Origin of the sequence: Pseudomonas sp. YJ42, assembly GCF_047225135.1 — a bacterium.
In the GTDB taxonomy this organism is placed as follows: domain Bacteria; phylum Pseudomonadota; class Gammaproteobacteria; order Pseudomonadales; family Pseudomonadaceae; genus Stutzerimonas; species Stutzerimonas stutzeri_E.
On record NZ_CP178378.1, the window covers coordinates 3388369 to 3445234 of the forward strand.

General features: G+C 61.8%; 52 protein-coding genes, 1 pseudogene and 1 riboswitch (2 of these 54 running past the window's edge). Of the genes and pseudogenes, 29 read left to right on the forward strand and 24 right to left on the reverse strand.

Going from position 1 to position 56866, the window contains the following annotated elements:
* Window positions 1–168, forward strand: partial view of a chemotaxis protein CheB gene (locus tag ACL0K2_RS15590; RefSeq protein ID WP_413042977.1) — the final stretch only. Its footprint begins 885 nt before the window's first position; the window shows 168 of its 1053 coding nt (coding positions 886–1053); its start codon lies beyond the left edge, outside the window; its stop codon occupies window positions 166–168.
* Window positions 165–635 carry a chemotaxis protein CheW gene (locus ACL0K2_RS15595; RefSeq protein ID WP_413042978.1) on the forward strand — a complete coding sequence of 157 codons (471 nt, stop codon included), beginning with the start codon at window positions 165–167 and terminating at the stop codon, window positions 633–635. The genes ACL0K2_RS15590 and ACL0K2_RS15595 overlap by 4 nt, the downstream gene beginning before the upstream one ends.
* Window positions 636–698: 63 nt before the next feature.
* Here the strand turns inward: ACL0K2_RS15595 and ACL0K2_RS15600 are convergent, their stop codons facing one another.
* Entirely contained in the window at window positions 699–1427 is a 729-nt protein-coding gene (locus tag ACL0K2_RS15600) for a 16S rRNA (uracil(1498)-N(3))-methyltransferase (RefSeq protein WP_413042979.1), read from the reverse strand.
* Window positions 1428–1505: 78 nt separating this feature from the next.
* Window positions 1506–2912, reverse strand: a complete 1407-nt coding sequence (locus ACL0K2_RS15605; RefSeq protein WP_239611229.1) for an adenosylmethionine--8-amino-7-oxononanoate transaminase — start codon at window positions 2910–2912, stop codon at window positions 1506–1508.
* A gap of 166 nt (window positions 2913–3078) precedes the next feature.
* Between ACL0K2_RS15605 and ACL0K2_RS15610 the strand changes: the two genes are divergently transcribed.
* The 5 genes from ACL0K2_RS15610 (at window position 3079) to adeC (ending at window position 10229) form a co-directional block, all read left to right on the forward strand.
* Entirely contained in the window at window positions 3079–3633 is a 555-nt protein-coding gene (locus tag ACL0K2_RS15610; protein WP_239611228.1) for a cytochrome b, read from the forward strand.
* 47 nt (window positions 3634–3680) lie between these two features.
* Window positions 3681–4256 carry a YceI family protein gene (locus tag ACL0K2_RS15615; RefSeq protein WP_045163981.1) on the forward strand — a complete coding sequence of 192 codons (576 nt, stop codon included), beginning with the start codon at window positions 3681–3683 and terminating at the stop codon, window positions 4254–4256.
* 247 nt (window positions 4257–4503) lie between these two features.
* Window positions 4504–5664, forward strand: coding sequence for an efflux RND transporter periplasmic adaptor subunit (locus ACL0K2_RS15620; protein WP_045163980.1), 1161 nt, complete (start codon window positions 4504–4506; stop codon window positions 5662–5664).
* A 6-nt stretch (window positions 5665–5670) separates the two neighbouring features.
* Entirely contained in the window at window positions 5671–8805 is a 3135-nt protein-coding gene (locus ACL0K2_RS15625) for an efflux RND transporter permease subunit (RefSeq protein WP_413042980.1), read from the forward strand.
* Window positions 8802–10229 carry an AdeC/AdeK/OprM family multidrug efflux complex outer membrane factor gene (gene adeC, locus ACL0K2_RS15630; RefSeq protein ID WP_413042981.1) on the forward strand — a complete coding sequence of 476 codons (1428 nt, stop codon included), beginning with the start codon at window positions 8802–8804 and terminating at the stop codon, window positions 10227–10229. The genes ACL0K2_RS15625 and adeC overlap by 4 nt, the downstream gene beginning before the upstream one ends.
* Window positions 10230–10331: 102 nt before the next feature.
* On the opposite strand, the gene ACL0K2_RS15635 is transcribed toward adeC, so the two are convergent.
* From ACL0K2_RS15635 to ACL0K2_RS15650, 4 genes are all read right to left on the reverse strand, one after another.
* A complete protein-coding gene (locus tag ACL0K2_RS15635) occupies window positions 10332–12146 on the reverse strand; it encodes a DEAD/DEAH box helicase (protein WP_045163977.1) in 1815 nt (604 codons plus the stop codon).
* 235 nt (window positions 12147–12381) lie between these two features.
* On the reverse strand, window positions 12382–13233 hold the full coding sequence (gene metF / locus ACL0K2_RS15640; RefSeq protein WP_045163976.1) for a methylenetetrahydrofolate reductase [NAD(P)H]: 852 nt from the start codon (window positions 13231–13233) through the stop codon (window positions 12382–12384).
* Between the two features lie 80 nt (window positions 13234–13313).
* A complete protein-coding gene (gene ahcY / locus ACL0K2_RS15645) occupies window positions 13314–14723 on the reverse strand; it encodes an adenosylhomocysteinase (protein WP_045163975.1) in 1410 nt (469 codons plus the stop codon).
* A 23-nt stretch (window positions 14724–14746) separates the two neighbouring features.
* Window positions 14747–14898, reverse strand: a riboswitch (S-adenosyl-L-homocysteine riboswitch).
* Window positions 14899–14984: 86 nt separating this feature from the next.
* Window positions 14985–16244, reverse strand: coding sequence for a cation:proton antiporter (locus ACL0K2_RS15650; RefSeq protein ID WP_413042982.1), 1260 nt, complete (start codon window positions 16242–16244; stop codon window positions 14985–14987).
* Between the two features lie 319 nt (window positions 16245–16563).
* Here ACL0K2_RS15650 and ACL0K2_RS15655 point away from each other — a divergent pair, with 319 nt between their 5' ends.
* Both ACL0K2_RS15655 and ACL0K2_RS15660 read left to right on the forward strand, forming a co-directional pair.
* Window positions 16564–16998 carry a hypothetical protein gene (locus tag ACL0K2_RS15655; RefSeq protein ID WP_045163973.1) on the forward strand — a complete coding sequence of 145 codons (435 nt, stop codon included), beginning with the start codon at window positions 16564–16566 and terminating at the stop codon, window positions 16996–16998.
* 73 nt (window positions 16999–17071) lie between these two features.
* The gene (locus ACL0K2_RS15660; RefSeq protein WP_045163972.1) at window positions 17072–17518 is read left to right on the forward strand and encodes a c-type cytochrome; all 447 of its coding nucleotides are present in this window, start codon (window positions 17072–17074) and stop codon (window positions 17516–17518) included.
* Between the two features lie 21 nt (window positions 17519–17539).
* On the opposite strand, the gene ACL0K2_RS15665 is transcribed toward ACL0K2_RS15660, so the two are convergent.
* On the reverse strand, window positions 17540–17920 hold the full coding sequence (locus ACL0K2_RS15665) for a DUF1090 family protein (protein ID WP_045163971.1): 381 nt from the start codon (window positions 17918–17920) through the stop codon (window positions 17540–17542).
* Window positions 17921–17980: 60 nt separating this feature from the next.
* Entirely contained in the window at window positions 17981–19651 is a 1671-nt protein-coding gene (gene ligB / locus ACL0K2_RS15670; protein WP_045163970.1) for an NAD-dependent DNA ligase LigB, read from the reverse strand.
* Window positions 19652–20210: 559 nt separating this feature from the next.
* Between ligB and ACL0K2_RS15675 the strand changes: the two genes are divergently transcribed.
* Together ACL0K2_RS15675 and ACL0K2_RS15680 are read left to right on the forward strand one after the other, a co-directional pair.
* Entirely contained in the window at window positions 20211–21140 is a 930-nt protein-coding gene (locus ACL0K2_RS15675; protein WP_045163969.1) for an ABC transporter ATP-binding protein, read from the forward strand.
* Window positions 21137–21898, forward strand: a complete 762-nt coding sequence (locus ACL0K2_RS15680) for an ABC transporter permease (RefSeq protein WP_045163968.1) — start codon at window positions 21137–21139, stop codon at window positions 21896–21898. Before ACL0K2_RS15675 ends, ACL0K2_RS15680 begins: the two co-directional genes overlap by 4 nt.
* Before the next feature lie 32 nt (window positions 21899–21930).
* On the opposite strand, the gene ACL0K2_RS15685 is transcribed toward ACL0K2_RS15680, so the two are convergent.
* The 6 genes from ACL0K2_RS15685 to ACL0K2_RS15710 form a co-directional block, all read right to left on the reverse strand.
* Window positions 21931–24060 carry an amylo-alpha-1,6-glucosidase gene (locus tag ACL0K2_RS15685; protein ID WP_045163967.1) on the reverse strand — a complete coding sequence of 710 codons (2130 nt, stop codon included), beginning with the start codon at window positions 24058–24060 and terminating at the stop codon, window positions 21931–21933.
* 3 nt (window positions 24061–24063) lie between these two features.
* Window positions 24064–25128 (reverse strand): glycosyltransferase family 4 protein, encoded by a 1065-nt coding sequence (locus ACL0K2_RS15690; protein ID WP_045163966.1) that lies wholly within the window; start codon window positions 25126–25128, stop codon window positions 24064–24066.
* Window positions 25129–25390: 262 nt separating this feature from the next.
* Window positions 25391–26581, reverse strand: coding sequence for a methionine adenosyltransferase (metK, locus tag ACL0K2_RS15695; protein WP_413042983.1), 1191 nt, complete (start codon window positions 26579–26581; stop codon window positions 25391–25393).
* 14 nt (window positions 26582–26595) lie between these two features.
* Window positions 26596–27597, reverse strand: a complete 1002-nt coding sequence (locus ACL0K2_RS15700) for an ArsR/SmtB family transcription factor (RefSeq protein ID WP_045163964.1) — start codon at window positions 27595–27597, stop codon at window positions 26596–26598.
* 79 nt (window positions 27598–27676) lie between these two features.
* The gene (locus tag ACL0K2_RS15705; RefSeq protein ID WP_045163963.1) at window positions 27677–28279 is read right to left on the reverse strand and encodes a LysE family translocator; all 603 of its coding nucleotides are present in this window, start codon (window positions 28277–28279) and stop codon (window positions 27677–27679) included.
* On the reverse strand, window positions 28276–29172 hold the full coding sequence (locus tag ACL0K2_RS15710) for a TauD/TfdA family dioxygenase (RefSeq protein ID WP_045163962.1): 897 nt from the start codon (window positions 29170–29172) through the stop codon (window positions 28276–28278). Before ACL0K2_RS15710 ends, ACL0K2_RS15705 begins: the two co-directional genes overlap by 4 nt.
* 165 nt (window positions 29173–29337) lie before the next feature.
* On the opposite strand from ACL0K2_RS15710, the gene ACL0K2_RS15715 reads away from it, so the two are divergent.
* From ACL0K2_RS15715 to fba, 7 genes are all read left to right on the forward strand, one after another.
* Window positions 29338–30258, forward strand: a complete 921-nt coding sequence (locus ACL0K2_RS15715; RefSeq protein WP_155397679.1) for a LysR substrate-binding domain-containing protein — start codon at window positions 29338–29340, stop codon at window positions 30256–30258.
* Between the two features lie 122 nt (window positions 30259–30380).
* A complete protein-coding gene (gene tkt / locus ACL0K2_RS15720; protein ID WP_045163960.1) occupies window positions 30381–32378 on the forward strand; it encodes a transketolase in 1998 nt (665 codons plus the stop codon).
* 168 nt (window positions 32379–32546) lie between these two features.
* Window positions 32547–33593 carry an erythrose-4-phosphate dehydrogenase gene (epd, locus tag ACL0K2_RS15725; protein ID WP_045163959.1) on the forward strand — a complete coding sequence of 349 codons (1047 nt, stop codon included), beginning with the start codon at window positions 32547–32549 and terminating at the stop codon, window positions 33591–33593.
* 48 nt (window positions 33594–33641) lie between these two features.
* Entirely contained in the window at window positions 33642–34805 is a 1164-nt protein-coding gene (locus ACL0K2_RS15730; RefSeq protein ID WP_413042984.1) for a phosphoglycerate kinase, read from the forward strand.
* 112 nt (window positions 34806–34917) lie between these two features.
* Window positions 34918–35112, forward strand: coding sequence for a hypothetical protein (locus tag ACL0K2_RS15735; protein WP_080890668.1), 195 nt, complete (start codon window positions 34918–34920; stop codon window positions 35110–35112).
* A 27-nt stretch (window positions 35113–35139) separates the two neighbouring features.
* Window positions 35140–35472, forward strand: a complete 333-nt coding sequence (locus tag ACL0K2_RS15740; protein ID WP_045163957.1) for an MliC family protein — start codon at window positions 35140–35142, stop codon at window positions 35470–35472.
* A gap of 173 nt (window positions 35473–35645) precedes the next feature.
* Window positions 35646–36710 carry a class II fructose-bisphosphate aldolase gene (gene fba, locus ACL0K2_RS15745; RefSeq protein WP_045163956.1) on the forward strand — a complete coding sequence of 355 codons (1065 nt, stop codon included), beginning with the start codon at window positions 35646–35648 and terminating at the stop codon, window positions 36708–36710.
* A gap of 80 nt (window positions 36711–36790) precedes the next feature.
* Here fba and ACL0K2_RS15750 read toward each other — a convergent pair whose 3' ends face one another.
* Window positions 36791–37168, reverse strand: coding sequence for a response regulator (locus tag ACL0K2_RS15750; RefSeq protein WP_045163955.1), 378 nt, complete (start codon window positions 37166–37168; stop codon window positions 36791–36793).
* 219 nt (window positions 37169–37387) lie between these two features.
* Between ACL0K2_RS15750 and ACL0K2_RS15755 the strand changes: the two genes are divergently transcribed.
* The 6 genes and pseudogenes from ACL0K2_RS15755 to ACL0K2_RS15780 all read left to right on the forward strand — a co-directional run bounded on the left by ACL0K2_RS15755 (window position 37388) and on the right by ACL0K2_RS15780 (window position 40316).
* A complete protein-coding gene (locus tag ACL0K2_RS15755; protein WP_239611211.1) occupies window positions 37388–38008 on the forward strand; it encodes a class I SAM-dependent methyltransferase in 621 nt (206 codons plus the stop codon).
* 201 nt (window positions 38009–38209) lie between these two features.
* Window positions 38210–38488, forward strand: coding sequence for a DUF3509 domain-containing protein (locus tag ACL0K2_RS15760; RefSeq protein WP_045163953.1), 279 nt, complete (start codon window positions 38210–38212; stop codon window positions 38486–38488).
* Between the two features lie 128 nt (window positions 38489–38616).
* Complete coding sequence (locus ACL0K2_RS15765; RefSeq protein WP_239611210.1) at window positions 38617–39090, forward strand: hemerythrin domain-containing protein; 474 nt, start codon at window positions 38617–38619, stop codon at window positions 39088–39090.
* 62 nt (window positions 39091–39152) lie between these two features.
* A pseudogene (locus tag ACL0K2_RS15770) lies at window positions 39153–39713 on the forward strand (EAL domain-containing protein); the annotation flags it as partial.
* Window positions 39714–39717: 4 nt separating this feature from the next.
* The gene (locus tag ACL0K2_RS15775; protein WP_045163950.1) at window positions 39718–40065 is read left to right on the forward strand and encodes a hypothetical protein; all 348 of its coding nucleotides are present in this window, start codon (window positions 39718–39720) and stop codon (window positions 40063–40065) included.
* Window positions 40066–40127: 62 nt separating this feature from the next.
* On the forward strand, window positions 40128–40316 hold the full coding sequence (locus tag ACL0K2_RS15780) for a hypothetical protein (RefSeq protein WP_045163949.1): 189 nt from the start codon (window positions 40128–40130) through the stop codon (window positions 40314–40316).
* A gap of 50 nt (window positions 40317–40366) precedes the next feature.
* On the opposite strand, the gene ACL0K2_RS15785 is transcribed toward ACL0K2_RS15780, so the two are convergent.
* Window positions 40367–41551, reverse strand: a complete 1185-nt coding sequence (locus tag ACL0K2_RS15785; protein ID WP_413042985.1) for an NAD(P)/FAD-dependent oxidoreductase — start codon at window positions 41549–41551, stop codon at window positions 40367–40369.
* 164 nt (window positions 41552–41715) lie between these two features.
* Complete coding sequence (gene yccS / locus ACL0K2_RS15790) at window positions 41716–43902, reverse strand: YccS family putative transporter (protein WP_413042986.1); 2187 nt, start codon at window positions 43900–43902, stop codon at window positions 41716–41718.
* Between the two features lie 192 nt (window positions 43903–44094).
* Between yccS and ACL0K2_RS15795 the strand changes: the two genes are divergently transcribed.
* Window positions 44095–45573, forward strand: a complete 1479-nt coding sequence (locus ACL0K2_RS15795; protein ID WP_413042987.1) for a PhoX family protein — start codon at window positions 44095–44097, stop codon at window positions 45571–45573.
* A gap of 222 nt (window positions 45574–45795) precedes the next feature.
* Here ACL0K2_RS15795 and dbpA read toward each other — a convergent pair whose 3' ends face one another.
* The gene (gene dbpA / locus ACL0K2_RS15800) at window positions 45796–47175 is read right to left on the reverse strand and encodes an ATP-dependent RNA helicase DbpA (RefSeq protein ID WP_045164370.1); all 1380 of its coding nucleotides are present in this window, start codon (window positions 47173–47175) and stop codon (window positions 45796–45798) included.
* 124 nt (window positions 47176–47299) lie between these two features.
* Here dbpA and ACL0K2_RS15805 point away from each other — a divergent pair, with 124 nt between their 5' ends.
* The 4 genes from ACL0K2_RS15805 (at window position 47300) to ACL0K2_RS15820 (ending at window position 51236) form a co-directional block, all read left to right on the forward strand.
* Window positions 47300–47821 carry an ATP-dependent zinc protease gene (locus ACL0K2_RS15805; protein ID WP_413042988.1) on the forward strand — a complete coding sequence of 174 codons (522 nt, stop codon included), beginning with the start codon at window positions 47300–47302 and terminating at the stop codon, window positions 47819–47821.
* 763 nt (window positions 47822–48584) lie between these two features.
* Window positions 48585–48848: a DUF4212 domain-containing protein gene (locus ACL0K2_RS15810; RefSeq protein ID WP_045163945.1), complete on the forward strand. Its 264-nt coding sequence runs from the start codon at window positions 48585–48587 to the stop codon at window positions 48846–48848.
* 6 nt (window positions 48849–48854) lie between these two features.
* Complete coding sequence (locus ACL0K2_RS15815) at window positions 48855–50624, forward strand: sodium:solute symporter family protein (protein ID WP_045163944.1); 1770 nt, start codon at window positions 48855–48857, stop codon at window positions 50622–50624.
* A 90-nt stretch (window positions 50625–50714) separates the two neighbouring features.
* Complete coding sequence (locus ACL0K2_RS15820) at window positions 50715–51236, forward strand: hypothetical protein (RefSeq protein WP_045163943.1); 522 nt, start codon at window positions 50715–50717, stop codon at window positions 51234–51236.
* 66 nt (window positions 51237–51302) lie between these two features.
* Here the strand turns inward: ACL0K2_RS15820 and ACL0K2_RS15825 are convergent, their stop codons facing one another.
* The 6 genes from ACL0K2_RS15825 to ACL0K2_RS15850 form a co-directional block, all read right to left on the reverse strand.
* Window positions 51303–51485: a hypothetical protein gene (locus tag ACL0K2_RS15825; RefSeq protein ID WP_045163942.1), complete on the reverse strand. Its 183-nt coding sequence runs from the start codon at window positions 51483–51485 to the stop codon at window positions 51303–51305.
* Complete coding sequence (locus ACL0K2_RS15830) at window positions 51482–52603, reverse strand: PepSY-associated TM helix domain-containing protein (protein ID WP_413042989.1); 1122 nt, start codon at window positions 52601–52603, stop codon at window positions 51482–51484. The genes ACL0K2_RS15825 and ACL0K2_RS15830 overlap by 4 nt, the downstream gene beginning before the upstream one ends.
* Complete coding sequence (locus tag ACL0K2_RS15835) at window positions 52603–55029, reverse strand: TonB-dependent siderophore receptor (RefSeq protein WP_413042990.1); 2427 nt, start codon at window positions 55027–55029, stop codon at window positions 52603–52605. The genes ACL0K2_RS15830 and ACL0K2_RS15835 overlap by 1 nt, the downstream gene beginning before the upstream one ends.
* A gap of 128 nt (window positions 55030–55157) precedes the next feature.
* Window positions 55158–56138, reverse strand: a complete 981-nt coding sequence (locus tag ACL0K2_RS15840) for a FecR domain-containing protein (RefSeq protein ID WP_045164369.1) — start codon at window positions 56136–56138, stop codon at window positions 55158–55160.
* A gap of 2 nt (window positions 56139–56140) precedes the next feature.
* The gene (locus tag ACL0K2_RS15845) at window positions 56141–56659 is read right to left on the reverse strand and encodes an RNA polymerase sigma factor (RefSeq protein WP_045163939.1); all 519 of its coding nucleotides are present in this window, start codon (window positions 56657–56659) and stop codon (window positions 56141–56143) included.
* Window positions 56660–56792: 133 nt separating this feature from the next.
* Window positions 56793–56866 carry the 3' portion of a PolC-type DNA polymerase III gene (locus ACL0K2_RS15850; RefSeq protein ID WP_413042991.1) on the reverse strand. The gene runs 625 nt beyond the window's last position, so only the last 74 of its 699 coding nucleotides appear in the window; its start codon lies beyond the right edge, outside the window; its stop codon occupies window positions 56793–56795.

Below are 56866 nucleotides of genomic sequence, written 5' to 3' on the forward strand. Positions count from 1 at the left end.
ACCCAGCGTGCCGACTCTTGCGTTTGTTCGAGCATGCCGGACAGCCTACGCGAAGGCGGCTATAGCTCCTTCAGCGGCGATCCACGCGAACTGGCCCAAGCCCTGGTCAATCATTTTGCGCAACAGGCCAACCAGCCCGTTGCGGTTTTGCAACTGGATAACCCATGAGTCAATCCGTTAGTACCCAGGACACTTCCGCCAGCATCACTGGGCTGCTGGTGCCATTGGCCGACCGTACGCTGCTGCTGCCCAACGTAGCCGTCGCCGAGCTGATTCCTTACCGCGCCCCCCAATCCGCGCAGGGCACTCCGTCCTGGTTTCTCGGTCAGGTTTCCTGGCGGGACCTGAACTTGCCGCTGCTGTCATTCGAGGCGGCCTCCGATGGCCAGCCCGAAGTGGGTGCCCAGGCACGAGTTGCGGTGCTCAATGCCGTCGGAGGGCGCGATCATGTGAAATTCATCGCCTTGCTGGTGCAGGGCATTCCTCGCTCGGTGAAGGTTGATTCGAGCCTGGCGCGTTCAGACGTGGCGCTGGCGCCCCTGGAGCTGGACGCGGTCAACCTGGGCGACGTGCAGGCGCGAATTCCGGACTTGGTCGCGCTGGAGCAAAAGCTGGCGGATGCCGGCCTGGTCTGACGGGCCCACACGGGGACCGTTGATCAAGCGATCGTTGGTAAATGGCTATCGATGCGAGCACTCTCAGACGTCAGTCTGGAAGTCGCCCCATAGCTGCTGCGCAACGCCCAATGCCACCACCGGCGCGGTCTCAGTGCGTAACACTCGCGGCCCAAAGCGGGCCGGTTGAAACCCGGCACTACGGGCCTGTTCGATCTCGGCATCATTCAGCCCTCCTTCGGGGCCGATCAGAAATGCCAGCGTAGCGGGACGCTGATGGGTCGTTAGCGGTTCGGCCAGCGGATGCAAAACCAGCTTCAGATCCGCCTCCACGGCAAGCCACTCCTGCAATGACATCGGCGGGTGGATGGCCGGGATAACCGAGCGGCCGCACTGTTCGCAGGCGCTAATGGCGATCTGACGCCAATGGGCCAGGCGTTTGTCGGCCCTTTCGTCTTTCAGGCGAACTTCGCAGCGCTCGCTGACGATCGGCGTGATCTCCGTGGCACCGAGCTCCGTCGCCTTCTGAATGGCCCAGTCCATTCGTTCGCCGCGCGACAGACCTTGGCCGAGATGGATCTTTAACGCCGATTCGGACAGGCCAGCCAATTGCTCGCGCAGTTCGACCTTCACATGCTTCTTGCCTACCTCGACCAGTTCGCCCCGGTATTCCTGACCGCTGCCATCGAACAGCTGCACCACCGCGCCGGTTGATAGCCGCAAGACCCGGCTGATGTAATGCGCTGAGGCTTCTGGCAGATCCTGCGTGCCAAGCGAGAGTGGTGCGTCGATGAAAAAGCGGGATATGCGCATCGGGAAAGCTACGGTCGGAAGTCGAGGCGGCAGTCTATAGCGTTCGCCGCGGGCTCAGAAGCCCGCGCCGTACCCTAGCTAACCCGGATCGCGAAACTCCTTGGGTGCACCCGGTGACACGGGAACGCTGACGGTCGTGCGTGTTGCGATATCGATACCCTCGGTGGCCACTTCGGCGAGGAAGTCGATCTGCTCCTCGGTGATGGTATAGGGCGGCAGGAAATACACCACGCTGCCCAGCGGACGTAGCAGTGCGCCGCGTTGCAGGGCGTGTTGATAGACCTTGAGCCCGCGCCGCTCCTGCCAGGGATAGGGAGCTTTGGTGGCCTTGTCCTGCACCATCTCGACGGCGACTGCCATGCCGGTCTGGCGTACTTCAGAGACGTTCGGATGGTCTTGGAGGTGGGCCGTAGCGGACGCCATTCTCGCGGCCAGCGCCTTGTTGGCCTCGATGACGCCGTCCTGCTCGAAAATATCCAAGGTTGCCAGCGCTGCGGCACAGGCCAATGGATTGCCGGTATAGGTGTGCGAATGGAGAAAAGCGCGCAAGGTCGAGTAGTCGTCGTAGAACGCCTGATACAGCTTGTCGGTCGTCAGTACCGCGGCCATGGGCAGGTAGCCACCGGTGAGCGCCTTGGACAGGCAGAGGAAATCAGGCGTGATGCCCGCCTGCTCGCAAGCGAACATGGTTCCGGTTCGGCCGAAGCCGACGGCGATTTCGTCGTGGATCAGGTGTACATCGTAGCGATTGCACGCGTCGCGCAGCAGCTTGAGGTAGATCGGGTGATACATGCGCATGCCGCCAGCGCCCTGAATGAGCGGCTCGACGATGACCGCAGCGATCTGCGCATGGTGCTCAGCCAGGGTCCGCTCCATATGGGCGAACATGTCGCGCGAGTGTTCTTCCCAGCCCATGCCGTCGGGACGCAGATAGCAGTCCGGGCTGGGGACCTTGAAGGTATCTAGCAGCAGCGGCTTATAGGTGTCGGTAAAAAGTGCCACATCGCCCACCGACATGGCCGCCACGGTTTCGCCGTGATAGCTGTTGGTCAGGGTGACGAAACGCTGCTTGTTCGGCTGCCCACTGTTGCGCCAGTAGTGGAAGCTCATCTTTAGCGCGACCTCGATGCCGGTCGAGCCGTTGTCGGTATAGAACACCCGGTCGAGCCCGGCCGGTGTGATCTGCACCAGACGCTCAGATAGCTCGACCACCGGCTGATGACTGAAGCCGGCGAGCATCACGTGTTCGAGCTGGTCGAGCTGGTCCTTGATGCGTTGATTGATGCGCGGATTGGCATGGCCAAACACATTGACCCACCAGGAACTGACCGCATCCAGGTAGCGTTTGCCATCGAAATCCTCGAGCCAGACGCCTTCGCCACGCCGTATAGGGATAAGCGGAAGCTGTTCGTGATCTTTCATCTGAGTGCATGGATGCCAAAGTACGGAAAGGTCACGCTGCATCCAGCTGTCGTTCAGGTTCATCTTGGCTCCTTGGCATTGGCGTCGACGCAGCCTAGCAGAAACCGGACGATGGCTCTGACTCGGAGCATCTATCTGCTTGCCCGATAATTTGAAACGAAAAAATGCGATTCATTTCGATCTATAAGCCGTTAGGCTAATCCTCCTGTTCTTCTATCGAGACGCAACCATGCAATGGCGCAATTCGCCCAATAACTACGGACTGGTGAGCATCGTCATGCATTGGCTTATGGCGGCGGCGGTGTTCGGCTTGTTTGCGCTGGGTTACTGGATGGTCGGTCTGAACTACTACAGCAACTGGTATCGCACCGCCCCTGATATCCATAAAAGCGTTGGCCTCGTGCTGCTGGCGCTGATGATCTTCAGAGTCATCTGGCGGCTCAGCAGTCGGGGGCCGGGCCCGGTGCCTGGCCATTCCTCGCTGGTGCACCGAGCGACCAAGGTGGGGCATGGCCTCCTGTATCTCGGCCTGTTCGCAGTAATGATCTCCGGTTACCTGATCTCCACCGCAGACGGCCGCGGGATCGAGGTGTTCGGCTGGTTCGAGGTCCCGGCGCTGGTCACCTCGATTCCTAACCAGGAGGACGTGGCCGGCCTGGTGCACCAGTACCTCGCCTGGGCTTTGGTGATCCTGTCCGGGCTGCACGCGTTGGCGGCACTGAAACATCACTTTATCGACCGCGATTCGACGCTTGATCGCATGCTCGGCCGCGCCGATGCCTGAGGTCTCGTTAGACCACCTTTAAACCATTTTTAGAAAGGAGCGACCCAATGTTGAAAAAAACCCTCACCGCACTTGCCCTGAGCTCGATGATTCTCGCTGGCCAGGCGACCGCCGCTGATTATGTGATCGATACCAAAGGACAACACGCCTTCGTCAATTTCAAGATCAGCCATCTCGGCTACAGCTGGCTTTGGGGCAGCTTCAAGGAATTCGATGGTGGCTTCAGTTTCGACGCCGACAAGCCTGAGGCCAGCAAGGTCAAGGTCAGTCTGGATACGGCGAGTGTCGATACCAACCATGCCGAGCGTGACAAGCATTTGCGCAGCGAAGATTTCCTCAACGTGTCCGAACATCCGAGCGCGACCTTCGAGTCGACATCGGTCAAGCCCACCGGCGAGGGCACCGCTGACATCACTGGCAACCTGACGCTCAATGGCGTGACCAAGCCAGTGGTAATTGCCGCCAAGTTCATCGGCGAGGGCAAGGATCCGTGGGGTGGCTATCGCGCCGGCTTCGAAGGCACTACTACGCTCAAACTCAAGGATTTCGATATTAAGATGGACCTGGGCCCAGCCTCCCAGACAGTGGACCTTATCATCTCGGTAGAGGGTGTCCGGCAGTAATCGGAAGAACGCTCCATCAGACGCCGGCGCAAAGCCGGCGTTCTGCTTTTTTGCAACGTGACTACGGCCGGGTTCAGGCATTTGCATGATGTGCCGAATCGATAGCGCCAATTGGCGCGATAGCGCATTGGAGACGCGATTGTCTGTTTACAGACATTGGTGAATGTAAGTATATTCCTCGCATTCTGCCATTCGAGTCTGTCCGAGCTGTCCTGCTCGGGTTAGCTGTTCAATGAGGTCGCTTCCGATGTCAATCAAGTCAGCCGGCGCTGCTCTGATCACGCTTTTTGCCACCGCGACGCTACTCAGCGGTTGCCAGGAAGAAGAGGCGGCGCCAGCCGCTGGGCAGCAGATTCCGCAGGTGGGTATCGTGACGCTCGAAGCCGAGCCGTTCACTCTGACTACTGAACTGCCGGGCCGCACCACTGCGTACCGGGTGGCGGAGGTTCGGCCGCAGGTCAACGGAATCATTCAGAAGCGCCTGTTCACCGAAGGTAGTGAGGTGAAGCAGGGGCAGCAGCTCTATCAGATCGATCCGTCCGTTTATGAGGCCACGCTGAAAAGCGCCGAGGCACGGCTAGCCTCGGCCAAGTCGCTGTCTGATCGCTATGGACTGCTGGTCAAAGAGCAGGCGGTGAGCCAGCAAGCCTACGACGAGGCCCGTGCGGCATCGCTGCAGGCGCAGGCCGAACTCGAACGGGCAAAAATCGACCTACGTTACACCAAGGTACTTGCTCCCATCTCCGGCCGCATCGGCCGCTCTGCGGTGACCGAGGGTGCGCTGGTCAGCAACGGCCAGACGCAGGAACTGGCGACCATCCAGCAGTTCGATCCGATCTATGTCGATGTGACCCAGCCGGTGCAGGACCTGATCGCGTTGCGTGCTGACCTGGAAAGTGGCCGGCTGCAGCAGGCCGGAGATAACGTCGCCAAGGCCCGACTGATCCTGCCGGGCGGCGCCGAGTACGGACATGAAGGTACGCTCGAAGTGTCCGAGGTGGCTGTGGACGAGGGCACCGGTTCGGTCACGCTGCGCGCCGTGTTTCCGAATCCGGACAAGAACTTGCTGCCGGGCATGTTCGTCCACGCACGGCTGCTGGCTGGGGTACGGCAGCAGGCCTTGTTGGTGCCGCAGCAGGGCGTTACCCGTAACGCTCGCGGCGAGCCGACCGCGCTGGTGGTAGGCCCCGACAATAAGGTTGAGCTGCGCCAGATCAAGACGGAGCGCGCGGTGGGCAATCGTTGGCTGGTCAGCGACGGCTTGAAACCCGGCGACCGGGTCATCACCGAAGGCCTACAGTTCATCCGCCCCGGTGCCGAGGTCAATCCGCGCCCGGCCGGCAACGTGCAGCAGGCCGGCCAGGCTGATGGGCCGGCAGGTGTACCTGCTGCCGGCCAGGGGGAATAACCAACCATGTCCAGATTCTTTATCGATCGGCCTATCTTCGCCTGGGTTATCGCCCTGGTGCTGATGCTTGCCGGTACGCTGGCGATTCTCAATCTGCCGGTCAATCAATATCCCAGCATCGCGCCGCCAAATGTGGCGATCTCTGTCAACTACCCGGGCGCTTCGGCGCGGACCGTCCAGGACACCGTCGTCCAGGTCATCGAGCAGCAGCTCAATGGCCTCGATGGGTTGCGCTACATCTCATCGGAGAGCAACTCCGATGGCAGCATGACCATCAACGTGACGTTCGAGCAAGGGACCAACCCCGATATCGCTCAGGTCCAAGTGCAGAACAAGCTGCAGCTGGCGACTCCCCTCCTGCCGCAGCAGGTGCAGCAGCAGGGCATCCGTGTGTCCAAGTCGGCGCGCAACTTCCTGATGGTGGTCGCGCTGGTATCCAAGGACGGCCAGCAGAGCAACTTCGATCTGGCCAACTACATCGTCGCCAACATCCAGGATCCGATTTCCCGGACGCAGGGCGTTGGTGACTTTCAGGTATTCGGCGCTCAATACGCGATGCGTATCTGGCTCGACCCGGCCAAGTTGCAGCAGTACCAGCTGACTGCTGTCGACGTCCGCTCGGCGATACAGGAGCAGAACGTCCAGGTGTCATCCGGTCAGCTTGGCGGTTTGCCGGCGCTGAAAACCCAGCAGCTCAACGCCACCATCATTGGCAAGACCCGTCTGGAAACCCCAGAGCAATTCCAGAAGATCTTGTTGAAGGTCAACCCGGACGGCTCGCAGGTACGCCTGCGCGACGTCGCTAAAGTCGAGCTCGGCGCCGAAAGCTATTCAATCCGCGCCGAATACAACGGCCAGCCAGCTGCGGGCCTGGGCATTCGCCTTGCGGCAGGTGGCAATGCATTGGACACCGCCAATGCGGTGCGCGAGACCATATCCAAGCTGGAACCCTTCTTTCCGCCAGGCGTCGAGGTGGTGTACCCCTACGACACCACACCGGTGATCTCAGCTTCGATCGAAGGCGTGGTGCACACGTTGCTCGAAGCCTTCGTGCTGGTCTTTCTGGTGATGTTCCTGTTCCTGCAGAATCTGCGGGCGACGCTGATCCCGACATTGGCCGTGCCGGTGGTAATTCTCGGTACCTTCGCGATCCTGCTGACCTTCGGCTACAGCATCAACACGCTCACCATGTTCGCCATGATCCTGGCCATCGGTCTGCTGGTGGACGATGCCATCGTGGTAGTAGAGAACGTCGAACGGGTGATGCGCGAGGAAGGGCTCTCGGCCCGGGAGGCGACGCGCAAATCCATGGGCCAGATCCAGGGCGCCCTGGTGGGGATCGGCGTGGTGCTTTCAGCCGTGCTCCTGCCGATGGCCTTCTTCGGCGGCTCCACCGGTGTGATCTACCGCCAGTTCTCCATCACCATCGTCTCGGCCATGGTGCTGTCGGTGTTGGTCGCGCTGATTTTCACTCCGGCGCTGTGCGCTACCATCCTCAAGCCGCATGACGGCGATCACGAAGGCAAGCGCGGTTTCTTCGGCTGGTTCAACCGCACGTTCGATCGCGGCACCCAAGGTTACGAGCGCGGTGTGGCAGGTGTGCTCCGGCGCAAGGCGCCCTACCTGCTGATGTATCTGTTGATCGTGGGTGTGATGATCTGGATGTTTACCCGCATTCCCACCGCTTTCCTGCCCGAGGAGGATCAGGGCGTGCTGTTCGCGCAGGTGCAGACGCCAGCCGGTTCGACCGCCAACCGTACCCAAGAGGTGGTCGAGCAGATGCGCGACTACTTGCTGAACGAGGAAAGCGAAACGGTCCGTTCGGTGTTCACCATTACCGGCTTCAACTTCGCCGGTCGCGGCCAGAGTTCTGGCATGGCTTTCATCATGCTCAAACCCTGGGAAGAGCGCACCGAAGCCGGGCAGGGGGTATTCGACCTGGCCCAACGCGCCCAGGGCTATTTCTTCAGCCTGCGCGACGCCATGGTGTTCGCCTTCGCGCCGCCTGCGGTGATGGAGTTAGGCAATGCCACTGGTTTCGACGTCTATCTGCAGGATCAGGCCGGGCTCGGCCACGAGGCCCTGAGCCAAGCGCGTGATAAGTTCATGGAACTGGCGGGGCAGGATCCGACGCTCACCGGGGTTCGCTTCAACGGCCTGCGAGACGAGCCGCAGTACCACCTGATCATCGACGATGAAAAGGCGCGGGCCCATGGGGTTTCGCTCGCAGCGATCAACGACTCGCTGTCGATCGCCTGGGGCTCGAGCTACGTCAACGACTTCATCGACCGCGGGCGCGTCAAGCGCGTTTATATGCAGGGTGAGCCCACCTCGCGGATGAACCCCGAGGATCTCGGCAAGTGGTATGTGCGCAACGATGCCGGCGAGATGGTTCCGTTCACCGCCTTTGCCAGTGGCAAATGGACCTATGGGCCGCCCAAGCTGACGCGTTTCAATGGCGTGCCGGCGATGGAGATTCTCGGCTCGGCCGCTCCGGGCTACAGCTCCGGCGAGGCGATGGCGGCGGTCGAGCGGATCGCCGAGCAATTACCTACCGGCATCGGCTATTCCTGGACGGGCCAGTCTTATGAGGAGCGTCTGTCCGGTTCGCAGGCACCGGCGTTGTATGCCCTGTCGCTGCTGGTGGTATTCCTGGCGCTCGCGGCGCTCTACGAGAGTTGGGCAATTCCATTCTCGGTCATGTTGGTCGTGCCGCTGGGTATCGTTGGCGCGCTGGCCTTTACCATGGGGCGTGGGTTGTCCAATGACGTTTTCTTCCAGGTGGGGCTGCTGACCACCATTGGCTTGTCGGCGCGTAACGCGATCCTGATCGTCGAGTTCGCCAAGACCTTGCACGAGCAGGGCATGACATTGGTCGAGGCGGCGATCGAAGCCTGCCGCATTCGTCTGCGGCCTATCGTGATGACCTCGCTGGCGTTCATGCTCGGCGTGCTTCCGCTTGCGATTTCCAGCGGCGCGGGCGCGGGCAGCAAACATGCGATCGGCACTGGTGTGATCGGCGGCATGCTCAGCGCTCTGTTGCTGGCAATATTCTGGGTACCGCTGTTTTATGTCCTGGTGTCTTCGCTGAGTGGGCGCAGAAAAAAGGTCGCTGAAGAACCTAAGGGAGATACCCCATGAACAAGTCGGTAATGGCCCTGGCACTGATGGCGGCGCTGAGCGGTTGCTCCCTGATTCCCGAGTATCAGCGCCCTGATGCTCCTATGGCGGCTAGCTGGCCGGAAGGCGAGGCCTACGAGGGTGCTTTCAGCGCGTCTCAGGGGCAACAGACTCTGGACTGGGAAACCTTCTTCCGCGACCCGGCACTGCGGCAACTGATTGGCGTGGCATTGGAAAATAACCGCGATCTGCGTGTCGCGGCGCTTAACGTCGATGCCTATCGGGCGCTTTATCGCATCCAGCGAGCCGACCTGCTACCAGCCGTGAGCGCTGACGGTTCCGGGAGCCGCACCCGGACGCCAGGAGACCTCAACCAGACCGGGCAGAGTGCGATCAGCAGTCAATACAGCGCGACGCTCGGGGTGTCCTGGGAGCTGGATCTGTTCGGTCGCCTCGGCAGTCTGCGTGAGCAGGCGCTTCAGGAGTATTTCGCCACCGAAGCAGCGCAGCGCAGCACGCAGATCAGTCTGATCGCCAGTGTTGCCAACGCCTGGTTGACGTTACAGGCCGATCAGGCCCTGTTGCAGGTCAGCCGCGACACTTTGAAGACTTACGAGCAGAGCTTGGGTCTTACCCAGCATAGCTTCGATGTGGGTGTCGCTTCGGCGCTCGACTTGAGCCAGGCACGCAGCGCGGTGGATACCGCGCGGGTCCGTATCGAACAGTACACGCGTCAGGTGGCGCAGGATCGCAACGCGCTGACGTTGCTGCTCGGACAGAACATCCCCAGCGACCTGCCGGTCCCTGGCGAATTACAACGAGAACAGTTAGCAGCGTTGCCCATCGGTCTGCCGTCCGATCTGCTGCATAAGCGCCCGGACATCATTCAGGCCGAGCGCCAACTCAGGGCGGCGAATGCGAATATCGGCGCGGCCCGAGCGGCGTTTTTCCCGAGTATCAGCCTGACCGGCGCGGCGGGCACGGCAAGCAGCGAACTGTCTGACTTGTTCGGCGGTGGCTCGCGTTACTGGAATTTCTCGCCGAGTATCAGCGTGCCGATCTTCAATGCTGGCCAATTGCGCGCCAACCTCGATTACGCCGAGATCAGCCGCAACATCCAGGTGGCGCAGTACGAGACGGCTATTCAGACCGCCTTTCGCGAGGTGGCTGATGGTCTTGCTGCCCAGGCCACCTATACGCGTCAGGTACAGGCGCAGCGCGACCTGCTGGATACCAGCGAAGACTACTTCCGTTTGGCGGAACGCCGCTACCGAACCGGCGTGGACAGCTATCTGACGCTGCTGGATGCCCAGCGCCAACTGTTCGATGTGCAGCAGCAATACATCACCGATCGCCTGGCACAGATGATCAGCGAGGTCAATCTGTTCAAGGCATTGGGTGGCGGCTGGGACATGCAAGCAGAGCCGATCCCCAGCGAAGGCTGATTGTCTTCGAGAGGCGCCAGCCGCGACAACGACTCCTGCGATGCAGACGCACCAACAAAAACGCCGCCCCGAAGGGCGGCGCTTTTATTGGCGCATTTCAGCTCAGCGATTGCGGGTCAGCAAGGCTGGCTTCTCGCCGCGGGGTTTCGTCGGCAGCTGGTCCAGTTGCTCAGCGCTGGGTAGCCGATCGAGCTTCGACTCCTTGTGGATGATGACGGGCTGCTTTTCCTTCGGCTTGGCCGCGACGTCCTGGCGGGCGCCACCGTCATTGTCGATCCGACGGCCTTCGTTCTTGCGGCGTGGCTGACCACCGCGCGATTGCCCCTGCCGTTTGCCTTTACCCTGGCCGGCACCGCCTGTCGAGGCTCCAGCGCCGCGCGGGCCTGCCGCCGCACGCGGCTGGCCCGTACCTGGCTGTGCGGGTGCGCCCGGGCGACGGCCACGGCCTTGCTTGTTCTGATAAGGACTGACGTAATCGACGCGATTACCGAAATTGTCCAGCTCGTCATCGAGAAACACTTCCGGATCGCGATCGCTGGGCAGGCGTGGTGGGCGGCTGACCGGAGCGGTGACCGTGTCGGCTGTCGTCGAGCCAGGCGTGGCGGCCTTGGCGTTGCGCGGCTTGTTCCGCCCGCGGCGGTTGCGCTCGCGCTCTTTCGGCTCACCGCTGGATTCCGCTGCCTTGGCAGCGCGCGGCTTGCGCTCGCTGTTGCGGGCAGGTCGCGGTTGACGTGGCTCGCGTACTTCGGGTTTTTCCGCCTCGATGGTACTGGCGTCGAAGCCCATCAGGTCACCGTCTGGAATCTTCTGCTTGGTCATCCGCTCGATGCCCTTGAGCAGTTTTTCCTCGTCGGGCGCCACCAGGGAGATCGCCTCGCCGCTGCGACCGGCGCGACCGGTCCGGCCGATGCGGTGCACATAGTCTTCCTCAACGTTGGGCAGCTCGAAGTTGACCACATGGGGTAGCTGATCGATATCCAGACCGCGCGCAGCGATATCGGTGGCGACCAGAATCCGCACTTGGTTGGCCTTGAAGTCGGCCAGTGCCTTGGTGCGCGCGTTCTGGCTCTTGTTGCCGTGAATCGCGACCGCTGGCAGGCCGTGCTTGTCGAGGTATTCGGCGAGGCGGTTGGCGCCGTGCTTGGTGCGGGTGAACACCAGCACCTGCTCCCAGGCGCCCTGAGTGATCAGGTGGGCCAGCAGAGCACGCTTGTGCGAGGCCGCCAGGCGGAATACGCGCTGTTCGATGCGCTCGACCGTGGTGTTTGGCGGGGTGACCTGAATCTTTTCCGGCTCGTGCAGCAGCTTGCTGGCGAGGTCGGTGATGTCCTTGGAAAAGGTCGCCGAGAACAGCAGGTTCTGGCGCTTGGTCGGCAGCTTGGCCAGGACCTTCTTGACGTCATGGATGAAGCCCATGTCGAGCATGCGGTCGGCTTCGTCGAGGACCAGAATTTCCACGTGAGAAAGATCGATGGCCTTCTGGTTGGTCAGATCGAGCAGGCGGCCGGGGCAGGCGACCAGTATGTCGACGCCCTTGGCCAGGGCCTGCACCTGTGGGTTCATGCCTACACCACCGAAGATCACCGCGCTTTTGAGCGGCAGATCGCGGGCATAGACCTTGAAGCTGTCGTGAACCTGGGCAGCGAGCTCGCGGGTTGGCGTCAGCACCAGTACGCGCGGTTGGCGTGGGCCGTGCCGGTGTTCGCGATCGGGATGCCCGCCCGGGAAAAGAATTTCGAGTACGGGGAGGGCAAAGCCACCGGTCTTGCCGGTTCCCGTCTGTGCCGCGACCATCAGGTCGCGTCCTTGCAACACGGCGGGAATAGCCCGCTGTTGCACCGGTGTAGGCTGGGTGTAACCGGCAGCCTCGACGGCACCGGCTAAAGCCTCGGAGAGACCGAGGGAAGCAAAGGACATGAGTAATCCTGTCTTGTATAGGGCGTTGCCCTGGGATGATCATGCCTGGCTCGAATCGCGACTGGCGTGCGATCCCGTCCGGTCCTGCCGCATTGGAAGATGCTGGCATCCGGGCGTAAGCCTGGCGGAAGCGCGGAGTATAACAGAGCTTGTTAACACCGCATTGCTAGGACAGTGTGGCAGTTCGCAGGTTCATTGACCAGCTCCCTGTTTCGCAGGGAGCTGGATCGATGTGTCAGCGGGTCAGCTTCAGGTTGTCCCAAATGGCCAAGCTGGGCTCGGCCTGGTTCAGAGTGTAGAAGTGCAGGCCCGGTGCGCCACCGGCCAGCAGCTTCTCGCACATCTCGCTGATCACCTGCTCGCCGAAGGCGTGGATGCTGTCGGCGTCATCGCCGTACGATTCCAGCTGCTTGCGCACCCAACGGGGGATTTCTGCACCGCAGGCATCGGAGAACCGCGCCAGCTTGCTGTAATTGGTGATCGGCATGATACCTGGAACGATCGGCGTCTCCACACCCAGCTTGCGCACGCGCTCGACGAAATAGAAGTAGCAGTCGGCATTGAAGAAATACTGGGTGATGGCGCTGTCGGCGCCGGCTTTGGCCTTGCGCACGAAGTTGGCCAAGTCGGTCTCGAAGTTTCGCGCCTGCGGATGCATTTCCGGATAGGCGGCGATCTCGATATGGAAATGGTCGCCGGTTTCGCTGCGAATGAACTCCACCAGTTCATTGGCGTAGCGCAGCTCGCCGCTGGCCATGCCCATGCCTGACGGCAGATCGCCGCGCAGGGCGACGATGCGCTTGATGCCGGCATTCTTGTACAGGTTGAGCAGCTCGCGCAGTTCCTGCTTGCTGTCGCCGACGCAGGAAAGGTGCGGCGCGGTGGGCACCTTCACTTCACCGTCGAGCTGCAACACGGTGTTCAGGGTGCGATCGCGAGTCGAGCCGCCTGCACCATAAGTGCAAGAGAAAAAATCTGGCTGGTATTCGGCCAGACGCCTGGCGGTGGCTATGAGCTTTTCGTGCCCGGCGTCGGTCTTGGTCGGGAAGAACTCGAAGCTGAAGTTGTGGCTACGTGGTTGTGACATGACAGTTCCTTTGAGCGATCGGCCGCACCCTCTCCCGTACGAGCAGGCTCGTCGGGAAGTAGGCGCAGCCGCGGCCTCGATTAGTAGCGGTAGCTATCCGGCTTGAACGGGCCTTCGACTTCCACGCCGATGTACTCGGCCTGGCTTGGGGTCAGGCGGGTGATGACGCCGCCGAAGCCCTTGACCATTTCCGCCGCGACTTCCTCGTCGAGCTTTTTCGGCAGCACCATTACGGTGACGTTCTTGGTCTTTTCGATAACCGGCAGATCGGCGAACTTCTCGTTGAACAAGTGGATCTGCGCCAGCACCTGGTTGGCAAAGGAGCCGTCCATGATCCGGCTCGGGTGACCGGTGGCATTGCCCAGGTTCACCAAACGGCCTTCGGCCAGCAGGATGAGGTAGTCGTCGTTCTGTGCGTCGAAGCTGTCCGGGCCGGTGCGGTGGATCTTGTGCACCTGTGGCTTGACCTCTTCCCACGCCCAGTTCTTGCGCATGAAGGCGGTGTCGATCTCGTTGTCGAAGTGGCCGATGTTGCACACCACGGCGCGCTTCTTCAGCGCCTTGAGCATGCCGGCGTCACAGACGTTGGCGTTGCCAGTAGTGGTGACGATCAGGTCGATCTTGCCCAGCAGAGCCGCGTCGACGCTGGCATCGGTGCCGTCGTTGAGGCCGCCCTTGTACGGGGAAACCAGCTCGAAGCCGTCCATGCAGGCCTGCATGGCGCAGATCGGATCGACTTCCGAAACCTTGACGATCATGCCTTCCTGGCGCAGCGATTGGGCCGAGCCCTTACCCACATCGCCGTAGCCGATCACCAGCGCCTGCTTGCCCGACAGCAGGTGGTCGGTGGCGCGTTTGATGGCGTCGTTGAGGCTGTGACGGCAACCGTACTTGTTGTCGTTCTTGCTCTTGGTGACCGAGTCGTTGACGTTGATCGCCGGGATCTTCAGGGTGCCTTTCTTCAGCATGTCCTGCAGGCGATGCACGCCTGTGGTGGTTTCCTCGGTCACGCCGTGGACGCCCTCGAGAACCTGCGGGTACTTATCGTGCAGGATCTGGGTCAGGTCGCCGCCATCGTCCAGGATCATGTTGGCGTCCCACGGCTGGCCGTCCTTGAGGATGGTCTGCTCGATGCACCACTCGTACTCTTCTTCGGTTTCGCCTTTCCAGGCGAACACCGGAATGCCGGCAGCGGCTATGGCGGCGGCGGCCTGATCTTGAGTCGAGAAAATATTGCAGCTGGACCAGCGGACTTCGGCGCCGAGGGCGGTCAGCGTCTCGATCAGCACGGCGGTCTGGATGGTCATGTGGATGCAGCCGAGGATTTTCGCGCCTTTGAGCGGTTGCTCGCCGGCATATTTGTGGCGAAGGCCCATCAGGGCGGGCATTTCCGATTCGGCGATGATGATCTCGCGACGGCCCCAGGCGGCCAGGGAAATGTCGGCGACCTTGAAGTCGTTGAAACCGGCAGGCGTCATGACAGCGCTCATTGAAGAGTTCTCCATTCGTTTTGTGCGAATGGGCGCCGTTGATGCGTATGGTTAACGCCCCATCCGAGCCTGACAGGTGAAACCTGATGTGGATCTGCCGCGGCGCGACAAACAGGCCGCGTGGCTTGCGAGATCCAAAACAGGCTTTCGCCCTGCTGCAGCGCCCCTCGGACAGGTGGCGGGCACGGCCGAGCGGTGTCGGCGGTGTGAAGCTCGGCGATTATAGCCGTGACCGCGCGCAATCCCAAGCCCGACGCAGTGCTACCTGTCAGCGACTGTCGCTGCTGTCCCGATGCAGATATTGCGAACCAATCGGCCGATGCTCAGCCCCTGTACCAGAATCGAGAACAGCACTATCAGATAAGTGATGTTGAGTAGCAGGTTGCGCTCTTCGCTGGCGGGCAGCGCCAGGACCAGCGCCACCGAAATGCCGCCGCGCAGCCCACCCCAGGTGAGGATGCGAACGGTGCCGTTGGGTAGCGCACGACCCATCCTGCGCAGCAGCAGAGCAGGCGGGCCTACCGCGGCCAAGCGCGTACCGAGGATCAGCAGCGTGACGCACAAGGCGATCAGCAGGTATTGCGCGCTGAAGGGCAACAAGACCAACTCCATGCCGATCAGTACAAACAGCACCGCATTGAGAATCTCGTCGAGCAGCTCCCAGAAATTGTCCAGATTCTCCCGGGTGTGGTCGGACATCGCGTGGCGGCGGCCCTGGTTACCGATGATCAGTCCGGCCACCACCATGGCGATCGGGCCGGAGACGTGCAGATGGGTCGCCAGGGTGTATCCACCAAGCACCAGCGCGAGGGTCAGCAACACCTCTACCTGGTATTGATCGATGCTCTTGAGTAAGGCGAAGGTCAGCGCGCCGAGCAGGGCACCGAGCAAGATGCCGCCCCCGGCCTCTTCGAAGAACAGCCAGACGGCCTCGCCCGCCCCCGGCGCCTCCCCTCGTGCCAGCACACCCAGGAGCACGGTGAACACCACAACCGCGACCCCGTCGTTGAACAGTGATTCGCCGACAATGGTGGTCTCCAAGGCTTTTGGTGCGCCCGCTGAGCGCATGATGCCGAGCACCGCGATAGGATCGGTCGGCGAGATCAGCGCACCGAACAGCAGACAGTAGATCAATGGCGGCTGCAGTTCGAATAGGTCGAGGATGTACCAGGTGCCGAATCCGATCACGGCGGTCGAGAACAGCACGCCGACGGTTGCCAGCAAGCCGATTGCCCAGCGGCGGGCACGCAGGTCGGCCAGGTTGATGTGCAGTGCGCCAGCGAATAGCAGAAAGGAAAGCATGCCATCCATCAGCAAGTGATTGAAATCGATACGCCCGACCAGTGTTTCGATCTGCTGCTCGATCGAAGGCAGGCCTAGCAGCGCCTGGCCGTGCAGCAGCACCGAAAATAACAGCGCGGTCGCCATTACGCCGATGGTCGGTGGGAGACCGATGAAACGGTAATTGACATAGGCGAGCAGCGCCGTGAGGCTGATGAAGATGGCTGACAGTTCGAGCATGAACTCCGGATACCTTTCGCAGGTGGGTTAGGCAATGGACTGGCATCGGTGCAGTTGGTGCCGAGCAGCGCGCTGCGACCGGCCGCAAGTACGGCGAGGCAAGGCAGGCATGGCGGAGCGGCACCTGCCGCCGGCAGATTATCCCCGCGCTTATGTGTGGCAGCGCCCTTTGGGCGCGAGCATCCTGAACCGCGGGCGCGTGAGAGTTGCCGCTATCCTCCGCCCGTCTTTGGCGATCCATCCGAACGTGCTGGTGGACGTACGGTCAAACGGGAAGCTCTGGTGAATCTCGCCGGGCGAAACCACAGGAGCTGCCAGCATGAACCTCTTGTTCCGTTCCGTTCCGCTTGTCCTGATCGCCGCGTTCAGCCTACCGGCTGCCGCCAACTCCTGCTATGTCAGTGCCGACACCTCCGGTGCCGTTCCGCCGCCGGTTGTGACAGAAAAATGCTTCGAGTACAAAGGCCTGGACGACAACTCCATCGATTGGGTGTGTCAGGACAACGAGGCCATCAAGAATTCCCAGCGGGAAATCCGTGACAGCTGCCCCGCCGGACATTTCGGCGTATGTACCGCGGCGCTGACACCTGAAACCCTTGCCAATGAGCGCGCCACCGGCACCCAGGCGGATAACGGCACCCTGCCGACCACCGTGCCCAAGGAGGCGCGGATCGTCACCTACCACTATCAGGCCACTGATCGCGCTCAGGCCAAGATCGACTGCGAGAGCGCAGGCGGTGAATGGTCGCAGTAGTCCCGAGGCGTTTGGTGAATCGGTCACCTGGGTAGATAATCGCCGGCCATCGTAGTCCCGAGTGGTTTGTGCCATGAAACTGATGCCGTTGTGCGTTTCGCTGATCGCCGTCCTTGCACTGGTCGGCTGCGACCGCATCGATCCCAATTCGCCGCTGGGCAAGCGCAAGGCGATCTATCAGCAGATGCTCGACACCAAGGAAGACCTCGGCGGCATGCTGCGCGGTCGGTTGCCGTTCGACGCCCAGGGGTTCGTCAGCGGCGCGGCAAAGCTGGACGAGTTATCGCGTCAGCCCTGGCAGTACTACCCGGAGGTCAAGGAAGAGCAGAGCGAGGCGCGGGATGATGTCTGGCAACAGCAGGAACGTTTCAACCAGTTGGCTCGCGAGCTGGAGGCAAACACCGCCGCGCTGGTCGAGGCGACGGCTCAGGGGCCGGTGACCGCTGGCAGCGTCGGGCCCGCCTTCCAGCGAGTCGAAGACACCTGTGAGGCCTGCCACAAGAAGTTCCGCAACTTCTGACTTTGGTAGCGCGCTCCGCCGTCAGCGCTTGGCCGCCTCCAATGCGCGGCGCGCCTGATCCAGGCGGCGCTTGCTGTTCTCGATGACCTGCGCATCGCCGGTGCTTATTGCCTCGCGTAGTTGTGCCTCGCGCATCGTCGCCAGGCGCGCTGCGCGCTCTATTTCGTCGTGATTGGGTTGCAGTGCAACGACCCCGCGACAGCGCTCGGCAAGGCCATGCAGGCGCGCTTCCAATGCAGCGCGCTGGCCGGTGTCGTCCTTCAGGCGCGCCTCCTTGATCTGCTGGCTGATGCGCTCGCGGGCCTGGCTGCACTCGATGCTGGTCTCGGGTGCTGCCAAGGTTGCCTGGACGCCGCAAAGGCTTGATAGCAACAGTATGAAGAGAATTCGCCGGTCGGCCATGCCTTCATCCTTTTTCTTATTCTCGACGTCATATGACTGGACTCAATCAGCGAAGTGCCCTCAAAAGCCGACTATCCCAGCGTCGTGTAGCTGTTGCCGGAGATGAACAACCTCCGGCGCCGAGAGGAACGCGCGCAGCTGCCGGGCACGTGTCGCGCCGATTCCGGGCCTGGATTGCCATTGCTCCAGGCTGGTCGTGGCGAGGGTATTCCAGTCGTCGGCAAGCTGAGTGTCTCCGGTGGGAGGGATACCCAGCGCCTTTAGCCATGCCTTGAAGGGACGCTCACGCGCCAACTGAAAACTCGCCGCCAGGCGGCTGGCACTGGCTTCGCCAATGCCTGGGATTGGTAGGAGGTGATGCTGATCGAGCTGCAGCCAGTCGAGCGCACTCACTACCAGACCGGATTCCACCAACGTCTGCCAAGTGCCTGGACCGAGCTGCGGCAGGTCCAGCCCTTGCTTGCCGCTGAGCCAGACCAGACGCGCTAGGAATTGCTGCTCGCAGCCAGGGCTTGCCTGCCAGCAACTGAGCGCGTGGTACGCGTCAGAAGCAGGGGCGTCGACCGGCTGGCGCCGTTGCGCACGCCAGACGACCCCGTCGTACCGGGGGATGGTAAGGCCGGCCAGAGCGATCGCGACCTGATCGTCGGGGCGAATATCCGCCGCCTGCCAGCGGGCCAGGGAGCCCAGGCTGACGCGGCTGATACGTCGGTCGTCGAGCTGTAGCGGCTCCAGTTCCAGCACCGGCGTGATCTTGCCCGTGCGACCGATGCTGAACTGCACTTGGCGTACACGGGCGACCGCCGTGCGAACTGGATATTTCCAGGCAGCAGCCCAGTCTGGAGGCCTGGCTTGCCAATCGTCGCTGTCCGGACGCCTGCCTTGGCGCAACACGATGCCATCGCTAGCGAACGGTAGCGGATGATGGAACCAGTGGTCACGCCAGTGCTCGGCGTGGGTAATCGTTTCGATTGGTACGGACAGCGCGGCGCTTTGCGCGAAGCCCATCGCTGTCAGGCCGTCCAGGCGAGCCTGCATATTGGACGGGCCGTTAGGCCAATCCCAGACGAACAGGCCGATCTGTCTGGCGGTCCCCTGATCGAGCATCTGGCGCGCCATCGCTCCGGCGGCCTGTGCGCGTGCGCCGGCGCTGCCGACCGTGGCCTGAACGTGGTGGTCGAGCCGCCAGTAGAGTTCACCCTGTAGGACGACGTCTTCAGTGATTGCCAGCCGGGGCGGTATGGCCGGTAGCTGACGGGCGCGTGCTGTCCAGTCCTGACCGCGGCTGCCGTTGCCGCGGCTGATGGCCTGAATCAACGAGCCGTTTCGGTAGTGCAGCGTCACGGCAACACCGTCGACCTTCGGCTGGACCCATAGGTCGGCGCGTTGGGCCATCCAGGCGGCTACGGCTGCGCGGTCGGCGAGCTTCGTCAGCCCGGTCTGGACAACCGGGTGCGGCACGTCGCCCGTCGCGGTCGCCAGCGGATCGGTGGTGATGGCGGAGGCCGGCGCAAAGCAGGCATTCCACTGTTGAAGGCGTGCGACGGCCTGGTCATAAACTTCGTCGTCGACCAGGGTGATGCCTCGACGGTGGTAGGCATCGTCCCACTCGGCGAGTTGCCGCTGCAGCGCGCGGCTTTCCGATTTGGCGCGTTCGGCCGACCAGTCAGGGCATTGCGCCGAGGACAGGACAGGGGCGAGACACAGCAATAGCGTGATGACGGGTCGCATCGGAGCATCCTTGCTCGTTGGGGCTCTGCATTTTGCCAAGCGTGCCCCCACGTGACCGTGCGCTAACGCATGTTGAACAGTTCCTGATGAAAGTCATCGGCAGGCAGGCCGTAGCCAGCGAGACCGTATCCCAACTGGTGGTCGACGTTCGCCGATTGGCTGTGGGCCGAAATCCTGGCCAATCGTGCAGCTGATAGGCCTTGTCCAGTCTGCCGAACAGGCGCTCCAGTGCGCGAGGGCGAATAGCGAGGTAGAGACTGCGCTCATCGCGGCGATGGAGAGCAGGCCGCTGAAGTGAACCATGTCCGCGCGCAGCGGCCAGAATCGGGAGCAATGGCCGGTGGTGACGTCCGTCGTATTGAGCCAATATCGATAAATTGCGTGACGAAGGCCGGTCTGATCCGTTGTATATGCGGTGCCCCTCCTTTTAACGACAGCATAAGTTCGAGCATGCGCCTACGATGCGGCAGTGGGCATGATCGTTATCAACGGCATCGATTAGTGAGCTAACCACCTGCGTCGTACAATCGTCAGCCAATCTTTGCGGAGTGATTCATTAGTGCAGCCCGTGATCTCCATCGAACAGCTGAGCAAGACCTATGCGTCCGGCCATCCGGCGCTGAAAACGATTGATCTGCAGATACGCAAAGGTGAAATCTTCGCCTTGCTCGGCCCCAACGGCGCGGGCAAGACCACGCTGATCAGCATCGTCTGCGGCATCGTCAATCCGGGCGGCGGCCGGGTGCTGGTGGACGGTTATGACATCATCGGCGATTACCGCGAGGCCCGTTCGAAGATCGGTCTGGTGCCTCAGGAGCTGGTCAACGAGGGCTTCGAGAGCGTCTGGGCCACGGTGCGCTTTTCCCGCGGGCTGTTCGGCAAGGCGCCCGACGATGCCTATCTAGAAAAACTGCTGCGCGATCTGTCGCTGTGGGACAAGAAGAGCGCGCGGATCATCGAGCTCTCCGGTGGGATGAAGCGCCGGGTGATGATCGCCAAGGCGCTGTCCCACGAACCGAGCATTCTGTTCCTCGACGAACCGACGGCCGGCGTCGACGTCGAGTTGCGCCGGGACATGTGGGAGATGGTCCGCGGCCTGCGTGAGCGCGGCGTGACCATCATCCTCACCACTCACTACATCGAAGAAGCCGAGGAGATGGCCGACCGCATCGGGGTGATCAGCAAGGGCGAGATCATTCTGGTCGAGGACAAGCAGGTGCTGATGCACAAGCTCGGCAAGAAGCAGCTGACGTTGCACCTGCAGCGCCCGCTGGCAGAGATACCGGCCGAGCTGGCCGATTACCCGCTGGAGCTGGTCGATTCGGGCAACCAACTGGTGTTCACCTTCGACACCCAGCACGAGGATACCGGCATCGCCGACTTGCTCAGGCGCCTCGCCGCGCACGGCATCGATTTCAAGGATCTGCAATCGAGTGAGAGTTCGCTGGAGGAAATCTTCGTCAGTCTGGTAAAAGGCAGCCGCACATGAATTTCTACGCAATCCGCGCCATCTACCTGTTCGAACTGGCGCGCACCTGGCGCACGCTGTTGCAGAGCATCGCCACGCCTGTGATTTCCACTTCGCTGTACTTCGTGGTGTTCGGTTCGGCCATCGGCTCGCGCATGGAGGCGATGCATGGCATCCCGTACGGCGCGTTCATCATCCCGGGTCTGATCATGATGGCGCTGCTGACCGAGAGCATCTCCAACGCCTCGTTCGGCATCTACATGCCGCGCTACTCCGGCACTATCTACGAGGTGCTGTCGGCGCCGGTGTCTTACCTGGAGATCGTCATCGGCTATGTCGGCGCGGCGGCGACCAAGTCGATCATACTCGGCCTGGTGATCCTGCTCACCGCGAGGTTGTTCGTCGATTACGAAATAGCCCATCCATTGGTGATGGTGCTGTTCCTGGTGCTGACCGCGGTGACCTTCTGCCTGTTCGGTTTCATCATCGGCATCTGGGCCGACGGCTGGGAGAAGCTACAGATCGTGCCGTCGCTGATCGTCATGCCGCTGGCCTTTCTCGGGGGCAGCTTCTATTCCATCGAAATGCTGCCGCCGCTGTGGCAGAAGGTCACGTTGTTCAACCCCGTGGTGTACCTGATCAGCGGGTTCCGCTGGAGCTTCTATGGCGTCTCGGATGTCAATGTCGCGGTCAGCCTGGGTATGACCATGGGCTTTCTGGCGCTGTGTCTGGTGCTGATCTGGTGGATATTCCGCACGGGTTACCGGCTCAAGAACTGACGACACGCACCCCGCCATCGGCGGGGTGTCGTTTACAGACAGATGTCGACGCTGACAGGTTGGGGGCCGTGCTGGGCTTCGACGAAGGCCACCACGCGCCGGTCCAGACGCTGAAAGGTCAGGTCGATCAGCTGCTCTCCCACCGCCAGTCGCCGCAACTGCAAGCGGTCGATACCTGCCGGCAGGCGCGGTTGGCGAATTTGGATGCGCTGCCGACGACCGTCCACTTCCAGGCCGAGGCAGGCCTGCAACAGCATGAACACCGAGCCGGCCGCCCAGGCTTGCGGCAGACAGGCCACCGGATAAGCTGTAGGCGCTTCGCCGGGGCTGCGGCTGAAACCGCAGAACAGTTCCGGTAGGCGCATGCCGAAGTGGGTGGCGGCCTCGAACAACCCGCTCAACAGGCGCACCACGCCGTCCCGCTCGCCATACTGCGCGAGCCCAGCGGCGCACAGCGCGACATCGTGCGGCCAGATCGACCCATTGTGGTAGGACATCGGATTGAAGCGTGCGGCTTCCGGCGCCAGGGTACGAATGCCCCAGCCGGAGTTGAAGGCGCTTGCCAGCAGCTGCTGCGCCAGAGCTCGACCGCGTACCGCTTCCGGCAGGCCGCAATACAGCAGATGGCCGGCGTTGGAGGTGCGAATCCGACACGGCTCTCCGGCGCCGTCGATAGCCAGAGCGTAGAACTGCTGATCGTCCAGCCAGAACTGCCGCTCCACCGCCGTGCGTAGCCGTTCGGCCTGCTGGCGCCAATGAGCGGCGCTGTCTGCATCGCCGTGCCAGCCGGCCAGTTCCGCCATGGTCAGATAAGCGCGGAAGGCATAGCCCTGAACTTCGACCAGGGCAATGGGGCCGTCTGGTGTCCGACCATCGGCGTGGAATACCGAATCGTGACTGTCTTTCCAGCCCTGATTGAGCAGGCCGCTCGCCTCGCCGCGGGCATAGGCGAGAAAGCCCTCGGGGTGATTGGCGGCGTTCTGTTCCACCCAGCCGATCGCCGAGCGAAGCGCCGGCCAGATCGAGTCGATGAACTGACGATCTCCGCTGCGCCGGGCGTAGGCGCCCGCCAGCACCACGAACAATGGCGTCGTATCGACGCCCCCGTAATAACGACCGAACGGCAGCTCATTGACCGCTGACATCTCGCCCTTGCGCGTCTCGTGCATGATCTTGCCGGGCTCTGCGTCGCGGAAGCGGGAGGTTTCGCTGGCCTGGTGCGCGGCCAGGTAGGCGAGCACGCCGCGTGCCAGTGCCGGATCGAGCCACAGCGTCTGCAAAGCGGTGAAGATCGCGTCGCGCCCGAATGGCGTGGAAAACCAGGGGATACCGGCGTAGGGATAGGGGCCGGTGGGCAAATCGGTAGTGAGCAAGGCGACGTCAGCCCGCGACTTGTCCAGCCAGGACTGGAACAGGCGGCCTGATGCATACAGGCGCGCGCCTCGTTGTTGCTGTCGGCGCATGCTGCGGCGTGCGTTAGCCGCTGCCTGGCGAAAGCGCGCCGGCCCCGGCGCGGCGGGCTCGATACCGATTTCCAGGTAAAGAGCCCAGCGCTCGCCTGCGTCCAGGTCGACCTGAAAATCAGCCTGGGCATCGCTGAGGTGAGTCGGCGTCAGCGAAAAGCTGATTGCGCTGCAACGCAGTTGATTGTCGAGACCGGCATAACGCATTGCCACATGACGCTCACCGAGTTCAGAAGCGTGATGCTCACCGCGTTGAGCGCGGGTTTGTCCGCGTACTTCGAACATGTCACGAAAGTCCGCCGCGAACCCTAGCGAGAGCGGAATCAGGGTCGGTTGGTCGCTATAGTTGGCTAGGCTGAGTCGTTCGTACAGGCGTCCCTGCCAGAGGAAGCGCTTGCGCTCGACATGAATCACTCCTTGCGGTGTGCTGGTATCTCCGAGCGGCCGTAGTGGGCGGTTGCTCAGGTGCGCAGTGAAGTAAACGTTGTCCTGGCTGACCGCGGCCGACAGCAGCGACGCGGGTTGGCCAGCCAGCCGCAGCTGCAGGCGCGACAGTACTCGAGTGTCGTTGCGAAACAGACCGTCGTCGGTCCCTTGAACGTCACCGAAGGCGTCGGCCACCATAAAACTGTCGCCATCCTTGAGCACGTAAAGCGTACGGGGCATGTACGCCTGATGAGTGTCGTGAGTGGTGTTCATAGGTCATGCCAACTTCTGCAGAGGTTGGTGAGGGTCGGTGTCGCCCAGAAGCTTCCAATACAGCTCCAAGTAGCGGCGCGCCATGGCGTGAGACGAGAAGCGCTGCTCAAACACCTCGCGCACATGTGCCCTGTTCAGTTGCGGCAATCGATCGATCGCTACCGCGGCCGCTTCCTCGCTATCGACGATGAATCCGTTGACACCGTGCTCGACGATTTCTGGAACCGAACCACAACGCCAGGCGATTACCGGCGTTCCGCAGGCCATCGCCTCGATCATCACCAGCCCGAACGGTTCGGGCCAGTCGATGGGAAAGAGCAGTGCCCGGGCGTTGCCGAGGAAATCGGACTTTTCTGCATCGCCGATTTCACCGACGAACTCGACCAGTGGATGGTCCAGCAACGGGCGGATTTCCTGTTCGAAATACTTGCGATCGGCGCTGTCCACCTTGGCCGCAATCTTCAGTGGCAGGCCGACCCGACGGGCGATCGCGATGGCGCGGTCGGGGCGCTTTTCCGGCGAGATGCGGCCGAGAAAGGCCAGATATCCGCCGTCCGCCTCGGCGTGGAAGCGGTAAGCCGAACCGTTGAGCCCGTGGTGAATGGTTCCGCACCAGTTGGCGAATGCCAGCGGCGCGCGTTGATCGTGGGAAATCGACACCAGTGGATAGCGGTGCCAACGGCGGTACACCTCGCCCAGATCGTCGAGGTCAAGGCGGCCATGCAGTGTGGTCAGGGTGCGCTCGGCAATGTCCTCGAAGAACGGAAAATGCAGCAGGTCCACATGGAAATGCAGAACGTCGAATTCATCGGCGCGTGCGCGAACCTCGTCCATCAGCCGTAGGTGGCTGGCGAGGTCCGATTTGAGCGGTGCAGGGTCTAGCCGCAGGGCGCGCCGGCGTGCAGGAACCAGGTCGGCGGTCGTTTTGGCATCGGCAGCGGCGAACAGCGTGACCTGGTGGCCGAGGTCCACCAGCGCGTCGGTCAGGTGTGCCACCACCCGCTCGGTACCACCATACAGGCGGGGCGGAACGGCTTCGTAGAGAGGGGCGATCTGCGCAATCTTCATCAGTGGTCTCCTTGATCAGGGATGAACAGAGCGAGAGGTACTGCGGAAACATCTCCTGTTATGCGATCGCTTATGGGATAGGGGCTGCCGGATGATTTTCAAGCGCGGCGCTCGCTGCCGCTTGTCGGCAAACCGTCGGGCTCGGACCGGCGAGGAGTTCGCAGACCAGGCGCACTCGCTCGATATTTTTGGATGGTGGCAGAATGAAAAAGCCCCGCTCAGCTCGCGCTGGCGGGGCTTTTCTCGCACCGGCGGTCTGGTTTTACAGCCCGGCAGCGGCGCGCAGGGCGTCGGCCTTGTCGGTCTTTTCCCAGGTGAAGGCGGTGAAGGTGTCGCCACCGACCGTCATTTCATAGGGATCGCGACCGAAGTGGCCGTAGGCCGCGGTGGCCTTGTACATCGGGTGCAGCAGATCGAGTATGGTGGTGATCGCGTAGGGGCGCAGATCGAAATGCTCGCGGACCAGGGCGACGATCTTCTCGTCGCTGAGCTTGCCGGTGCCAAAGGTATTGATCGAGATCGACGTCGGCTGCGCCACGCCGATGGCGTACGACACCTGGATCTCGCAACGCTCGGCGAGGCCCGCGGCGACGATGTTCTTCGCCACGTAGCGGCCCGCATAGGCGGCCGAGCGGTCGACCTTGGACGGGTCCTTACCGGAGAACGCGCCACCGCCGTGACGGGCCATGCCGCCGTAAGTGTCGACGATGATCTTGCGCCCGGTCAGGCCGCAGTCGCCCACCGGTCCGCCAATGATGAACTGGCCGGTCGGGTTGATGTGGAACTGGGTGTCCTTGTGCAGCAGCTCGGCTGGGATCACATGCTTGACGATCAGCTCCATCACCGCTTCCTGCAAGTCGGAATGCTTGACCTCGGGATTGTGCTGAGTGGACAGGACGATGGCGTCGATGCCGACCACCTTGCCGCCTTCGTAGCGGCAGGTGACCTGGCTCTTGGCGTCCGGACGCAGCCACGGCAGCAAGCCGTTCTTGCGCGCCTCGGCCTGGCGCTCGACCAGGGCGTGGGAGAAGCGGATCGGAGCCGGCATCAGCACGTCGGTTTCGTTGCTGGCGTAGCCGAACATCAAGCCCTGGTCGCCGGCACCCTGGTCTTCAGGCTTGCTGCGGTCGACGCCCTGGGCGATGTCCACCGACTGCTTGCCGATGATGTTGATGATGCCGCAGGTGGCGCCATCGAAACCGACGTCCGAGCTGTTGTAGCCGATGTCGATGATGACGTCGCGCACCAGCTGCTCGAGATCGACCCAGGCGCTGGTAGTGACTTCGCCGGCGACGATCGCGACGCCGGTCTTGACCAGGGTTTCACAGGCCACACGGGCATGCTTGTCCTCGGCGATGATGGCGTCCAGCACCGCATCGGAGATCTGGTCGGCGATCTTGTCCGGGTGCCCTTCGGACACGGACTCGGAGGTGAAAATCGAATATTCGCTCATCTATCGGTTCCTAATTACCGGTGGGTGAGTCGGCTGACAGGGGTGGGCCGGGAAAAATACCGGGCCTGGATCTGAAAACCGTTCTTCAAGCCAATGTAGAGGCTCTCGCCGGGCGTGAGCCCCGCGGCATCGGCCCAACGGGCCAGATCGTCCTGTTCGAAGCCCAACCATAGATCGCCGCAGGCCTCCCTGGCCCAACTCTGGTTGTGGCTGCACAGCTCGGTGAGCAGCAGGCTGCCGCCCACGTTCACCAGCCGTGCCAGTTGCTTGAGTGCTTCGCCCGGCGCTGCCAGGTGATGCAAAACCATGTTCAAAACGACGCAATCAGCAGAAGGGCATTCGTCCTGCAGTGCGTCGGCAAGTTTCAGCTCGACGTTGTCCAGCGCATCCTGCTCGCAGCGAGCGCGTGCGAGTTCCAGCATTGCCGGACTGTTGTCCACTGCCACGACGTGGGCGAATCGATGGGCCAGCTCGGGCAGAAAGCTACCGTCGCCCGGGCCGACCTCGAGCGCTGTCGCAGAAGGTGCGAAATTCAGCGCATTGAGCAGCGCCACTACGCTATCGCGATACTGTGGCAATCCGGCGATCAGGTCCTGGCGCGCCTGAAAACTGCCTGCCATACGTATGAAGAAATCTTCGCTGGCGGCGCTGCGTTGGGCATGCACCGCGGCGATTCGTGCCTGGACGTCGAATGGCAACACCAGTTGATCGACTTCCTCCAGCAAGGCGGCGTGCAGTCGGCCGCCCAGGGTTTCGCCCTGCGGCAGGGTGCGGCGATAGAAGATCGCATTGCCCTCGCGCCGTGTTGCCAGCAGTCCGGCCTGGGTCAACACCTTCAAATGGTGGCTGACGCCGGATTGGCCGATGGCGAAGATCTGTGCCAGTTCGAGCACGCCGAACGAATCGCTGGCCAGCGCACGCAGTACGTTCAGGCGCAGCGCGTCGCCGCCGGCCTTGCACAGGGCGGCGAGCTGGTCGCTGTCATCGAAGGACATCTGGGGAATGCGCAGGCTCATAGGCCGCGCAGTCTAGTCGGTCGTTTTTCGTCCAGCAATGGCTGTATCAAAAAGTTTTGATATTGGGCAAGCTGGAGGTTCAGTTCACCAGGCTGTTTACACCCATGCCGCACGACACCAACCCGAGTCCCAGAAGAAAGAAGCTCGGCAGTAGATTCAGCACATGCTGCAGCCGCGCGTGGCTGGCCAGACGGCGTGCCGCCAGACTGTAAGTGATCAGAATGGAGACATCGACCAGGGCCCAGATCGTGATCAACGCTGCCGCCTGGGGTGCGAAGGGTTGCGCGGGAAGGATGAAGCCCGGCAGGAAGGCCAGGAAGAACAGGATGTCCTTGGGGTTCGACAACCCGACCGCCATGGCGCGCCAGAAATAATGTACATGCGACCGTGGCAGTTGCGGCTCTTCGTCATTGCCGCCGCACAGCCCGTCGGCGCCGAGCCAGATCAGATAAAGGCCACCGAGCACTTGGCCCCATTCGAGAATGACCGGTTCCAGATCCAACGCCAGGTAGATCAACACCAGCGCTGCGACCAGCAGGATCTGGGCGGACAGCACGCCGCCAAGGATGGTCCAGGCCGGCCAGCTGCGTCGCGCGTCGGCAATAACCAGTGCGACGACCGGGCCAGGGGAGGCGATCAGCAAGACGACCGCGGCGGCGAAGGCAAGGTAGGTGGCGTTCATAGTTCGGTCACCAATTCGAATATGCGCGATTGTTTGCCCAGCTTTTCGGTGTAGAAACGCAGGTTGCAGCTGGCGAAGGTGCGCTGCATCCAGCGATCGTTGCCATCGAAGCGGGCCGTGAAGGGGCTGCGGGCATGCGCGGTGTGGCGGTTATCGATGATCAGCAGGTCGCCACAGCCCATACGCACGGGCTCGACGACTTCCCAGGCGAGGTTGCGCAGGGTGTCGAGCGAGCGTTGGGCGCGATCGCTATAGGCGACCATGAACTGCGGGTCGAAACGGAAGAAGGGGGCGTCGGGATCCCCGTAGAGCACGGTCTGATGCTTGTTTATATCGATGCGCTGGTTCTTTTCCGTGGTGCCGTAATCGGAAAAAAAGTTGTACGGCTCATTGAGGAAGAATGCCTGCTGCTCGTAGGTCAGCCGTTCGAGAATGCGATTGACCGAAGCGATGTAGGTGATGGCTTCTGCTGCAGGATCCTGGCGCAGGCACAGCAGCAGCAGATAGTCCGGCTGGACCGCATGGAAGGCATTTTCGGTATGCAGGTCGAGCTCGGTATCGAAACTGTCCGAGGTGGCAGCCCGCGATTGTGTCTGCTGCGGGAAGAAGTTGTTGACGATAGCGCCATCGGACTCCTGGACGTAGCCGATTGGCTCGCCCAGCAGGGCAGTGGCTTGCAGCAGCAGCCGTTCGCTGGTGTCGTCCGGCTTGCAGAGCTCGGCGCGCGAGGCGGGAGTCGGAGGGATGTCGCCGACGTCCGTACTCTCCAACAGCAGAAACCCCTTCGAGTTGCCGAACAGCCGGAAGTCGAGGATTTGCGCGATCTGCTCCTGGCTCAGACCTCCGTTGCTGATGCTGGCGGACAAAAGTAGGTCAAAGTTGCGATCGGACATGTCATTCTTCCCTGCATTTATACGAGGCAGATGCCTCTTCTTATCTGTTGATGCCATCGCATTGCGGGCTCGGTTGCTGGCGCAGTATTGGTGGCGTTCGAGAGGGTGCAAAATGGAAAATACGTCCGTCTGCGATGAGTTTTACTCATGCCGGAGAGAGGCGGCATGACGCTGCGGATGCCTCCTTTGTATGCGCTGCGTGCCTTCGAGGTGGCGGCGCGCTTCGGTTCGTTCACCCAGGCGGCCGAGAGCCTCTGCATCACTCAGAGCGCAGTCAGTCGGCATGTGAAAGCGCTGGAGGAAAACCTCGGCTGTCAGCTTTTCGAACGGCGCGGTTCTCGGTTGGCGCTGACCGATACCGGGCGGTTGCTGGCGCAAGAGCTGAAGGTCGGCTTTCGCACCCTCGAAAACGCCTGCATCGCGGTCAACCGGCGGCAGGACGCGCTGAGACTCAAGGCCCCCTCGACGCTGACCATGCGCTGGTTGCTCGGCGCGTTGGACGACTTCCGGCTGACACATCCGCAGAACCGCGTGCAGCTCACCAGCGCCTGGATGGATCTGGACACGGTCGATTTCCATAACGAGCCGTTCGACTGTGCGATCTTGCTGGGACATGGTGGTTTTCCGGCGGACTGGAATCGAGTCAAGCTGTTCGATGAGTGGCTGGTGCCGGTGTGTTCGCCCGAGGTGCTTGGCAGTACGCGCTGGACGGCCGCCCAGCTGGCGGCGGCCGAATTGATCCATCCCTCTCGCGACTGCCGCGATTGGCGGCGTTGGCTGCAGCGGGTCGGTTTGATCGACGCCGTCGCCTGGCAGCAGGGCAAACTGTTCGACACCTTGGAGCTGGGCATCTCCGCCGCGGCGCAGGGGCACGGCGTTTCAATCGGCGATCTGGCGCTGGTCGCTGCCGAGCTGCACAAAGGTGCGCTGACGCTACCCTTCGACCAGGCGGTGCGCTCCGGCGACAGTTATTACCTGGTGTGGCCGGCGACCGGGGAAACGCCGGTGACGCTGACCCGAATGAAGGACTATTTGTTGAAGCATTTGCCGGATGTCGGCAACCACGGGGTACGCCTGCTCGACTGAGTGGATCGGTGGCGACGGAGCATGCGTGTATTCAGTCATTGCCCCGCCACCCTCGGTAGGGGAAAATGGCCGCCTTTTTCCGCCCCCTTCGTTTTAGAAGCTACCCCGCAGGAGATTCAGCGATGCCCAGCCGTCGTGAGCGAGCCAATGCCATCCGCGCCCTCAGCATGGATGCCGTGCAGAAAGCCAACAGCGGCCACCCGGGTGCCCCCATGGGCATGGCGGACATCGCCGAAGTACTCTGGCGCGACCATCTCAAGCACAGCCCGACCAATCCGCAATGGGCCGACCGCGACCGCTTCGTGCTGTCCAATGGCCACGGGTCGATGCTGATTTATTCGCTGTTGCACCTGACCGGCTACGACCTGTCCATCGATGACCTCAAGAACTTCCGCCAGCTGCACAGCAAGACCCCGGGGCACCCAGAGTTCGGCTACACCGCCGGCGTAGAAACCACCACCGGGCCGCTCGGCCAGGGGCTGGCCAATGCCGTGGGCTTCGCCTTGGCGGAAAAGGTCATGGCCGCGCAGTTCAACCGCCCCGGCCATGAAATCGTCGACCACAACACCTACGTGTTCATGGGCGACGGCTGCCTGATGGAAGGTATCTCGCACGAGGTCTGCTCGCTGGCTGGCACCCTCGGCTTGAACAAGCTGATCGCTTTTTACGACGACAACGGCATCTCCATCGACGGCGAAGTCCATGGCTGGTTTACCGACGACACGCCGCGTCGCTTCGAAGCCTACGGCTGGCAGGTGATCCGCAACGTCGACGGTCATGACGCCGACGAAATTCAGATGGCGCTCGAAACGGCCCGCAAGAGCGACCGTCCGACACTGATCTGCTGCAAGACCATCATCGGTTTTGGCGCGCCGAACAAGCAGGGCAAGGAAGAGTCCCACGGCGCTGCTCTCGGTGAGGCTGAAATCACCCTGACCCGCGAAGCGCTGGGCTGGAAGCATGGTCCGTTCGAAATCCCCGCCGAGATCTATGCCGAATGGGACGCCAAGCAGAAGGGCGCCGAAGCGGAGAACCAGTGGAATCAGCGTTTCGCCGCCTATCAGGCTGAGTTCCCGGCGCTGGCCAGCGAGTTCACACGGCGCATGGCCGGTGAACTGCCGGAAGATTTCGCCGAGAAGGCCTCGGCATTCATTCGCGAAGTGGCTGAGAAGGGCGAAACCATCGCCAGCCGCAAGGCCAGCCAGAATTGCCTGAATGCCTTCGGCCCACTGCTGCCGGAACTGCTTGGCGGCTCGGCGGACCTGGCCGGCTCCAACCTGACGCTGTGGAAGGGTTGCAAGCCTGTAGTAGCTGAAGACGCCTCGGGCAACTACATGTACTACGGCGTGCGTGAGTTCGGCATGGCGGCGATCATGAACGGCGTTGCCCTGCACGGCGGCCTGATCCCCTACGGCGCGACCTTCCTGATGTTCATGGAATACGCGCGCAACGCCGTGCGCATGTCGGCGCTAATGAAGCAGCGTGTGCTCTACGTGTTCACCCACGACTCCATCGGTCTTGGCGAAGACGGCCCGACTCACCAGCCGATCGAACAGCTGACCAGCTTGCGCACCACGCCGAACCTGGACACCTGGCGCCCGGCCGACACGGTCGAATCCGCCGTGGCCTGGAAGCATGCGGTCGAGCGCAAGGACGGTCCGAGCGCGCTGATCTTCTCGCGTCAGAACCTGCCGTACCACATCCGGGACAACGAGACCGAAGCGGCCATTGTCAAGGGCGGCTACATCCTGAAGAGCTGCCAGGGCGAGCCGGAACTGATCCTGATCGCCACCGGTTCGGAAGTCGGGCTGGCCGTTCAGGCCTACGACAAGCTGACCGCGCAGGGACGCAAGGTGCGGGTGGTGTCGATGCCCTGCACCAGCGTGTTCGACGCCCAGGATGCGGCCTACAAGCAGCAGGTGCTGCCAGTGGAAGTCGGTGCGCGCATTGCTATCGAGGCGGCCCATGCGGACTACTGGTACAAGTACGTCGGCTTGGACGGCCGCATCATCGGCATGACCACCTACGGTGAATCGGCGCCGGCCGGCCAGCTGTTCGAGGAATTCGGCTTCACCGTCGACAACATCCTCAGCGTTGCAGAAGAACTGCTGGAAGACTGACAAGCAAGCTGAAGGCCTGACGCTGGACGCTCGAAGTAGAAGCGGCCTGGCTCAGGCTTGAGGGATCACAGCAGCTGAGAAGTGGCGGCTCGAGGCTGGAGTGGCGGCGGCACGAACCACTTCCAGCATCCGGCTTCCGGCTTCCAGCTCGCCCAAGACGAGCCGCGAATGTCCCGAACTCTCCCCTATCGCGTTGCCCTGAACGGTTACGGTCGCATTGGTCGCTGCGTGCTTCGTGCGTTCTACGAGCGCAATGCGGCCTTCGATTTCGAAATCGTCGCCCTCAACGACCTCGCCGATATGGCAAGCCTCGAATACCTCACCCGTTTCGACTCTACCCATGGCCGCTTCCCCGGCGACGTGGCGGTGGCGGGCGATTGCCTGCATCTGAACGGTCACTGTGTGCAGGTGCTGCGCGAGTCGACACCCGAGGCGGTGGACTGGCGCAGCCTGGGCGTGGACCTCGTGCTGGAATGCTCCGGCGCGTATAACACGCGCGCCGGCGGCCAGCGCTTCCTCGATGCCGGTGTGCCGCGGGTGCTGTTCTCGCAGCCCATGAGCGGCGCCGCGGATGTCGACGCCACCGTGGTGATGGGCATCAATCATGAGCAGCTGAGCGGCGCCGAGCGGCTGGTCTCCAACGCGTCCTGCACCACCAATTGCGGCGTGCCTCTGCTCAAGCTGCTCAACGATGCGATCGGACTCGACTACGTGTCGATCACCACTATCCATTCGGCAATGAATGACCAGCCGGTGATCGACGCCTATCACCACGACGACCTGCGTCGCACACGCTCGGCTTTCCAGTCGGTGATCCCTGTCTCGACCGGCCTCGCTCGTGGCATCGAGCGGCTGTTGCCGGAACTCTCGGGGCGGATTCAGGCCAAAGCCGTGCGAGTACCGACGGTGAACGTGTCCTGCCTGGATATCACCCTGCAGATGACCCGCGATACCGACGCCTCGACGATCAACCGGATCCTGCGGGAAGCGGCTGAAACCGGGCCGTTGAAAGGCTTGCTCGCGTACACCGAGCTGCCCCATGCCAGTTGCGATTTCAACCACGACCCGCATTCGGCGATCGTCGATGGCAGCCTGACGCGCGCTTCCGGCCCGCGACTGGTGAACCTGCTGGCCTGGTTCGACAATGAATGGGGGTTCGCCAACCGTATGCTGGATGTGGCCGATCACTATTTGCGGGTCGCCGATCACACCTGAAGCCGCACCGCTTGAAGACATCGCCGTTTTGAACTTAAGGAAGATCACATGACCGTTTTGAAGATGACCGACCTCGACCTCAAGGGTAAGCGCGTGCTGATCCGCGAGGACCTCAACGTGCCGGTGAAGGATGGCGCGGTGAAAAGTGACGCAAGGATCCTGGCGTCCCTGCCGACCATCAAACTGGCGCTGGAAAAGGGCGCGGCGGTACTGGTCTGCTCGCACCTGGGCCGTCCGGAAGAGGGCGTCTACAGCGAGGAGGATAGCCTCAAGCCGGTCGCCGACTACCTGAGCAAGGCACTGAATCGCGAGGTACCGCTGGTCAAGGACTATCTGGACGGCGTTCAGGTGAAAGCCGGTGAGGTGGTGCTGTTGGAGAACGTGCGCTTCAACAAAGGTGAGAAAAAGAACACCGACGAGCTGGCGCAGCAATACGCCGCGCTATGCGATGTCTTCGTCATGGATGCCTTCGGCACTGCCCACCGTGCCCAGGGTTCGACCCACGGCGTGGCCAAGTTTGCCCAGATTGCCTGTGCCGGCCCGCTGCTGGCCGCCGAACTGGATGCATTGGGCAAGGCGCTGAAAAGCCCGGCCAAGCCGATGGCGGCCATCGTCGCGGGCTCCAAGGTGTCGACCAAGCTGGATGTGCTGAACAGCCTGAGTACGGTTTGCGATCAGTTGATCGTCGGTGGTGGCATCGCCAATACCTTCCTCGCCGCCGCCGGTCTGCCGGTAGGCAAGTCGCTGTACGAAGCCGATCTGGTCGACACTGCCAAGGCGATCGCGGCCAAGGTCAGTGTGCCGCTGCCGGTCGATGTGGTGGTCGCCAAGGCGTTTGCCGACGATGCCGAAGCCACCGTCAAGGCCGTTGCTGATGTGTCGGACGACGACATGATCCTCGATATCGGCCCGCAGACAGCTGCCAACTTTGCCGAGCTGCTGAAGTCCTCGAAGACCATCCTCTGGAACGGCCCGGTTGGCGTGTTCGAGTTCGACCAGTTCGGCGAGGGCACCAAGGTGCTGGCCAAGGCCATCGCTGAAAGCCCTGCATTTTCCATCGCCGGTGGTGGCGACACCCTGGCGGCGATCGACAAATATGGTGTAGGCGAACAGATTTCCTATATCTCCACTGGTGGTGGCGCCTTCCTCGAGTTCGTCGAGGGCAAGGTCCTCCCGGCCGTCGAAGTGCTCGAGCAGCGCGCTGAGAAATAAGTGTTTGTGCCGTTATCGCTTCGGCGCTCCGCACAACAAGCGCAACGGTCAAGGCAACCCCTGAAGCTCGGTGCTGTCTCTGTTCTGTCCGAACGAGGAATGGAGACTCACCATGCGTTATGCCGCTATCGCTGTTTGCTGTCTTGGGTTGGCCGGGTGCGCCGGCGGTGCACCGGATTCGGCTTGTGAAATATTCGATCCACCGCCAGTTGAAAGCCCAACCGCACAGAACGATCAGCGGGTGCAGATGCAGAGCACTGGCGACCCGACCGCGGGTACTGCCGCCGATGCCCAGGACTGCCCTTGAGTGGTCCAACCAGCCAAGGAGGAATCGATGAAAGGCCTGTTCATTGCGTTTGCCGCGCTGCTGCTCGCCGGCTGCGGCCACTGGCAGTCCGGCCCCGATGCGCCTTTCGTGCGCTGGAAATGCCAGAGCCAGCAGGACATCGCCTGGCGCTATGCCGATGAGAATCGGCAGACGGTGGAACTGAAAATCGGCAACAGCGACAAGGTTCATACGCTGCGCAAGGAACCTGCCACCCGTGGTGCTTTCTATAGCGATGGCGTTGTGGCTTTCCACGACAAAGGCAACGAAGCGCTGGTCTATCGGCTCGCCGACGACAAGCTGCTGGCTCATGGCTGCAGCGCTTCGCTGATTACGATTTAACGCCCATGCGCTGCCACCGGTGTGAGGCAAATTTGCGGCGTTTTCGCCAGAGCTGATGGCTTTTGGCCCGTCCGCCACTACAATGCCGCGCCTATAGCGCGGTGCTTGAACACCGCCAGCCCCTGGGGCAGGCTTTACACGATTAATCGACCCTAACCGGGAGAAAGGAAAACATGGCACTCATCAGCATGCGCCAGATGCTCGACCACGCCGCCGAATTCGGCTACGGCGTGCCGGCCTTCAACGTGAACAACCTCGAGCAGATGCGAGCCATCATGGAAGCGGCCGACAAAACCGACTCCCCGGTGATCGTCCAGGCTTCGGCCGGTGCCCGCAAATACGCCGGTGCGCCATTTCTGCGCCACCTGATCCTCGCGGCCATCGAAGAATTCCCGCACATCCCGGTGGTCATGCACCAGGACCACGGCACCAGCCCGGACATCTGCCAGCGCTCCATCCAGCTGGGTTTCAGCTCGGTGATGATGGACGGCTCGCTGCGTGAAGACGGCAAGACGCCGTCCGATTACGAATACAACGTTCGCGTGACCCAGCAGACCGTCGCCTTTGCCCACGCCTGTGGCGTGTCGGTAGAAGGCGAACTGGGTTGCCTGGGCAGTCTGGAAACCGGCATGGCCGGTGAAGAGGACGGCGTTGGCGCCGAAGGCACGCTGGATCACAGCCAACTGCTGACCGATCCGGAAGAAGCCGCCGACTTCGTCGCCAAGACCAAGGTCGATGCCCTGGCCATCGCCATCGGCACCAGCCACGGCGCCTACAAGTTCACCAAACCGCCAACCGGTGACACCCTGTCGATCCAGCGCATCAAGGAAATCCACCAGCGCATTCCTGACACCCACCTGGTGATGCACGGTTCCTCCTCGGTGCCGCAGGAGTGGCTGAAGATCATCAATGAGTACGGTGGCGACATCAAGGAAACCTACGGCGTGCCGGTCGAGGAAATCGTCGAGGGCATCAAGTACGGTGTGCGCAAGGTCAACATCGATACCGATTTGCGTCTGGCATCGACCGGTGCGATTCGCGAGTTCATGGCGAAGAACCCCAGCGAGTTCGATCCGCGCAAGTACCTGGCCAAGACCGTGACCGCCATGCGCGATATCTGCATCGCCCGTTACGAAGCCTTCGGCACTGCCGGCAATGCGTCGAAGATCAAACCTATTTCCTTGGAAGGCATGTTCGAGCGTTATGCGCGCGGCGAGCTGGATCCCAAGGTCAACTGAGTCGCTGTTGCGAAACACGAGCCCGCCCTGTGCGGGCTCGTTGCGTTATGGGGGCGTCGACTCCGCAGCCATTGGTGCCGCTAGGCGAGCAGTTGCTGAATCTGGGTCCGTAGCCTATCCAGCGAGAACGGCTTGGCGATGATCGGGGCGCTGCGCGCGATCGGGCTGCCGGACTCGTGAATCTCGATCGGATAGCCGCTGATGAAGATGACTTTCATCTCCGGCCGCAGTTTGAGCGCCGGTTCGGCAATCATCACGCCGGAAACGCCACCGGGTAATCTGAAATCGGTCACCAGCAAATCCAGCTGCGGCTTGGTCGCCAGAATCTCGAAAGCCTGGGTGGAATCCGACGCTTCCAGGACCCGGTAGCCTTCGTCGGCCAGATAGTCAGACAACAGGCGAAGAATATGCGGTTCGTCCTCAACGAGCAGGACAACTTTGCTGAATGTTGGGCTCATCGGAGCAATTCTCGACGTATTCGGTGAACATATTGCGTCAGCCCGGTGATTAATCCGGCTTGGGGTAAGCACGTTGGGCATTGCAGCATTGCGCAAGTTCAGGGCCGGAACGCCATTCGTCAAGCCTTTGTTGGCGCGCGTACAGTAGAGCGGTTGCGCGTTGGCAATCAAACCATGCCTCATCAGAGCTCAAGCCCCAACCATTTCCGGAAGCCCATCATGACCGACGAAAACACCCAGACCATCGCCGACCGGACCCTGGACGACTATCGTGCCAATGCCGAGGCGTTTCGCGAAGGTACCCGTGATCACGATGTCAGCCAGAATGTCGACGCGCTGCTGCGGCACATCCATGGCGAGCCGCCCTTTCGCATTCTAGATCTGGGATGCGGCCCGGGGCGCGACCTCAAGACCTTCACCGCGCGAGGGCATGTCGCGGTCGGGCTGGAAGGGGCGGAGCCCTTTGTGCAGATGGCTCGGGCCGAAACCGGTTGCGAGGTGCTGCACCAGAACTTCCTGCAACTGGATCTTCCCACCGAAGCCTTCGATGGCATCTTCGCCAATGCGGTGCTGTTTCATGTGCCCAGCCGAGAAATCGCCGCGGTTCTGCTGAAGCTGCACGCGGCGCTGCGCCGCGGAGGCGTGCTGTTCAGCTCCAATCCGCGTGGCAACAACCAGGAGGGCTGGAGTGGCGCTCGCTATGGCGCCTGGTATGACTGGCCAACCTGGCGCGGCTTGCTGCAGTCGGTGGGTTTCGTTGAACTCGAGCACTATTACCGGCCGACGGGCTTGCCTCGTGAGCAGCAGCCTTGGCTCGCCAGCGTCTGGCGCAAGGGTTGAGCGCCGACATCAGAAGACAGCGGTTGTTCACCAAGCAGAGCAGAATGCATGCCGAAAACGCCGACTTCATGCGTTTTGCATGCATACAAAACGCTATTATGTGACGCAAGTCACTGAATTATTGGATTTTATTTATCTTCTCCGGTTGGCACGGACGCTGCTCCAGTAATGGAAGCTGGACCATAACCGGAGTACACAATAATGATCGCCGCTGAAAAAATTCTCTCTGCCGCGTTTCCAGAGTTTGAAGTCATTACCCACCCTCGTCCGGACGGCGGGCTTTTGCTGACGCTGCGTAACGATGATCGGGATATCATCAAGCGCGCTCTTTCCAAGGGACAGACCCAGACCAACATTCAGCTGGAGTGGGTCATCAGCTCGATACGCCGCGACCTGGCGCTTGAGGCTGGTATGTCGCCTGCCATCGCCCGTCTGCAAAGCCAGAGCCGCACCGGGCTGCCCACCTACGAGTACGCGTGAGACGAGCGGTCGGCTGGCAATGCTGCGAGCCGGCCGACTGCATATGCTGCGCACTCCAGCGTAGGCGATCCGACCGGGCCGAAGAGCCTTGGATGGTCGCAAAGCCTGATAAGCGATGAGGAATCCGCATGAACGCCATTGACCTGTTGATCGATGATCACGAAAAAGTGAAAGACATCCTGACGCGTCTGACCGAGAGCACTGAGCGTGCGGTCAAGACTCGCGCCGAGCTGCTGCAGAAACTGGAGATGGAAATCACCATTCACACCCAGCTCGAGGAACAGATTCTCTATCCCGCCTACAAGGAAGCCGGCGGCAAGGAAGAACTGAAGATGTATCACGAGGCGAAGGAAGAACACCGGGCGGTTGATTCGCTGGTGCTGCCCGACATCAAGGCGACCGATCCATCGACCGTCGAGTTCTCCGGGCGCATCAAGGTCTGCAAGGAGCTGCTTGAGCACCATATCGAGGAAGAGGAATCGGAAATGTTTCCCAAGGCCCGCGAACTGTTCGACCAAGCCCGGTTGGAAAAAATGGGCGAGCAGATGGCTGAACTGAAAGAGCGCCTGAAGAAGGAATTCAGCGCCAGTCAGGCAGCGTGAACGCAGTCGCCGGGGTGTCTACCCCGGCTGCTGGACGGGCGAAGCCGCCTGAATCGGCTTAGATCACCGAGACGCTGCTGATGCAGGACAGCGAGCTGACGCTGAGTAGCTTGCGCGAAATCGCGGCGCTCGGTATGCGGCTGGCGCTGGACGACTTCGGCCCCGGCCACTCCTCGCTCGGCTACCTGAAGCGCTTCCGCTGCACATCCTCTCTCAAGGTCGATCGCAGTTTCATCGCTGCCGCGCCGGAGGATGCCAATTCGGTCGCTATCAACCGGGCGATCTTCGGGCTGGGCCATAGCCTCGGCCTGGCGGTGATCGCCGAAGGGATAGAACGCCCCGCGCAATTGCGGTTCCTGATCGCCGAAGGCTGCCAGACCGCCCAGGGGTACTGGTTCAATCGGCCTATGCCCGCCGCCGAACTGCAACCGCTGTTCAGCGACGTAGCGTGTTTCGAAGGGCTCTGGCGCTTGCTGCCGCAGTCCAGACGGTCCGCGGAGCACAGTCGCCGACGTTCGCTTTGGCAAGCCAAGGCACTCTTGGCGATAGCAAGGGTCAACTTCTGTGGAATCGATGATTCAAGAAGTCGCCGGCTGCCTGCCGGCTCACTCTGTAGGAGGTGACCCCATGCGTCTTGCTTATTTATCTGCCCCTGTTCTAGGTCTGCTGCTGGTTGGTTGTGGCCCGGATGAGGAGCCCAAACGCGACGAGATGCCGCCGCAGCCGACCACCGAGCAGCCCGCCGTGCCACCAACCAGCACGCCGCCGGCTGATACTGGCACTGACACTGGTACTGGCGCCGGTACGGGTGCGGGTCCAGGTACAACCGGCACCGGAACGGGCGCAGGTGCGGAAACAGGTACCGGAACCGGTATGGGCACCGCGCCGGCTGACAACGGCAGCGGCATGGGCACTGAGTCGGGTGCTGGTACCGCGCCCAACACCACCGGCAGCGGTACGGGTACCTCGCAGTAACGTCTCAAATCCGTGGGTGTCTCGCGAGCCTGGCGAGGCACCCATTTTTGCAGGAGATCCGTATGAAATCGAAATGTATCGTTGTCGCCGCAGTGTTGCCGCTTTCGCTGATGCTCGCCGCCTGCTCGCCAGACGATGAGCCCTCGGCTATGGATAACAACAGCGACAACCAGCAGGAATATCAGAACACCGCGACTGACCCAGCTGGGCCACGCGAGGTCTCGCCGCCATCGAACCTGTCCAACGAGTAACGGCACGCCCCGGTGGGGGTGTTTCTTGCGTAAGAGCTCTACGGGGTGCGTCAGACGTACTGCGCGGCGGCATAGGCGGACGCCCAGGCCCACTGAAAATTGAACCCGCCCAGGTGACCGGTAACGTCGAGCACTTCACCGATGAAATAAAGCCCCGCGGCCTTTTGCGATTCCATGGTTTTCGACGACACCTCACGGGTATCCACGCCGCCGAGCGTTACTTCCGCGGTGCGATAGCCCTCTGTCCCTGCGGGCACCAGTTGCCAATTCGCAAGCTTCTCCGCCACCTCTTCAAGCTCGCCCGGGTTGTACTGCTTCAGCGGCTTGGAAACGAACCAGTGCTCGGCCAGAAGCCCTGCCATCTTGCGGGTGAACAGCTCGCCCAGGAGCGTCTTCAGCTCGGTGTTGGGTCGCTCGCGTCGCTGTTCGTCGAGCCAGTCGATGAGATTCAGGTGCGGTAGCAGGTTGATCTCGATGGTGTCGCCTGGTTGCCAATACGACGACACCTGCAGAATCGCCGGCCCGGAAAGACCGCGATGGGTGAACAGAATATTTTCACGAAAGCTCTGGCCGTTGCAGCTGACCAGGCAGTCTTCCACCGAAGTGCCGGAAAGCGCTTCGCACATACCCTTCAGCTGCGGCTCGGTGATGGTGAACGGCACCAGGCCGGCACGGGTCGGCAGTACGTTGTGGCCGAACTGTCGCGCAATCTGATAGCCGAAGCCACTGGCACCGAGCGTCGGAATCGACAGCCCGCCGGTGGCGATGACCAGTGATTGGCAGGCGAGCTCGCCGGCGTCGCTCTGCAGCTGATAGCCACTTTCAATTCGCTCCACGGACTGCACGGCGATACTCAGCCGCATGTCGACCCCGGCCTGCTGACACTCCTCGAGCAGCATGCCGAGGATGTCGCTGGCCTTGTGATCACAGAACAGCTGGCCGAGCTTCTTCTCGTGATAGGGCACGCCGTGGCGGCTGACCATCTCGATGAAATCCCACTGGGTATAACGAGCCAGGGCGGATTTGCAGAAGTGCGGATTGGCGGAGAGGAAGTTGGCCGGCTCGGTGTACATATTGGTGAAATTGCAGCGCCCGCCACCAGACATGAGAATCTTTTTGCCCGCCTTGTTGGCATGGTCGAGTAGCAGCACCCGGCGACCCCGCGCCGCCGCGGTGAAGGCACACATCAACCCTGCCGCGCCGGCGCCGATTACCACCACATCCGTCTGCAACACCGCTCACCTCGGTCAGGCCTGAAAACGCGGCATGGTACCCCGCCGCAGCGGCGGATGCAGCGCTCTTCGGCGGTCGGCATGGATCGCTTCGGACTGTTTTTCGACGCACGCCGAGTAGGGCATACGGGTTTGCATGGCTGACTGCCTGGGACCGTATAGTTGCCTCAGGGCAAGGGGGAGGAGGGCTGGCGAACCAGGTGACTGGCCATACTTCGCAGCGGCGCCAGTTGACGGCAGATCAGGCCCAACTGCGTCTGCAGCAGGCGATGCGTATCGTCCATCTCTTCGGATGTCTGTTCGAGTTGCTGCGCCAGGGTTTCTTCGTCCTCGCTGTAAACCGCCACCGGCTGGTTGTTTTGCAAGGCCGCCGCCAGTTCATCAAGGCCGCCCGCCAGGCGTTGCGCGGCGCTTTCCAGCAGATCGTCGCGGGCGTCGTCGGGCAGGCTCTCGCGATGCGCGCCCAGCCCCGACAGGTAATTGAGTAGCGTGTGCGAGAGGATCAGAAAGCGGAAGCCGGTCTCGGCGTCCTTTCGGAAATGGCCCGGTTCCAACAGCATGTTCGACAGCGTGGTCGACAGCGCGGCATCGGCGTTGTGGGCGTTGCGTCGGGCCAAACGGTAGGCCAGATCGTCGCGCTTGCCGCTCTCGTACTGGCGCATGATCTGACGCAGATAATCCGCGTTGCGGCTAAGGGTGTTGGCGACCACCTGGTTGAGGCGGCGGCCCTGCCAGTCCGGAAGGATTAGAAAGACCGCGGCTGCGGCGATCAGGCTACCCAACAGGGTGTCGACCAGGCGCGGCCAGATCAGCCCGTAGCCGTCGCCGACCTGGTTGAAGCAGAACAGCACCAGCAGCGTGATCGCCGCCGTCGCCAGGGTGTAGCGGCTGCTTCGTGTGGCAAAGAACACCACCCCGGCGACCACGGCGAACAGCGCCTGGATCTGCTGACTCGGAAACAGATCGAACAGCGCCCAGCCCACCACCAGCCCTAGCACGGTGCCGGTCACCCGCTGCACCAGCTTGATCCGGGTCGCGCCGTAGTTCGGCTGGCAGACGAATACCGTGGTCAGCAGTACCCAGTAACCCTGTTCCGGATGAATCGCATGCAGCACGGCGTAGCCGCACACCAGCGCCAGGCTCATGCGCAGGGCGTGGCGAAACAGCAACGAGGTGGGTGTCAGTTGCAGGCGGATACGCGCGAAGGCGTCGCGCATCGATTGCGGATCGCGGTCCAGCAGGCTGCTGTCTTGCTCGCCCTCAAGTGCGTCCGGGTTGCTGGCGCTGGCGAGCTGGCGCTGCATGGTCGACAGGTTGCCCGACAGAGCGCGCAATGAACGCAGCAATCCGCGCCAGGCCGGGTTGCTTTGCATCCGCAGGTGCTCCAGCGACGACTCGAGATCGGCTAGCGCCTGCCCATTGGCTTCGCTGTAGCGAAAGGGTTGGCGCAGCTGTATCGCGTTGGCTAGCTCGGCGCAGGCCACACCCTGCAGCCGCAACAGTCGGCCGCAGCGAAACAGTACGTCGCTGTGGAAGAACGCCTCGGCCAACGCCTGATAGGGGTAATGCGAGGAGCTGACGCGTTCGTGCAGGTCTTGAGCGAGGAAATAGAGCTTGAGGTAATGACTGATTTTCACGCCCGGCCGCCCATTGCCGAGTCGGTGCAGCAGGGTTTCCTTGGTGGCATTGAGCGCGCTGACCACGCGGCCGTTCTGTTGCGCCAGCTGCAGGCGGCGCTCTTCCACATCGAGCTGACGCACCGGCTCGAACAGCGAGGCCTTGAGTTTGAAGTACCGGCCCAGCTCCCGATACAGCCTGGCCAGGCTCTGCTGCACGGGTTGGTGCGAAAACAGCGCATTCCAGAGCACAGACAACAGTCCGTACCAGGTTGCCCCGGCCAGCAGCAAGAAAGGGTCGCGCCAGGGATGGAGCGCCTCGCCGCCACGCTGATCGGCGGCGATCATGCTGTAAATGGATAGGATCAGCGTGGCTTGGGCAATGGTCGCGTATCGCTCGCCCAGCGCGCCAAGCATGACCAGGCCGAACGCGGCGGCAGCCATGCCGAGGGCGAACAGCCACGGGTAGGGGAACAGCAATTGCACCGAAGCCGTCGCGATGCTGAAACACAGCAGGGTGACCAGCAGTGCCGAGAGCCGTCCGAGCCAGCTGTCGTCTGTTTCCGCCAGGGCGCTGGCGATTACCCCGAGAAACAGCGGGATGGCCAGGGTCGGCTGCTCGAGAGACCAGCTAAGCCCCATGCTGCCAGCCAGCGCGATCAATACGCGCAGGCTGTAGCCGAACTTCTCCAGGGCCCAGAGGCGGCGCAAGGAATGGCTGAGCGATGGTGAACGCATGGGGCAGTCGGGCCTGGCTATGGAAAGGGGGTTGGACGCCTGTGGCGTGCAGACGTCACGGCTTGCGTTGCAAAGCTTATACCGTCCATCCGTCCCGTATCACCGGAACGCCATCGCTTGGTCATCGTTCCGCCGTAATCGTCTGGCTTCATTCCATGCGCCCCTCCCCATTCCGATAAAAGAGGACACCGCATGAACCGTGAACATGATGCCAGCCGCCGCAACCTGCTCAAAGGCAGTGCCATCGCCGCCGTGGTCGCCACGACACCTTTCCTCGGCACGCTGCAAGCCTTTGCCGCACGCAACGCTCAGGGCCGCGGTGCGGGCTTGGTTCGTAGCAGCTACGGTCCGCTGCGCCCAACCAAAGACCTGAGTACGGGTCTGGAGCTGTTGCAGTTGCCAGACGGCTTCCAATACAGGAGTTTCTCCTGGACCGGCGACCTGATGGTAAATGGCCAACCGGTCCCCGCGTCCCACGATGGCATGGGCGTCATTGATGTGCGTCGCGGTCCGAATGGCCCGGAAATCGTGCTGGTGCGCAACCACGAAGCCGGTACCGGTAGCCTGATCGAAGCCAACGGCATCTATGACGACGTCACCCTCGCCAACGGTCAGCGTCCGGCCGGGGGCACCACCAACCTATACGTGTCGCGGGACATCGAACAGCCGGTACGGACCCTGCCCAGCCTGGGTGGTACGCGTACCAACTGCGCGGGCGGCGTCACGCCGTGGGGCACCTGGTTGTCCTGCGAAGAAACCACCGCCGACTACCGCAGCGTCGGCGGCCGCGCCCACGGCTATGTCTTCGAAGTGACGGCAGACCCGGCGCTGACCACCGGCCAGCCGATCATTCAGATGGGGCGCTTCGCCCATGAAGCGGTAGCCGTCGACCCGCGCAACAGTTACGTCTACCTGACCGAGGATGCGCGCAACCAGGCCGGTTACTACCGCTACATACCGACCGATGCCAGCCAGCAACCGGGCTCGCTCGCCGTGGGTGGAGTCCTGCAGGCGGCACGGGTACGCAACCGCGCGCTGATCGACCTGCATGCGCCGAGCCCGGGCGACAGCTATCAGCTGGAATGGGTCGAGGTGTCGAATCCTGATCTCGATCCGCAGCCCGAGGGCAGTGGACCCTTTGCCCAGGCCCGTCAGGCGGGAGGTCTGAGCATGAGCCGTGGCGAAGGTATTTGGTACAGCGAAGGCAAGCTGTTCATCGTCGACACCAGCGCCGGTACCGACAGCCAGGGACGTGCCGGTTACGGTCGCGGCGCGGTATGGATGCACGATTTGGCAACCGACCGGCTGACTTGCATCTTCGCCTCCACCGATGCCGAGATCGCCAACAACCCGGACAACATCACCGTCAGCCCGCGCGGGGGCCTGTTGCTTTGCGAGGACGGCGGCGGTGTACAGGATATGTACGGTTTCGGCGAACGTCTGTTGGGGCTGACCGCGGCGGGCGAAGCCTATATTTTCGCCAAGAACAACGTGGTGTTCGACGACATACAGGCTGCGGCAGTCGGAAAGAAAGTGTCCGGCGGCGACTACCGCAACCGTGAGTTCTGTGGCGCCTGTTTCGACCCGAGCGGGCATTTTCTCTTCGTCAATATCCAGACCCCGGGCATCACCTTCGCCATCTGGGGTCCCTGGGCGCGTGGGTCGTTGTAGAAGCAGCTGGAAGCCTGAAGCTGGAATCCGGAAGTAAAGCCTTGGGCCTGTGGGGTGGGTGTCGCGCCTTAAGTACACCGTGGCCGCGATTGGTGGATCGGTGAAGCGTGATCCACCCTACGTCAGCTTCGTAGGATGGGTGCAACCCATCAAAGCCGGGCGGTGGAGCCGAACGAAACCCCGCGCACCCGCGCGAAATTCCGCTTTGGCTTCCATCCGGTCTTACAGCTGCCTAACCTTCAACGACCGCCCTTTGATCTTCCCGGCATTCAAGCGGTTGAGCGCCTGTCTGGCGACATCGCGCTCGACTGCGACGAATGCCTGGAAATCGAAGATCGCGATCTTGCCAACCTGCGTGCCCGGAATTCCCGCATCGCCGGTGAGCGCACCAAGAATATCGCCGGGGCGCAATTTGTCCTTGCGGCCTGCGCCGATGCAGAGTGTCACCATTGGCGGCTGCAGTGGTCCGCCCGACTGCGCTTTCAGATCGCTCAACGGTTGCCAATTAAGCGGCGCTTTCTGACGTTCCTCGATGGCCCGGGCGCGGTGGGCTTCGGCGGGAGCGACCAGGCTGATGGCAATCCCCTTCTTGCCGGCGCGCCCGGTACGCCCGACTCGGTGGACGTGAATCTCCGAATCACGCGCCAGCTCGACGTTGATCACCATGTCCAGCGCATCGATATCCAGGCCACGGGCGGCAACATCGGTCGCCACCAGTACCGACAGGCTGCGGTTGGCGAACATCGCCAGGACCTGATCGCGATCGCGTTGCTCCAGATCGCCATTGAGCGCCATGGCGGAAATGCCCTTGGCGCTGAGCTGGTCGACCAGCTCCTGGCACTGTTGTTTGGTGAAGCAGAACGCGACGCAGGTTTCGGGGCGGAAGCTGGCGAGGATGCGAACCACGGCATTCATTCGATCTTCTGGATCGATCTCGTAGAAGCGCTGTTCGATCTGCGTGTCGTCATGCAGCGCTTCGACTTTCACTTGTTGCGGGTCGCGCATGAACGTCGCCGAAAGCTGCTTGATGCCGGCCGGGTAGGTGGCGGAGAACAACAGCGTCTGACGCTTGCTCGGGGTCTGCCCGATGATCTCGGCGATGGCATCGTAGAAGCCCATGTCGAGCATGCGATCGGCTTCATCGAGCACCAGCGTGTTGAGACCGTCGAGTTTAAGCGTGCCCTTTTTCAGGTGTTCCTGAATACGTCCGGGCGTGCCGACGATGACGTGCGCGCCGTGTTCCAGCGAGCCGATCTGCGGGCCGATGGAGACGCCGCCGCAGAGGGTGAGGATCTTGATGTTGTCCGCCGAGCGTGCCAGTCGGCGCAGCTCCTTGGCGACCTGATCGGCCAACTCACGGGTCGGACATAGCACCAGTGCCTGGCAGCCGAAATAGCGGGGATTGAGCGGCTCGAGCAACGCGATGCCGAAGGCGGCGGTCTTGCCGCTGCCGGTCTTGGCCTGTGCGATCAGGTCCATCCCCTTGAGCATCACTGGCAGACTCTGCGCCTGGATCGGCGTCATGTCGGTGTAGCCGAGGGCGTCGAGGTTGGCCAGCGTCGCGGGGCTGAGGGGCAGGGTGGCGAAGGCTGAACTGGGCACGGTAATGATCTGCAAGGGAAGGTGGCGCGCAGTCTAACAGGCCTGTGCGGTCGTCGCGTGGCCGGAACGGATACAGCCGAAGCGAGTCCCAAAGGAAGTCAATGGATACTCCCAGGAGGCTGTTTTGTCCCGTTTGTTGTTGCTGCTCAGTGCGCTATCCCTTCCCGCCATTGCCGCAGAGCCGACGCTCTTCGGCCGCTATGAACAGATCAAGGTCGAGGATCTCGGCAAGACGCTCAAGGCCAAGATGGACACCGGCGCGATGACCGCCTCGTTGTCGGCTCGGGACATCGAGCGTTTCGAACGTGAAGGCGAAGACTGGGTGCGCTTCCGCCTAGCCATCGAAGGCGCCGGCGAAACCCTCTATGAGCGGCCACTGGCACGCATTGCCGAGATCAAGACTCGGGCAGAGGAGGCGGCGAACACCGACGACGATACCGATCTTGAGCGTGGGCCGGATGTCGCCGAGCGACCGGTGGTCGAGATGCAGCTATGCATCGGTGATCAACTGCATGACGCCGAGGTGAACCTCACCGACCGCAGCCATTTTCGTTACCCCCTGCTGATCGGCGCCACGGCGATCCGCGATCTCGAAGCCGCCATCGATCCTGCGCAGAAATACACCGCGGGTCGCCCTGCCTGCTGAGGCAAGGCTGCCGGGACATAGCAAAGCTGCGGTATCGGTAGGCTTTGTGCCGGCAGCTCCGCTCTGGCCTGCCTGGTGGGTGTTATATCCGCCTCTGTTCGAATCCTGCGCAGACATCACCTGCAGCCCGAACACCGAGTCGGGCTGTTTTGCTTCTGATCCCGTGTGGCGGTCTTCGCCAAATGATTGAGAGCGGTAGTACAACGTGGCGGCTTACGCAAAAGAAAGTGTAGGCGCGAGGGAAATGTGCGACGCACTTCATCTAACAGGGAGTTTATCCGGGAAGCAGTAAATATTTTCCGCGTAGCTTCTATATCTATATTGCAATTAGCTGTTGGTTTTATGTCCGTCTCGTTAATGGGTATATCAGTAACAAATGATCACTGGGTTTTGTTTGTGCTCGGAATTGATTCAACGGCAGAGATACGGGCAATGATTTGCCCTGTTTGTAAGTGCGATGAGTTGGTTGCATCCGTGGACTAGCGACTCGCATGGTTTCGAAAATGGCCGTTCATTTTGAAGGGCTATTGTCGATGTCCTCTCTGCCACGTTCGCCGACAGTGCGACGCGCCCCGGCATCAGAGCTCATCAGATGCACGCTGCCAACCTGATTTTTCATTCTGAAGGGCGTCCGGGAGACAGCATATACCGGCCATTTAGGCGTTCGTCAGACTAAAGTCGGGGCTTTCTTTCCGTAACGCTTCCTTGCTAGATTCACGCTGTGGTTTCCTTTACCCGTAATAACAATAAGACGGAGAACGTCATGGCCGACGCCGATAAAGAAAATGCTGCTGCGTACTGGAAGGCGAACGTTCGCCTCATAACATGGAGCCTTGTGGTCTGGGCTCTCGTCTCATATGGCTTTGCTATCCTCTTGCGCCCATTGTTGTCCGGTATCCCGGTCGGCGGAACAGATCTGGGGTTCTGGTTCGCCCAACAAGGTTCCATCATTACGTTCATTTTGATCATCTTCCACTACGCGTGGCGGCTGAACAAACTGGACAAGGAATTCGGGGTCGAGGAGTAAGCCACAATGAGCCAATATTGGATAAATATGTTGTTTGTGGGCGCATCCTTCCTGCTGTACATAGGGATTGCGGTGTGGGCCCGAGCTGGATCGACCAAAGAGTTCTACGTAGCTGGCGGTGGCGTCCATCCCGTAACTAACGGTATGGCAACTGCAGCTGACTGGATGTCTGCGGCGTCTTTCATTTCGATGGCGGGTATCATTGCATCCGGTGGTTACGCGACTTCGGTTTACCTGATGGGCTGGACCGGCGGTTACGTGTTGCTCGCGATGCTGCTGGCGCCCTATCTGCGTAAATTTGGCAAATTCACCGTACCTGACTTCATCGGTGATCGTTTCTACAGCCGAGGCGCGCGCCTGGTTGCGGTTATCTGCCTGATTCTGATTTCGGTCACCTACGTGATCGGCCAGATGTCCGGTGCTGGTGTTGCTTTCTCCCGATTCCTCGAAGTGAGCAACGACGTTGGTATCTGGCTCGCTGCCGCGATCGTGTTCGCCTATGCGGTATTTGGCGGCATGAAGGGCATCACCTATACCCAGGTGGCGCAATACGTGGTACTGATCATCGCCTACACCATCCCGGCCGTGTTCATCGCCTTCCAGTTGACCGGTAACCCCATTCCGATGCTCGGTATGTTCGGTACCCACGTCGAATCCGGTATGCCGCTGCTGGACAAGCTGGATACTGTCGTTCAGGACCTGGGCTTCGCTGCTTACACTGCTGATGTCGACAACAAGCTGAACATGTTCCTGTTCACCCTGTCGCTGATGATCGGTACTGCTGGTCTGCCGCACGTCATCATTCGCTTCTTCACCGTACCGAAAGTTGCTGACGCTCGCTGGTCGGCTGGCTGGACCCTGGTTTTCATCGCGCTGCTGTACCTGACCGCTCCGGCCGTTGCGTCCATGGCTCGTCTGAACCTGGTCAACACCATCTATCCGGAAGGTCCGCAGGCGGAAGCGATTCTCCATGCAGAGCGTCCGGCCTGGATGCAGACCTGGGAAGAAACCGGTCTGATCCAATTTGAAGACAAGAACAATGATGGCCGCATCCAGATGTACAACGACACCAACGCTGCCTTTGCTCCTACTGCGCAAGAGCGTGGTTGGAACGGCAACGAGCTGGTCGTCAACAATGACATCATCGTTCTGGCCAACCCGGAAATCGCCAACCTGCCTGGCTGGGTTGTAGGTCTGATCGCGGCGGGCGGTATTGCGGCAGCGCTGTCGACAGCTGCAGGTCTGCTGCTGGCTATCTCCTCGGCGATTAGTCATGACCTGATCAAAACGATCATCAATCCGAAGATCAGCGAGAAGAGCGAGATGCTGGCTGCTCGTCTTTCCATGACGGGTGCGATTCTCGTGGCTACCTGGCTGGGGCTGAATCCACCAGGCTTTGCGGCACAGGTGGTGGCACTGGCGTTCGGTCTGGCAGCATCGAGTTTGTTCCCGGCGCTGATGATGGGGATCTTCTCCAAGCGTGTGAACAGCAAGGGTGCGGTCGCGGGCATGCTGGTTGGTCTGGTGAGCACCAGCGTCTACATCTTCCTGTATCTGGGCTGGTTCTTCATTCCAGGCACTGCGTCGTTCGCCAATACGCCTGCAGAGTGGATGTTCGGCATTTCCCCGCAAGCCTTCGGTGCTATCGGTGCGATGCTCAACTTTGCAGTGGCCTACGCGGTATCGATGGCTACCGAGGCACCGCCGCAGGCGATTCAGGATCTGGTCGAAAGTGTTCGTACTCCGAAAGGTGCGGGCGCTGCGCTTGATCACTAATTCGTCCAGAAGTTGGGTTTAGAATCTGACCCATGGGTGAAACAAGTCGGGCTTCCATTTGGAAGCCCGACTTTTTTAAGGAAGATTCATATGATCTGGCATCTAATCGCTGCAATCGTCGCCGCAGTGGCGGGTGCGGGGGTCGCGCTGTTGTTGCGCAGCCTGACCCGTAAGCGGCTACCGAAGTGGATCATCCCGGCATTTGCCGGTCTGGGCATGCTCGGCTACACCATCCATTACGAATACACCTGGTTCGACACCAAGCAAGCGCGTCTACCGCAGGGCTCCGTTGTGGTATCGAGCGAAGAGGGTGAGATGTTCTGGCGCCCCTGGACCATCAAGTTTCCGATGCCACTGGTCTATACGGTACTCGATGGCGCGAGCGCGCAGATCGAAGAGACCAGCAAGGGTCCCGTCGCTCGTTTCACCCTGTATCGCTTTGAAAAGCATCATCTGATGTCCACGGTGAAAAGCGCAAATTACCAGGCGCTTTGCACCGAGAAGGTGATGTTCCGGCTGAACGAGGAAGGTCAGGCGAAGTTTGAAACCATGACCGAACTGGACGTGGCTGCGCCGCTTTATCAGGCCGTTTGCACAGCCGATCACTCCTGATCACTCCATGCCAGCGATGCCGCCTGCGATGGCGGTCAGGGCTGCTGGCGCTGGTTGATCCTTTCGCTACCGGCTCGGCTTCCGCGGCCGGGGTAGCAGGGGCCACAGCCCCAGCCCCGCCTGCGCGCCCAACCCGAGCCAGGCCAAGGTATCCCACCAGCCATCACCCAACAGCGCGGCGAACAATCCGGCCATGCCGAGCAGGGCGATCAGGCTGGGCAGCAGAAACGTCGATTGGCGCCAGCTCATGCCATCACCTCGCGCGTCGATGTGGCGCCGCGACGTCGTACCCACCATAGATAGAGCCCGCTGCTGAGCACGATGATCGTCAGCACGTCCAGCACCGCCCAGAGAATCTGCATCGGCCGCCCGCCGTAATCGCCGAAGTGCAGCGGCGAGGACAGCGACAGCGCATCCATGTACCAGGGGCGGCTGCCGGCAGCTGTGATGTCGAGCGTTTGCGCATCGATCAGCACCGGTGTGAGCAGATGTGAGGTCAGATGGCTGCTGCCGTTCATGAACACCGTGTAATGATGCTCGCTTGAAAAACGCGTACCGGGAAATGCAATGAAATCCGGCTGCATGCCTGGTGCTGCCTGAGCGGCGATTTCCAGCAACTGACTGGCCGGTGCGCGTTCCGTCAACGGCGGGGCATCCCGGTAGGGCTCGAGCATCGCGCTCAGAGATTCGGCACGCCAAGCCTCGATCAGCAGGTCCGCACAGGCGCTGACCACACCGGTGATGCCCACCACCAAGGCCCAACTGAGCGTGACGACACCGATCAGGTTGTGCAAATCCAGCCAGCGGGTACGGCTGGCTCGTTCATGCCGCACTTGAGCAAATTCCAGTCGCCGCATGAACGGCGCGTAGAGCACCACTCCGGAAATGATGGCGACGACAAACAGCAATCCCATGAAAGCCAAAAGCAGCTTGCCGGGAAGCCCAGCGAACATGTCCACGTGCATGCGCAAGAAGAACATCATCAGCCCGCCATTGGCCGCCGGCATTTCCAGCGCTTCGCCGGTGCGCGCATCGAGCATGAAGGTATAGGACGAATTCGGCTCGGTGCCGGCGGTCGCCGCCATGATGGCGACCACACCGGACGGCTCGTCTGCTTCCCAGCCCAGGTACTGGACCACCTCTTGCGGTCGATGCCGTTCGGCTGCTGCGACCAACTGCTGCAGATCCAGGTGCGGGGTGTCGGCAGGCATCTCACGCAGCTCGGGCGCCTCGCCAAGCAGGTGCTCCAGCTCGTGGTGAAAGATCAGCGGTAGCCCGGTAATGGCAAGCATCAGCAGGAACAGCGTGCAGATCAGGCTGGTCCAGGTGTGGACGAAGGACCAGCGACGGATGGTGGTGGTCCGCATTAGAACTCCAGCTGCGCCGACAGCTTGAGGGTGCGTGGTGCTCCAATGTAATGGCTACTCAGCCAGTATTCCTCGTCGGTCAGGTTGCTCAGGTTGGCACGCAGAGTGAGGGCACGTTCATCCGCCAAGGCCATGCGATAGCGACCGCCCAGGTCGAATGTGGTGAACGAGGGGATGGTATTGTCGTTGGCCTCGTCGGTGTATTGCTTGCCGGTGTAGAAGGCGCCACCGGTGAGCGTCAGCCCGGGTACGCCGAAGATCGCGTATTCGCCGTACAGCTTGGCCAGGTGCCTCGCCACGTCGACCGGGCGATTGCCGTCGTTGGCAGCGTTCGCCGCGCCTTCTACCACCGGATCGAGCAAAGTGACGCCGCCTACCAGCGTCAGTGCTGGGGTAACGTTGCCCGTTACGCTGAACTCCAGGCCCTTATTGTTCTGCATGCCATCCTGAACGAAGAAATTGGCTGCATTGGTGTAGGTGTTGGGCTTCTCGATGTCGAACAGCGCAACGGTGTACAGGGCGCCGCCGAGCTCGGCTTTCGCACCGATTTCGTACTGCTCGCTGACGATCGGCGCCAGTGCCTGGCCGGCGTTGTTCGAGCCGCTCGGCGCCACGCCGCCCGTCTGCAGACCTTCGATGTAGGTCACGTACGTAGTCAGCCACTCGACTGGTTTGTAGACGAGCGAGACGTTGGGCGAGGTTTTAGTTTCGCTGTAGTCCTCAATTTCCGGCTCGCTGCCGAACGCTTCGACCCAGACGAAGTTGTCGCTGAAGGTCTTGATGCGCGAGTGCGTCACGCCGAGGATCGTCGACCATTGTTCGTTGAATGTGATGACGTCGCCGATCAGTACGCTGTCGGACTGGCTGCGGCTGGCCAGATGGTAGTCGCCATCGCCGAGGTCGTAGGCAGGCTTGGCCACCTGCGGCCGCTCGCTGAAGGGCACTTCGGGCGTAACCGACACGTATTGCGGACCCGGAAAGGGAATGTAATCGGTGTTATAGCGAACTCGGGCGGTGTTCCCTTGGTAACCGAAGGTCATCTCATGGCCGATGCCCACGGTGTCGAAAACCGCATCGAGGAAAAGGTTACCGGAGGTCTCTTCGGTTTCCACCGGGGCGAAGGCGTAGAGCGGCTGGACGTACACGCCGGCCGAGTTCACGGTCGGCCCCGTATAGGCGTATTCGGTCGTGTACTGGCTGTAGCCCAGCGCGCCGCGCAGGCTGAACACGTCGCTCAGGCGCCACTGGAAGCGGCTGCCGACACGGTCGTGGCGGCTGTCGTTGTAGGCCCAGCGTTGGCTATAGAGCTCGTCGTTCTCCAAGTCGTCGGCATCAGGCCGGAATGCTTGATCGGCGAAGTACCAGTAGCTGGTGAGGCCCCGCGTCTCGCTCTGCTTGTGCGAGGCGTCGAACTGGATGAGCAAGTCGTCGCTGACGTTCCAGTCCAGTGCGACGCTGGCCATGTGACGGCGTTCGACCTGTCCGTCAATGGCGGTTTCACCGTCCTGGGCGAGCAGGTTGACGCGGTAGGCGAAGCGACCTTCGCTGTCGATCGGTCCGCCGAAGTCGCCGTGCAGGTACTGGTTCTCGCCGCCAGGGGTGCCGTAGGTCACGCTGTTGTAGCGCTCGGCAGTGGGGCGCTTGAGCACGTAGTTGACCAGTCCGCCGGGGCTGGCCGGACCATATAGGAAGCCGGACAGACCGCTGAGGATTTCCAGCCGCTCCATTTCCTCGATGAAGTTGCCGCCATCGTAGCCGTTACTGAAGCGCAGGCCATCATTGGCAATGCTCAGGTTGCCGACGCCGCTGAAGCCGCGAATGGCTACCGCGCTGGCGTAACCGGCGCTGGTCGGGGAGGTGAACTGCGTGGTCGGGCTGAGCTTGAAGATGTCGTCGCTGGAGGTGGCCTGGATGTTATCCATCAGCTCCGAGGAAATCACTGTCACCGAATAGGGAGCATCCTGGAGTGCCATTGCGCCCAGCGCGCCGACGTTTCGCACGGCGCTGGCACGATAGCCGCTTTCTTCGCCGCCCTCAGCCAACGCCTCGGTTGCCGTCACGGTGACATCCGGCAGTGCCATCGCCTCGGTTGCTGCCTGCTGCAAACTGAAGCTGCCCGAAGGGTCCTGACGAAGTTCGAGTCCGCTGCCGCGCAAGGCTCGCTGTAGCGCACCCTGGCCATCGAAGCGGCCTTGTACCGGCTCGGCCATGCGGTCGCGGGTCAACGCCGGATCGATGCTGAGCACCAGTCTCGCTTCGGCGGCGATACGATTGAGGGTCGAGGCCAGAGGTGCGGCGGGCAGAGAGTACTCGCGAACATCGCCAACAACCGCTTCGCCGTTGGCCGCCTGGGCCAGTAGTGGCAGTGGTGCGACGGCAATAGCAACGGCCAGGAGGCTGGGACGGAACAGTGAAAGCGATGGCATTTGTGAATAACTCCCGAATAGGAATATGTCTCAGTTATTCATCAGGCCGGATCAGAAATGAAAAGTGATAGGGGCAGCTGAAAATATTTTCATAGGGGCCTGCAGCGCCGTTGTGGTGGGCGCCGTCGCTACTTGCCCGGGGGGCTGGCGGGTTGCGCCGGAACCACCTTGACCCACCAATCGGTGTGCCGCTCGATCCGCACAGGTAGGCTGGGCGGCAGGGCCGCCAGCGCGCGGTCGGTGTCATTCAGCGGAAAGCTGCCGCTGATGCGCAGGGATTCGAGGCTCGGGTCAAGGCCGAGGTACCCACGGCGGTACTCACCGAGTGTCGCCAGCAGATCGCCCAATGGCAGGTCTTCCACCACGAGCATGCCCCGGCTCCAGGCGTCTGCGGCGATCGGTGCTTCCTGATTGTCGTCAAGATGGTCACGATGCATCACTACCTGCTCGCCAGCCCGCACGGTACGACCCGCCTGGAGGCTGTCCGGAAGCGCGGCCACGGCGGATCGGAGTACGATCAGGCGGGTTGCATCACCCTCTTGCCGAACGATGAATCGCGTGCCGAGCGCGCGCAGATCACCTTGTTCAGTTTCGACGATAAAGGGTCTCGGGTCGCTGCCCGGTGCGGTTTCGACAAGCACTTCACCGCGGTGCAGAAACAGTCTGCGTTCTTGCTCATCGAAGCGAATATCCAGCGCGCTGCGGCTGTTCAGCTGGATATGGCTACGGTCGGCCAGCATGAGGCTCCGTTGCTCGCCGCTGCCGGTGCGCTCGTCGGCCAGCCACACCGGCAAGGGCTGCGACTGCAGCGCCAGTCCTATACCCAGCGTGCTGAACAAGGCCAGCCCGAGAAAGGCGCGGCCGGTGGCTCGCCGTCGCTGGGACGTCGCGCTGATCTGCAGTGCATGTCGCGCGCTCGGGGAATTGATACTGCCCAGTTGCTGGTCGATGCCGCCCAGCTGCGCCCAGGCTTTGGCATGCTCGGCGCTATCGCTCAGCCAGCGTTGGAGCTCGGCATTGACCTGGGGGCCGGCCGTTTCGTCACCGAGGCGCAGCTGCCAGGCGATGGCTTCATTGAGCACACGGGCCGATACCGGTTGACGGTCCATGTTCATGTAGGCTCGCCGTAAACCGCGATGTAGCACTGGCGCAGGGCCTGGGCCAGGTACTGACGCACGCGAGGGACCGAAACGCCGAGACGCTGGGCGATCTCGCCGTGCGTCATGCCATCCAGGCGGTTATAGAAGAAGGCGGCTCGCGCATTCGCCGAGAGCTGGCCAAGCAGCTCGTTTACCTCGCGCAGCGCTTCGATGACTTGAAGTTGCTCTTCGGCGCTGGGTTGCGTGTCTTCCGGTTGAAGCGCCAGTTCATCGAGGTAGGCGCGTTCCAGTGCGCTGCGGCGGAATTGATCGATCAGCAGGCCGCGGGCAATTGTCGCCAGCAACGCCCGCGGTTCGCGCACGCCGTTCAGGTCATTGCGCCTGAGCAAACGCAAAAAGGTGTCCTGGCTCAGATCCTCGGCGCGGTGCGGGCAGGCCTGATAGCGCCGCAGCCAATTGAGCAGCCAGTCGCGATGGTCGCGATACAGCGAACCCACGAAGAGTTGGTTGGACGACTCACCAGCCGACAAGGCGAAGCTCCAAGGCCGAAATGGCCGCTAACGAGAACTATTCGCATGATCGCAAGTTGCCGTCATAGGTGCAACGACAGATTGTCGGCATGCGGTGGGCGAGGTTGGGCGCTGTGGGTGCTTACCGCCGACATCACAGACGCGCACGCTGGCGCTGTCGCCAGTTGGCCAAGCGTAGGTTCAACGCGGCGAGGTTATCCACACCTT

Coding starts and splice junctions, on each gene's coding strand:
- tkt (WP_045163960.1), top strand. CDS start 30,381: ATGCCCAGCCGTCGTGAGCGAGCCAATGCCATCCGCGCCCTCAGCATG.
- ACL0K2_RS15780 (WP_045163949.1), top strand. CDS start 40,128: ATGAAATCGAAATGTATCGTTGTCGCCGCAGTGTTGCCGCTTTCGCTG.
- ACL0K2_RS15620 (WP_045163980.1), top strand. CDS start 4,504: ATGTCAATCAAGTCAGCCGGCGCTGCTCTGATCACGCTTTTTGCCACC.
- yccS (WP_413042986.1), bottom strand. CDS start 43,902: ATGCGTTCACCATCGCTCAGCCATTCCTTGCGCCGCCTCTGGGCCCTG.
- ACL0K2_RS15840 (WP_045164369.1), bottom strand. CDS start 56,138: ATGGACCGTCAACCGGTATCGGCCCGTGTGCTCAATGAAGCCATCGCC.
- ACL0K2_RS15750 (WP_045163955.1), bottom strand. CDS start 37,168: ATGAGCCCAACATTCAGCAAAGTTGTCCTGCTCGTTGAGGACGAACCG.
- ACL0K2_RS15715 (WP_155397679.1), top strand. CDS start 29,338: ATGACGCTGCGGATGCCTCCTTTGTATGCGCTGCGTGCCTTCGAGGTG.
- ACL0K2_RS15820 (WP_045163943.1), top strand. CDS start 50,715: ATGATCTGGCATCTAATCGCTGCAATCGTCGCCGCAGTGGCGGGTGCG.
- ACL0K2_RS15730 (WP_413042984.1), top strand. CDS start 33,642: ATGACCGTTTTGAAGATGACCGACCTCGACCTCAAGGGTAAGCGCGTG.
- ahcY (WP_045163975.1), bottom strand. CDS start 14,723: ATGAGCGCTGTCATGACGCCTGCCGGTTTCAACGACTTCAAGGTCGCC.
- ACL0K2_RS15615 (WP_045163981.1), top strand. CDS start 3,681: ATGTTGAAAAAAACCCTCACCGCACTTGCCCTGAGCTCGATGATTCTC.
- ACL0K2_RS15685 (WP_045163967.1), bottom strand. CDS start 24,060: ATGAACACCACTCACGACACTCATCAGGCGTACATGCCCCGTACGCTT.
- ACL0K2_RS15740 (WP_045163957.1), top strand. CDS start 35,140: ATGAAAGGCCTGTTCATTGCGTTTGCCGCGCTGCTGCTCGCCGGCTGC.
- ACL0K2_RS15635 (WP_045163977.1), bottom strand. CDS start 12,146: ATGTCCTTTGCTTCCCTCGGTCTCTCCGAGGCTTTAGCCGGTGCCGTC.
- metK (WP_413042983.1), bottom strand. CDS start 26,581: ATGAGCGAATATTCGATTTTCACCTCCGAGTCCGTGTCCGAAGGGCAC.
- ACL0K2_RS15680 (WP_045163968.1), top strand. CDS start 21,137: ATGAATTTCTACGCAATCCGCGCCATCTACCTGTTCGAACTGGCGCGC.
- ACL0K2_RS15650 (WP_413042982.1), bottom strand. CDS start 16,244: ATGCTCGAACTGTCAGCCATCTTCATCAGCCTCACGGCGCTGCTCGCC.
- ACL0K2_RS15835 (WP_413042990.1), bottom strand. CDS start 55,029: ATGCCATCGCTTTCACTGTTCCGTCCCAGCCTCCTGGCCGTTGCTATT.
- ACL0K2_RS15710 (WP_045163962.1), bottom strand. CDS start 29,172: ATGTCCGATCGCAACTTTGACCTACTTTTGTCCGCCAGCATCAGCAAC.
- ACL0K2_RS15735 (WP_080890668.1), top strand. CDS start 34,918: ATGCGTTATGCCGCTATCGCTGTTTGCTGTCTTGGGTTGGCCGGGTGC.
- ACL0K2_RS15600 (WP_413042979.1), bottom strand. CDS start 1,427: ATGCGCATATCCCGCTTTTTCATCGACGCACCACTCTCGCTTGGCACG.
- adeC (WP_413042981.1), top strand. CDS start 8,802: ATGAACAAGTCGGTAATGGCCCTGGCACTGATGGCGGCGCTGAGCGGT.
- metF (WP_045163976.1), bottom strand. CDS start 13,233: ATGTCACAACCACGTAGCCACAACTTCAGCTTCGAGTTCTTCCCGACC.
- ACL0K2_RS15625 (WP_413042980.1), top strand. CDS start 5,671: ATGTCCAGATTCTTTATCGATCGGCCTATCTTCGCCTGGGTTATCGCC.
- ACL0K2_RS15810 (WP_045163945.1), top strand. CDS start 48,585: ATGGCCGACGCCGATAAAGAAAATGCTGCTGCGTACTGGAAGGCGAAC.
- ACL0K2_RS15700 (WP_045163964.1), bottom strand. CDS start 27,597: ATGAGCCTGCGCATTCCCCAGATGTCCTTCGATGACAGCGACCAGCTC.
- ACL0K2_RS15755 (WP_239611211.1), top strand. CDS start 37,388: ATGACCGACGAAAACACCCAGACCATCGCCGACCGGACCCTGGACGAC.
- ACL0K2_RS15705 (WP_045163963.1), bottom strand. CDS start 28,279: ATGAACGCCACCTACCTTGCCTTCGCCGCCGCGGTCGTCTTGCTGATC.
- ACL0K2_RS15830 (WP_413042989.1), bottom strand. CDS start 52,603: ATGCGGACCACCACCATCCGTCGCTGGTCCTTCGTCCACACCTGGACC.
- ACL0K2_RS15765 (WP_239611210.1), top strand. CDS start 38,617: ATGAACGCCATTGACCTGTTGATCGATGATCACGAAAAAGTGAAAGAC.
- ACL0K2_RS15595 (WP_413042978.1), top strand. CDS start 165: ATGAGTCAATCCGTTAGTACCCAGGACACTTCCGCCAGCATCACTGGG.
- ACL0K2_RS15815 (WP_045163944.1), top strand. CDS start 48,855: ATGAGCCAATATTGGATAAATATGTTGTTTGTGGGCGCATCCTTCCTG.
- epd (WP_045163959.1), top strand. CDS start 32,547: ATGTCCCGAACTCTCCCCTATCGCGTTGCCCTGAACGGTTACGGTCGC.
- ACL0K2_RS15775 (WP_045163950.1), top strand. CDS start 39,718: ATGCGTCTTGCTTATTTATCTGCCCCTGTTCTAGGTCTGCTGCTGGTT.
- ACL0K2_RS15605 (WP_239611229.1), bottom strand. CDS start 2,912: ATGAACCTGAACGACAGCTGGATGCAGCGTGACCTTTCCGTACTTTGG.
- ACL0K2_RS15610 (WP_239611228.1), top strand. CDS start 3,079: ATGCAATGGCGCAATTCGCCCAATAACTACGGACTGGTGAGCATCGTC.
- ACL0K2_RS15795 (WP_413042987.1), top strand. CDS start 44,095: ATGAACCGTGAACATGATGCCAGCCGCCGCAACCTGCTCAAAGGCAGT.
- ACL0K2_RS15660 (WP_045163972.1), top strand. CDS start 17,072: ATGAAACTGATGCCGTTGTGCGTTTCGCTGATCGCCGTCCTTGCACTG.
- ACL0K2_RS15760 (WP_045163953.1), top strand. CDS start 38,210: ATGATCGCCGCTGAAAAAATTCTCTCTGCCGCGTTTCCAGAGTTTGAA.
- ACL0K2_RS15655 (WP_045163973.1), top strand. CDS start 16,564: ATGAACCTCTTGTTCCGTTCCGTTCCGCTTGTCCTGATCGCCGCGTTC.
- fba (WP_045163956.1), top strand. CDS start 35,646: ATGGCACTCATCAGCATGCGCCAGATGCTCGACCACGCCGCCGAATTC.
- ligB (WP_045163970.1), bottom strand. CDS start 19,651: ATGCGACCCGTCATCACGCTATTGCTGTGTCTCGCCCCTGTCCTGTCC.
- ACL0K2_RS15825 (WP_045163942.1), bottom strand. CDS start 51,485: ATGAGCTGGCGCCAATCGACGTTTCTGCTGCCCAGCCTGATCGCCCTG.
- ACL0K2_RS15665 (WP_045163971.1), bottom strand. CDS start 17,920: ATGGCCGACCGGCGAATTCTCTTCATACTGTTGCTATCAAGCCTTTGC.
- ACL0K2_RS15690 (WP_045163966.1), bottom strand. CDS start 25,128: ATGAAGATTGCGCAGATCGCCCCTCTCTACGAAGCCGTTCCGCCCCGC.